This window comes from Bacillus sp. JNUCC-22 (assembly GCF_018861275.1).
Taxonomy (GTDB): domain Bacteria; phylum Bacillota; class Bacilli; order Bacillales; family Bacillaceae; genus Bacillus; species Bacillus velezensis.
This window is the reverse complement of record NZ_CP076408.1, coordinates 3,814,689-3,872,359: the sequence shown is the minus strand read 5'-3', so window position 1 is coordinate 3,872,359 and position 57,671 is coordinate 3,814,689. Positions and strand designations below refer to the sequence as shown.

At 44.7% G+C, this 57,671-nt stretch carries 56 protein-coding genes and 4 tRNA genes (2 of these 60 cut by a window edge); 52 read left to right on the top strand and 8 right to left on the bottom strand.

The features are described from left to right. The 3 genes from JNUCC22_RS18980 to JNUCC22_RS18970 all read right to left on the bottom strand — a co-directional run. A protein-coding gene (locus JNUCC22_RS18980; RefSeq protein WP_015240964.1) for a glycoside hydrolase family 68 protein crosses the window boundary here: on the bottom strand, window positions 1–1,103 show its 5' portion. Its footprint begins 319 nt before the window's first position; 1,103 of the gene's 1,422 nt are visible here — the first part of the coding sequence; the start codon lies at window positions 1,101–1,103; its stop codon lies beyond the left edge, outside the window. A 347-nt stretch (window positions 1,104–1,450) separates the two neighbouring features. Further along, window positions 1,451–2,368 (bottom strand): DMT family transporter, encoded by a 918-nt coding sequence (locus JNUCC22_RS18975; RefSeq protein ID WP_289847825.1) that lies wholly within the window; start codon window positions 2,366–2,368, stop codon window positions 1,451–1,453. A 183-nt stretch (window positions 2,369–2,551) separates the two neighbouring features. After that, window positions 2,552–3,481 carry a manganese-dependent inorganic pyrophosphatase gene (locus JNUCC22_RS18970; RefSeq protein ID WP_004393053.1) on the bottom strand — a complete coding sequence of 310 codons (930 nt, stop codon included), beginning with the start codon at window positions 3,479–3,481 and terminating at the stop codon, window positions 2,552–2,554. A 206-nt stretch (window positions 3,482–3,687) separates the two neighbouring features. On the opposite strand from JNUCC22_RS18970, the gene JNUCC22_RS18965 reads away from it, so the two are divergent. Further along, window positions 3,688–4,059, top strand: a complete 372-nt coding sequence (locus tag JNUCC22_RS18965; protein WP_004393054.1) for a winged helix-turn-helix transcriptional regulator — start codon at window positions 3,688–3,690, stop codon at window positions 4,057–4,059. A 37-nt stretch (window positions 4,060–4,096) separates the two neighbouring features. Here the strand turns inward: JNUCC22_RS18965 and JNUCC22_RS18960 are convergent, their stop codons facing one another. After that, window positions 4,097–4,582 carry a spore coat protein gene (locus tag JNUCC22_RS18960; RefSeq protein ID WP_167860578.1) on the bottom strand — a complete coding sequence of 162 codons (486 nt, stop codon included), beginning with the start codon at window positions 4,580–4,582 and terminating at the stop codon, window positions 4,097–4,099. Between the two features lie 133 nt (window positions 4,583–4,715). Here JNUCC22_RS18960 and JNUCC22_RS18955 point away from each other — a divergent pair, with 133 nt between their 5' ends. From JNUCC22_RS18955 to JNUCC22_RS18910, 10 genes are all read left to right on the top strand, one after another. Further along, window positions 4,716–4,868, top strand: a complete 153-nt coding sequence (locus JNUCC22_RS18955) for a hypothetical protein (protein ID WP_004393059.1) — start codon at window positions 4,716–4,718, stop codon at window positions 4,866–4,868. Between the two features lie 243 nt (window positions 4,869–5,111). Beyond that, window positions 5,112–6,047, top strand: a complete 936-nt coding sequence (locus JNUCC22_RS18950; RefSeq protein ID WP_032866869.1) for a YybS family protein — start codon at window positions 5,112–5,114, stop codon at window positions 6,045–6,047. Window positions 6,048–6,077: 30 nt separating this feature from the next. Further along, window positions 6,078–8,057, top strand: a complete 1,980-nt coding sequence (locus tag JNUCC22_RS18945) for a DHH family phosphoesterase (protein ID WP_015240959.1) — start codon at window positions 6,078–6,080, stop codon at window positions 8,055–8,057. After that, window positions 8,054–8,503, top strand: a complete 450-nt coding sequence (rplI, locus tag JNUCC22_RS18940) for a 50S ribosomal protein L9 (RefSeq protein ID WP_007407910.1) — start codon at window positions 8,054–8,056, stop codon at window positions 8,501–8,503. Before JNUCC22_RS18945 ends, rplI begins: the two co-directional genes overlap by 4 nt. A gap of 6 nt (window positions 8,504–8,509) precedes the next feature. Beyond that, window positions 8,510–9,208, top strand: coding sequence for a kinase (locus JNUCC22_RS18935; RefSeq protein WP_100001679.1), 699 nt, complete (start codon window positions 8,510–8,512; stop codon window positions 9,206–9,208). Window positions 9,209–9,296: 88 nt separating this feature from the next. Continuing rightward, a complete protein-coding gene (locus tag JNUCC22_RS18930; protein WP_032866867.1) occupies window positions 9,297–9,953 on the top strand; it encodes a PIG-L deacetylase family protein in 657 nt (218 codons plus the stop codon). After that, window positions 9,950–11,284 carry a glycosyltransferase family 4 protein gene (locus tag JNUCC22_RS18925; RefSeq protein ID WP_039063876.1) on the top strand — a complete coding sequence of 445 codons (1,335 nt, stop codon included), beginning with the start codon at window positions 9,950–9,952 and terminating at the stop codon, window positions 11,282–11,284. The genes JNUCC22_RS18930 and JNUCC22_RS18925 overlap by 4 nt, the downstream gene beginning before the upstream one ends. Further along, entirely contained in the window at window positions 11,274–12,461 is a 1,188-nt protein-coding gene (locus JNUCC22_RS18920; protein WP_216062005.1) for a carboxylate--amine ligase, read from the top strand. The genes JNUCC22_RS18925 and JNUCC22_RS18920 overlap by 11 nt, the downstream gene beginning before the upstream one ends. Continuing rightward, entirely contained in the window at window positions 12,454–13,509 is a 1,056-nt protein-coding gene (locus tag JNUCC22_RS18915; RefSeq protein ID WP_216062004.1) for a phosphotransferase, read from the top strand. Before JNUCC22_RS18920 ends, JNUCC22_RS18915 begins: the two co-directional genes overlap by 8 nt. Window positions 13,510–13,531: 22 nt before the next feature. After that, on the top strand, window positions 13,532–14,824 hold the full coding sequence (locus JNUCC22_RS18910; RefSeq protein ID WP_216062003.1) for a glycosyltransferase family 4 protein: 1,293 nt from the start codon (window positions 13,532–13,534) through the stop codon (window positions 14,822–14,824). Window positions 14,825–15,208: 384 nt separating this feature from the next. Here the strand turns inward: JNUCC22_RS18910 and JNUCC22_RS18905 are convergent, their stop codons facing one another. Further along, a complete protein-coding gene (locus JNUCC22_RS18905; RefSeq protein WP_007407902.1) occupies window positions 15,209–15,352 on the bottom strand; it encodes a YycC family protein in 144 nt (47 codons plus the stop codon). A 118-nt stretch (window positions 15,353–15,470) separates the two neighbouring features. On the opposite strand from JNUCC22_RS18905, the gene JNUCC22_RS18900 reads away from it, so the two are divergent. Further along, window positions 15,471–15,680, top strand: coding sequence for a hypothetical protein (locus tag JNUCC22_RS18900; protein ID WP_015418617.1), 210 nt, complete (start codon window positions 15,471–15,473; stop codon window positions 15,678–15,680). 30 nt (window positions 15,681–15,710) lie between these two features. Here JNUCC22_RS18900 and JNUCC22_RS18895 read toward each other — a convergent pair whose 3' ends face one another. After that, window positions 15,711–15,908 carry a DUF2188 domain-containing protein gene (locus JNUCC22_RS18895; RefSeq protein WP_025285570.1) on the bottom strand — a complete coding sequence of 66 codons (198 nt, stop codon included), beginning with the start codon at window positions 15,906–15,908 and terminating at the stop codon, window positions 15,711–15,713. A gap of 170 nt (window positions 15,909–16,078) precedes the next feature. Here JNUCC22_RS18895 and dnaB point away from each other — a divergent pair, with 170 nt between their 5' ends. The 20 genes from dnaB (at window position 16,079) to JNUCC22_RS18795 (ending at window position 35,575) form a co-directional block, all read left to right on the top strand. Beyond that, window positions 16,079–17,443, top strand: a complete 1,365-nt coding sequence (dnaB, locus tag JNUCC22_RS18890) for a replicative DNA helicase (RefSeq protein ID WP_004393100.1) — start codon at window positions 16,079–16,081, stop codon at window positions 17,441–17,443. Window positions 17,444–17,560: 117 nt separating this feature from the next. Continuing rightward, window positions 17,561–17,974, top strand: coding sequence for a VOC family protein (locus tag JNUCC22_RS18885; protein ID WP_216062002.1), 414 nt, complete (start codon window positions 17,561–17,563; stop codon window positions 17,972–17,974). 238 nt (window positions 17,975–18,212) lie between these two features. After that, window positions 18,213–19,505 carry an adenylosuccinate synthase gene (gene purA / locus JNUCC22_RS18880; RefSeq protein WP_012118894.1) on the top strand — a complete coding sequence of 431 codons (1,293 nt, stop codon included), beginning with the start codon at window positions 18,213–18,215 and terminating at the stop codon, window positions 19,503–19,505. A 202-nt stretch (window positions 19,506–19,707) separates the two neighbouring features. Next, window positions 19,708–19,783: transfer RNA gene (locus tag JNUCC22_RS18875), tRNA-Lys, on the top strand. A gap of 8 nt (window positions 19,784–19,791) precedes the next feature. Beyond that, window positions 19,792–19,863: transfer RNA gene (locus JNUCC22_RS18870), tRNA-Glu, on the top strand. A gap of 84 nt (window positions 19,864–19,947) precedes the next feature. Then, window positions 19,948–20,024 (top strand) — tRNA-Asp (locus JNUCC22_RS18865). Window positions 20,025–20,060: 36 nt separating this feature from the next. Beyond that, a tRNA-Phe gene (locus JNUCC22_RS18860) sits at window positions 20,061–20,133 on the top strand. Between the two features lie 337 nt (window positions 20,134–20,470). Continuing rightward, entirely contained in the window at window positions 20,471–21,178 is a 708-nt protein-coding gene (gene walR, locus JNUCC22_RS18855; protein ID WP_004393104.1) for a cell wall metabolism DNA-binding response regulator WalR, read from the top strand. A 6-nt stretch (window positions 21,179–21,184) separates the two neighbouring features. Next, window positions 21,185–23,020, top strand: coding sequence for a cell wall metabolism sensor histidine kinase WalK (gene walK / locus JNUCC22_RS18850; RefSeq protein WP_004393106.1), 1,836 nt, complete (start codon window positions 21,185–21,187; stop codon window positions 23,018–23,020). Further along, window positions 23,010–24,368 (top strand): two-component system activity regulator YycH, encoded by a 1,359-nt coding sequence (gene yycH / locus JNUCC22_RS18845; RefSeq protein WP_025285568.1) that lies wholly within the window; start codon window positions 23,010–23,012, stop codon window positions 24,366–24,368. Before walK ends, yycH begins: the two co-directional genes overlap by 11 nt. After that, window positions 24,355–25,194, top strand: coding sequence for a two-component system regulatory protein YycI (gene yycI, locus JNUCC22_RS18840; RefSeq protein WP_012118893.1), 840 nt, complete (start codon window positions 24,355–24,357; stop codon window positions 25,192–25,194). Before yycH ends, yycI begins: the two co-directional genes overlap by 14 nt. Before the next feature lie 14 nt (window positions 25,195–25,208). After that, the gene (locus tag JNUCC22_RS18835; RefSeq protein WP_004393110.1) at window positions 25,209–26,003 is read left to right on the top strand and encodes an MBL fold metallo-hydrolase; all 795 of its coding nucleotides are present in this window, start codon (window positions 25,209–25,211) and stop codon (window positions 26,001–26,003) included. Window positions 26,004–26,089: 86 nt separating this feature from the next. After that, a complete protein-coding gene (locus JNUCC22_RS18830) occupies window positions 26,090–27,286 on the top strand; it encodes a S1C family serine protease (RefSeq protein ID WP_007614967.1) in 1,197 nt (398 codons plus the stop codon). Window positions 27,287–27,797: 511 nt separating this feature from the next. Continuing rightward, complete coding sequence (locus JNUCC22_RS18825; RefSeq protein ID WP_025285567.1) at window positions 27,798–28,007, top strand: winged helix-turn-helix domain-containing protein; 210 nt, start codon at window positions 27,798–27,800, stop codon at window positions 28,005–28,007. Continuing rightward, a complete protein-coding gene (locus JNUCC22_RS18820) occupies window positions 28,004–29,422 on the top strand; it encodes a sensor histidine kinase (protein WP_216062001.1) in 1,419 nt (472 codons plus the stop codon). Before JNUCC22_RS18825 ends, JNUCC22_RS18820 begins: the two co-directional genes overlap by 4 nt. Before the next feature lie 231 nt (window positions 29,423–29,653). Further along, on the top strand, window positions 29,654–30,661 hold the full coding sequence (locus JNUCC22_RS18815) for a ThiF family adenylyltransferase (protein ID WP_039063867.1): 1,008 nt from the start codon (window positions 29,654–29,656) through the stop codon (window positions 30,659–30,661). Beyond that, the gene (locus JNUCC22_RS18810; RefSeq protein ID WP_039063866.1) at window positions 30,658–31,980 is read left to right on the top strand and encodes a periplasmic substrate-binding domain-containing protein; all 1,323 of its coding nucleotides are present in this window, start codon (window positions 30,658–30,660) and stop codon (window positions 31,978–31,980) included. The genes JNUCC22_RS18815 and JNUCC22_RS18810 overlap by 4 nt, the downstream gene beginning before the upstream one ends. Before the next feature lie 18 nt (window positions 31,981–31,998). After that, window positions 31,999–33,189 (top strand): MFS transporter, encoded by a 1,191-nt coding sequence (locus JNUCC22_RS18805; RefSeq protein ID WP_014306161.1) that lies wholly within the window; start codon window positions 31,999–32,001, stop codon window positions 33,187–33,189. 27 nt (window positions 33,190–33,216) lie between these two features. Further along, window positions 33,217–34,842, top strand: a complete 1,626-nt coding sequence (locus tag JNUCC22_RS18800) for an ABC-F family ATP-binding cassette domain-containing protein (RefSeq protein WP_039063865.1) — start codon at window positions 33,217–33,219, stop codon at window positions 34,840–34,842. Between the two features lie 13 nt (window positions 34,843–34,855). Beyond that, window positions 34,856–35,575, top strand: a complete 720-nt coding sequence (locus JNUCC22_RS18795; RefSeq protein WP_007407887.1) for a cupin-like domain-containing protein — start codon at window positions 34,856–34,858, stop codon at window positions 35,573–35,575. A 41-nt stretch (window positions 35,576–35,616) separates the two neighbouring features. On the opposite strand, the gene JNUCC22_RS18790 is transcribed toward JNUCC22_RS18795, so the two are convergent. Further along, complete coding sequence (locus tag JNUCC22_RS18790) at window positions 35,617–37,002, bottom strand: sigma-54 interaction domain-containing protein (RefSeq protein ID WP_216062341.1); 1,386 nt, start codon at window positions 37,000–37,002, stop codon at window positions 35,617–35,619. A 204-nt stretch (window positions 37,003–37,206) separates the two neighbouring features. On the opposite strand from JNUCC22_RS18790, the gene JNUCC22_RS18785 reads away from it, so the two are divergent. The 8 genes from JNUCC22_RS18785 to JNUCC22_RS18755 all read left to right on the top strand — a co-directional run bounded on the left by JNUCC22_RS18785 (window position 37,207) and on the right by JNUCC22_RS18755 (window position 44,027). Further along, complete coding sequence (locus tag JNUCC22_RS18785; RefSeq protein ID WP_015240946.1) at window positions 37,207–37,494, top strand: autorepressor SdpR family transcription factor; 288 nt, start codon at window positions 37,207–37,209, stop codon at window positions 37,492–37,494. Further along, a complete protein-coding gene (locus JNUCC22_RS18780; protein ID WP_043020862.1) occupies window positions 37,491–38,126 on the top strand; it encodes an SdpI family protein in 636 nt (211 codons plus the stop codon). Before JNUCC22_RS18785 ends, JNUCC22_RS18780 begins: the two co-directional genes overlap by 4 nt. 229 nt (window positions 38,127–38,355) lie before the next feature. After that, window positions 38,356–39,561, top strand: coding sequence for an ornithine--oxo-acid transaminase (locus JNUCC22_RS18775; protein WP_004393130.1), 1,206 nt, complete (start codon window positions 38,356–38,358; stop codon window positions 39,559–39,561). Between the two features lie 223 nt (window positions 39,562–39,784). After that, window positions 39,785–41,185, top strand: a complete 1,401-nt coding sequence (locus JNUCC22_RS18770) for an amino acid permease (protein WP_015240944.1) — start codon at window positions 39,785–39,787, stop codon at window positions 41,183–41,185. A 73-nt stretch (window positions 41,186–41,258) separates the two neighbouring features. Beyond that, window positions 41,259–42,149 carry an arginase gene (rocF, locus tag JNUCC22_RS18765; protein ID WP_007407883.1) on the top strand — a complete coding sequence of 297 codons (891 nt, stop codon included), beginning with the start codon at window positions 41,259–41,261 and terminating at the stop codon, window positions 42,147–42,149. A 130-nt stretch (window positions 42,150–42,279) separates the two neighbouring features. Beyond that, window positions 42,280–43,395, top strand: coding sequence for a response regulator aspartate phosphatase (locus JNUCC22_RS18760; protein WP_216062000.1), 1,116 nt, complete (start codon window positions 42,280–42,282; stop codon window positions 43,393–43,395). Next, entirely contained in the window at window positions 43,382–43,516 is a 135-nt protein-coding gene (locus JNUCC22_RS19655; RefSeq protein WP_004393139.1) for a hypothetical protein, read from the top strand. The genes JNUCC22_RS18760 and JNUCC22_RS19655 overlap by 14 nt, the downstream gene beginning before the upstream one ends. A 37-nt stretch (window positions 43,517–43,553) precedes the next feature. Beyond that, window positions 43,554–44,027 (top strand): GNAT family N-acetyltransferase, encoded by a 474-nt coding sequence (locus JNUCC22_RS18755; protein WP_033574290.1) that lies wholly within the window; start codon window positions 43,554–43,556, stop codon window positions 44,025–44,027. Between the two features lie 29 nt (window positions 44,028–44,056). Here JNUCC22_RS18755 and JNUCC22_RS18750 read toward each other — a convergent pair whose 3' ends face one another. Beyond that, entirely contained in the window at window positions 44,057–45,037 is a 981-nt protein-coding gene (locus JNUCC22_RS18750) for an aldo/keto reductase (RefSeq protein ID WP_033574291.1), read from the bottom strand. A 182-nt stretch (window positions 45,038–45,219) separates the two neighbouring features. Here JNUCC22_RS18750 and JNUCC22_RS18745 point away from each other — a divergent pair, with 182 nt between their 5' ends. From JNUCC22_RS18745 to JNUCC22_RS18690, 12 genes are all read left to right on the top strand, one after another. Continuing rightward, complete coding sequence (locus tag JNUCC22_RS18745) at window positions 45,220–45,969, top strand: YiiX/YebB-like N1pC/P60 family cysteine hydrolase (RefSeq protein ID WP_007407878.1); 750 nt, start codon at window positions 45,220–45,222, stop codon at window positions 45,967–45,969. 10 nt (window positions 45,970–45,979) lie between these two features. Next, complete coding sequence (locus JNUCC22_RS18740) at window positions 45,980–47,143, top strand: hypothetical protein (protein WP_216061999.1); 1,164 nt, start codon at window positions 45,980–45,982, stop codon at window positions 47,141–47,143. 319 nt (window positions 47,144–47,462) lie between these two features. After that, complete coding sequence (locus JNUCC22_RS18735) at window positions 47,463–47,633, top strand: hypothetical protein (protein ID WP_168796716.1); 171 nt, start codon at window positions 47,463–47,465, stop codon at window positions 47,631–47,633. Window positions 47,634–47,786: 153 nt separating this feature from the next. Beyond that, complete coding sequence (locus tag JNUCC22_RS18730; RefSeq protein WP_004393147.1) at window positions 47,787–47,957, top strand: CxxH/CxxC protein; 171 nt, start codon at window positions 47,787–47,789, stop codon at window positions 47,955–47,957. Between the two features lie 80 nt (window positions 47,958–48,037). Further along, a complete protein-coding gene (gene rlmH, locus JNUCC22_RS18725) occupies window positions 48,038–48,517 on the top strand; it encodes a 23S rRNA (pseudouridine(1915)-N(3))-methyltransferase RlmH (RefSeq protein ID WP_033574293.1) in 480 nt (159 codons plus the stop codon). 286 nt (window positions 48,518–48,803) lie between these two features. After that, a complete protein-coding gene (locus tag JNUCC22_RS18720; RefSeq protein WP_139337727.1) occupies window positions 48,804–50,492 on the top strand; it encodes an RNA-directed DNA polymerase in 1,689 nt (562 codons plus the stop codon). A 371-nt stretch (window positions 50,493–50,863) separates the two neighbouring features. After that, entirely contained in the window at window positions 50,864–51,016 is a 153-nt protein-coding gene (locus JNUCC22_RS19720) for a pentapeptide repeat-containing protein (RefSeq protein WP_079978483.1), read from the top strand. Window positions 51,017–51,668: 652 nt separating this feature from the next. Then, complete coding sequence (locus JNUCC22_RS18710) at window positions 51,669–52,439, top strand: DUF6414 family protein (RefSeq protein ID WP_038460511.1); 771 nt, start codon at window positions 51,669–51,671, stop codon at window positions 52,437–52,439. A gap of 443 nt (window positions 52,440–52,882) precedes the next feature. Next, window positions 52,883–53,899 (top strand): FUSC family protein, encoded by a 1,017-nt coding sequence (locus JNUCC22_RS18705; RefSeq protein ID WP_038460509.1) that lies wholly within the window; start codon window positions 52,883–52,885, stop codon window positions 53,897–53,899. A 68-nt stretch (window positions 53,900–53,967) separates the two neighbouring features. Next, window positions 53,968–54,984 (top strand): XdhC family protein, encoded by a 1,017-nt coding sequence (locus JNUCC22_RS18700; RefSeq protein WP_038460506.1) that lies wholly within the window; start codon window positions 53,968–53,970, stop codon window positions 54,982–54,984. After that, window positions 54,981–55,601, top strand: a complete 621-nt coding sequence (locus JNUCC22_RS18695; RefSeq protein WP_038460504.1) for an NTP transferase domain-containing protein — start codon at window positions 54,981–54,983, stop codon at window positions 55,599–55,601. Before JNUCC22_RS18700 ends, JNUCC22_RS18695 begins: the two co-directional genes overlap by 4 nt. A gap of 5 nt (window positions 55,602–55,606) precedes the next feature. Then, window positions 55,607–57,671, top strand: partial view of a xanthine dehydrogenase family protein molybdopterin-binding subunit gene (locus JNUCC22_RS18690; protein ID WP_216061998.1) — the 5' portion only. The gene runs 266 nt beyond the window's last position; 2,065 of the gene's 2,331 nt are visible here — the first part of the coding sequence; its start codon is at window positions 55,607–55,609; the stop codon falls past the right edge of the window.

Here is a 57,671-nt window from a genome sequence, read left to right as displayed (position 1 = left end):
CCGTCGATCGTCATTTTTGAACCGCGTGAATCAGTGAACAGGTACCATTTGCCGTTCATTTTGAAAACATTCGCGCGCTCGATTTCATCAGTTACCGTGTTTGAAGTGATCAACGGCTTCATGACCTTTTTCAATGTGTAGTCATTGTTTAATTCTACGATGCCGAGGGCGCCGTTCGCTAATTCAGCATCGCGTTTTTTAGCACTTTGCTGAAGCTTCTGACTTTCTTTACGGAAGAAGTTTGTGCTGCCGCCGTAGTACGCTTTGTTAAATAAAGATTCTTCGCCTTGGTATCCGTTATCTGTTCCCGTGTTGGCTTCGAATACAAGGTATTTATGGCCTTTGTCTTCAACGTAGTGAGGGTCTCTCAGCGTATGGTTGTCGCCGGATGTATAGTTCCCTTCATCGATAAACTGCTGAACGTTTTGATATGTTTTTCCGTCACCGTCAAAAATCGTTTTATGATCTTCCACTCCGTTGATCTTGAGCGTGTCATCAGATTTTGACACATTTACCTGCGCCGTTGTCAGGCTTTGTTTGCCGTAATGTTTACCGGAAAAGTCAGTGTAGAATAAACGGATTTTCCCGTCAGATGTAAAGGTTGCAGAACCGGACCATTCTTGTGTCTGTTCTTTCAGGATTTCATCGTTGGCGTCGAACTTATCGCTGTCTTTAAAGACACGGCCCGCGTTTTTCCAGCTGTCGATCGAGTTGTCGCCGACTTTTTGATAAAACATGTAGATGGATGTGTCATCAGCGTCTTTCGGGCTTCCGGCAAGAGCAAACACGACGTGATAGCCGTTGTATTCAGCTACTGTTCCGTCAGCGTTTTGGAGCGGCCAGCTGTCCCACACATCCAGTCCTTTTGCGGACTCGATATTTTTAATTGTTGATTGGTCGAATTGAGGCACTTGGTATTTTTCACTTTGCTGCTGTTTAGGGATCTGCAGCATATCATGGCGTGTGATGTGAGAGACGCCGTACGTTTCTTTGTAAGGTTTTTGGGTATTTTCTTTCGCGAAGGCTTGAGTCGCTCCCCCTGCCAGAAGTGCAGTCGTAAAAGTTAGAACTGTGGCTCGTTTTGCAAATTTTTTGATGTTCATGTTCATGTCTCCTTTTGTATGTACCTTTTTTTGCGATCTGCCGATTCGATCCTCCTGCATTCATGGATGGCAGGTTTGTTACAGAAAAAAAGACCTAAAATATGTATGGGGTGACGCCAAAGAATACACTTTGCCCTTAACACATTTTAGGTCTTGCCTGCTTTATCAGTAACAATCCTGCATGATTTACTTGTCGACATCATTCTATTAGACTCTGATTCTATTGACAACTGGTCTATTTTCCTCTTTTGGATGATAGTAAAATGAAAAAAGGCCTTTTAATATATGGGTAATTGAGACTAAGGGGTGCTCTGGGCCTAGGAAAAAACCTCTCTAAAAAAGAGAGGTTATTTTTTCTTGATAGATAATAAAGCGATGGTAGCTAAAATCAGCAAAGTACCCAGCCATTCTGATATTCCGAAGGGAACATGCAGCCAGATCACAGCTAAAAAAGCTGCCGACAGCGGCTCTGCACAAGCGAGCAGGCTGGTTTCAGAGGCACTCAGATATTTCAGGCTTTGCAAGTAGCAATAAAAAGCGATGAGCGTTCCGAAAATGATGATAAACACGATCGCGGCATATGCAGGAAAGGACCACTCGCCTTCAAATTTCCAGGGCGGGCGGATCAAGCTGAGGGCGGCTCCGCCGATCAGCATGCCCCATCCGACAATAATGGCAGATCCCCATTTCTTCAGCAGACGATGCGGCTGAAGGGTGTAAAACGCCAGTGCAAACGCCGAACTGATGCCCCAAAAGACGGCCAGACCGGATACGGACAGGCTTCCGACATTCCCGTGCGTGACCAAAATGAATGTGCCGGCAACCGCCAATAAGACGGCGAGCAGCTCTTTTCCTGAAGGAATTCTCTTTGCGCGAATCGCTAAAAAGCATGTAATGATCGCTGGCCCTAAATACTGAAGAACGGTAGCAGTTGCCGCGTTGCCGTACTCAATTGCCGCGAAGTAGGTGTATTGAACGCCTAACATTCCGAAAATCCCGAATAAAAGAAGGGGAATTCTGTCCCGTCTGTCTTTCCAAACAGCCCATATCCGTCCTTTTTCTTTGCGGTACGCGATGCCGAGCAGAAGCGCCCCTGACACCAGAAGGCGCACCGAAGTCAGCCATTCTGTATTAAAATGGCGGTGCTGGAACAGATACTGGGCAACCGTTCCCGAGACCCCCCATAAGATAGCTCCTGTAAGCACAAGCCAAATGCCTGTTGTTCGTGAATAAGAAAGAGCAGCGTGTTTTTCCAGGATAGACACCCCCGATTCTGATGTTCTGATATTAACTTACAATAATTAGGAAAACGAACTCCTTACATGTGATATATTATATATTGTATATTAAATTCCGTCAAAAAGATTTTCGGAGAAAGCTCTTACAAAACGGCCGTCTGATGAATGAGCAATAAAAAAACACCCCGGCGGGTTTCCGGGGTGTTTTTGTTATTCTGCAATCGCGTCTGTTAAAACAGGAACGACTTGTTTCTTTCTGGATACGACGCCTTTTAAAAGAGCCGTGTTGTTTTCTAAAGTCACGTTGAATGCTTTTTCCACTTTTGACGCTTGATCACCGATGGCAAGCGCAAGGGAATCGTTTTCCAGAATATCCGTAATCACGAGAAGGAACAGGTCAAGGTTCTTCTCAGCAATTACTTTTGAAAGAGCCGCTTCTAATTCCGGCTGACGCTTTTTAACATCTTCAATATCAACTGTGTTGACTTGGGCGATTTCGACTTTTTTGCTGCCGAGCGTGAACTCTTTCGCATCAAGAGAAATCAGTTCTTCCACAGTTTTTTTGCTTAAGTCGGCGCCCGCTTTCAGCATGTTTAAGCCGTACTCTTCCGCATCTACGCCGGCAATCTCAGCAAGCTCTTTTGCCGCTGCGATATCTTGCTCCGTGCAAGTCGGAGATTTAAATAACAGAGAGTCGGAAATGATTGCTGACAGCATGAGGCCCGCAATTTCTTTCTCGATTTTCACGTTATTTTCTTTGTACATTTTGTTTAAGATCGTAGCCGTACAGCCGACCGGCTCAGCACGGTAGTAAAGAGGTTCCGCTGTTTCGAAGTTGGCGATACGGTGGTGGTCGATAACTTCAAGAACCTGAACGTCTTCGATATCCTTGATGCTTTGCTGGCGTTCATTGTGGTCAACAAGGATGACGCCGTTTACTTCGTTTGCGGCTGTTTCCACCAAACGCGGGCTTTCCTGCTTGAAATAATCAAGCGCGTATTGTGTTTCGCCGTTGACTTGTCCAAGGCGGACGGGCTCAGCATTGAAGCCGAGTTTATTTTTTAGATCAGCGTAGGCAATGGCAGAGCAAATGGTATCTGTGTCTGGGTTTTGATGTCCGAAAATAAGAATTTTTTCCATAATAACTCCTTGTCCTTTTTTGTAGTGTAAACAATCTTTTTATAGTTTAACACGTCTTGAGGAGGGTGTAATCTTCAAAACCTTAAAAATTGATGTGAAAAAGAAGCATTTTTGTTGAGAGGTGGAGAGGATTGCGAGTAAAATACTGGGTAAGTCAGATGCTAATCAGCATATAGTATCAAAAAAGGTACTATGGAGGATGAAAAATGAACATATATCCGAATAAAGAAGGTTGTCCGGTTGAACTGACGCTTTCCGTTATCGGCGGAAAGTGGAAGGGTATTTTGTTTTATCATATGATCGGCGGAAAAAAGCGGTTTAATGAGTTTCGGCGCATTTGCCCCAGCATTACGCAGCGTATGCTGACGCTTCAGCTTCGCGAGCTTGAGGCGGACGGCATCGTGCATCGCGAGGTATATCAGCAGGTGCCTCCAAAGGTGGAGTATTCTCTTACCGAATTCGGCAGGTCGCTGGAACCGATCGTTTTGCAAATGAAAAAATGGGGAGATGCCAACCGGGAGTTTCTCGAGACATACCGGGAAAAAACGTCTCCTCAAGATCAGTCCGCTCAAAAATAAGAAGCAGCAAAGGATTAAATTCCTTGCTGCTTTTTTTTTATTTCATCGCGATGGCCTTTCTGGCGTTGCGCACGTCATTTTTCAGCAATTCGCTCAGGTTATAAGCCGGATATTGACCGCGTTCTTCCATATACTCAAAGACCATTTGATGCCACTTGATGGCCGCATTTAAGTGCTTGACGAAAACGTGTCTTAATTGAGGTGTGGCCGTCTCTGTAATGGCTCCGGCGTAATTGCGGACAGATGTTTTGGCCAGAATGAGCAGGCCGCCGCTGTAAAAGGAGGAATCAGCGCGCTCTTCTGTTTCATCCTCACGAAAAGCGGGAGCTTCAGGGAAGAAAGGAAGCAGTTCACGCAGATTTTGTTCCAGCGAATAGATGGAAAATCTGTAAAGCTGTTTTAATCTGGCGTCGCTTACGTCCCGCTCTGTTCTTTTTAATTTCACAAGTCCGTTTGCCTGGAAAGCCACTAACTCATGCAGTTCTAACGTTTCATGCCATGCTAATGTTCTCCGCTCAGTCATGGTGTAAGAATCTCCTTTATCCTTCATTTTCACTATCAGCATATGCCCCGGTTCCGATGTTGTTCCTGATGTTTTGAAGTTTCCAGAAAGGGAAAATCAATGTAAAGGAAATACGAAATAGAGGTGAAAATATATGTGGGACATGATAAAGAACTTCTTCCTTTTCAGCAGCGGTGTTTTGCAGGCGACCACTCTCTTACTTATCGTTATCGTCTTGTTATATGTACGAAAAACCAAAAAGAAAAACAGAGATACTTCTGGTTTCATGGATGATCAGGATCACTGATACAACGGGCATTCTTTCACTGGGATGTCCGTTTGTCTGTTTTCATGTTTCACATGGAACATTGCGGCTGTCCGCGCTCATTTTACTTGCGATTTCGACTTATGTTAAAATATATACGTGTATTTTGGAGAGTTTATGGAAAATTCAGGTCTTGAAAGAGACATTGCGGCGTCAAAAGAGCAGTCGTCTAAGCTGCTCTTTTCTATTCGTATGTTCGAATGATACAAGGTTTGAGGTGAGTAAGTGAAAAATACAAGGGCTCTAATAGAAGGCGCCATTTTGATCAGTATTTTTGCAATCATTTCCCTTTTGGTCGTGTACCTCCCTTTACTGGGGGCAATTCTTCTCTTTGCTTTGCCGCTGCCGATCATTCTTTACACCATTCGGCACGGTCTGAAGCCCGGGGTATGGATGGGGCTTGCCAGCCTTCCTGTCAGCTTTATTGTAAGTTCGTTTACCGGGCTTACAGGCGCTTTTACGGCGGCCTGTACGGGAATCGCCATGGGATATTATTTTAAAAAGAAACAGTCCGGCTATGCGGTTGCTGCCGGCGCTATGGCGTATGTGCTGTGCGGCGTCGTTTTTTTTGTGGTCAGCATCGTGTTCCTTAACATGAATGTGGTTGATACCACCATGTCCCAGCTTCGGGAGTCGCTGTCTGTGGCTGATACCATGTCAAAACAGCTGGGTTACGGAGACCAGTTCGGGAAGCAGATCAAGCTGATGGAAAGTCAGCTGAGCACGGTTCAATATCTTTTTCCTACAGTGCTCGTATTGACCGGCATCGTTTTTTCTTTCCTCAGTTATGCTATGGCAAGGCCGCTTTTACGGCGATTTTCCCCTGATCTTCCGAAGATGAAGCCTTTTAGAGAGCTCAAACTCCCGCAAAGCGTTGTCATTCTGTATTTTATTGTGACGATATTAGGGTTTCTGCCTTTAGAAAAAGGGCATATGCTGTATTCGGTTTCATTGAATGGGGGATTTATTCTCAGCTTGCTGATTTGTATTCAAGGATTAGCGTTTATTTTTTTCTATTGCCGCGAAATGGAGATGCCGAAAGCCGTTCCTGTATTAGCAATTGTGCTGGGGGTGCTTTTTCCGCTCATCTTGTCCGTGTATCTCCTCTTAGGCATCATTGACATAGGCTTTAACATAAGAAATAAGGTGACGCGAAATTGAGTGTGACTTACAGGTGGGGAGTTGATAGAAATGCCTAGTTTTTATGAAAAACCGTTGTTTCGGTATCCCATCTATGCATTGATTGCATTGTCAATCATCATAATTCTCATCAGCATTTACTTTAACTGGCTGATAGGAGCCATCGGCGTTGTGCTGCTCGCCGTGATCTTGTTTTTCATTAAGCGTGCGGATTCTCTGATCAGAAAAGAAATTGACGATTATATCTCCACGTTATCGTATAGATTGAAAAAAGTAGGCGAAGAGGCATTAATGGAAATGCCTATCGGGATTATGCTGTTTAATGATCAATATTACATTGAGTGGGCGAATCCGTTTTTGTCTTCCTGTTTTAATGAAAGCACGCTCGTCGGACGCTCGCTGTATGACACATGCGAGGCCGTCGTGCCGCTGATCAAGCAGGAGGTCGATTCGGAAACGATCACCTTGAATGAGCGGAAGTTTAAAGTAGTGATTAAAAGAGATGAGCGCCTGCTTTATTTCTTTGATGTGACAGAACAGATTCAGATTGAAAAGCAGTACGAAAATGAGAGAACCGTGCTGGCATATATCTTCTTAGATAACTATGATGACGTCACACAGGGGCTGGATGACCAAACGAGAAGTACGATGAACAGCCAGGTCACCTCATTATTAAATGCGTGGGCGCAGGAGTACGGCATTTTTCTGAAACGGACGTCCTCGGAGCGGTTTATCGCGGTGTTAAATGAACACATTTTAACGGAGCTTGAAAACGCGAAATTTTCGATTTTGGATGAAATCCGAGAAAAAACATCCGTCCACACTGTATCATTGACCCTCAGCATCGGGATCGGCGCATCGGTTTCTTCCTTGAAGGAGCTTGGAGATCTGGCGCAGTCCAGCCTCGATTTGGCTCTCGGCCGCGGAGGCGACCAAGTGGCGATCAAAATGCCGAACGGCAAGGTGAAATTTTACGGCGGCAAAACGAATCCGATGGAGAAGCGCACAAGGGTGCGCGCCCGGGTGATTTCTCACGCGCTCAAGGAGATTGTCTCAGAAAGCAGCAATGTCATTATCATGGGGCACAAATTTCCTGATATGGACGCAGTCGGAGCCGCAATCGGAATATTGAAGGTGGCGCAGGCCAACGGCAAAGAAGGCTACATCGTCATTGATCCGAACCAGATCGGATCAAGCGTTCAGCGTCTGATTGAAGAAATTAAAAAATATGAAGAGCTGTGGTCGCGGTTCATCACGCCGGAAGAGGCGATGGAAATTTCAAATGACGACACGCTGCTTGTCGTCGTTGATACACATAAACCATCCCTTGTGATGGAAGAGCGTCTCGTGAACAAAATCGAGCACATCGTTGTGATTGACCACCACCGCAGAGGCGAGGAATTTATTAAAGACCCGCTGCTCGTTTATATGGAGCCATACGCTTCATCCACCGCAGAACTCGTGACGGAGCTGCTTGAATACCAGCCGAAGCGGCTCAAAGTCAATATGATTGAAGCGACGGCCCTGTTAGCTGGTATAATAGTGGATACAAAGAGTTTTTCCCTTCGCACGGGCTCGCGGACGTTCGACGCCGCTTCTTATTTGAGAGCGAAAGGCGCAGATACGGTTCTGGTGCAGAAAGTTCTCAAAGAATCGGTCGGTTCTTATATCAAGCGGGCGAAGCTGATCCAGCATACGTCTCTTTATAAAGAACATATCGCGATTGCTTCTCTTCCTGAGAACGAAGAGGAGTACTTTGACCAGGTGCTGATTGCGCAGGCGGCTGATTCCCTCTTATCGATGAGTGAAGTGGAAGCTTCATTTGCGGTAGCCAGACGGGATGAGCATACGGTGTGCATCAGTGCGAGATCGCTGGGCGAGGTCAATGTGCAGATTATTATGGAGGCGCTGGATGGCGGAGGGCATTTAACCAATGCGGCAACCCAGTTATCGGGCATTTCTGTCTCAGAAGCGCTCGTCCGGCTGAAGGAAGCCATTGATGAATATTTTGAGGGAGGCGTTCAGAGATGAAGGTTATTTTCTTACAAGATGTAAAAGGTAAAGGAAAAAAAGGCGAAGTGAAAAACGTAGCAGACGGTTATGCACATAACTTTCTCATTAAAAAAGGCCTCGCTGTCGAAGCAAATGCGACAAACATCAGCGCATTGAAAGGACAGAAAGAAAAAGAGAAAAAAGAAGCGATTGCCGAGCTTGAAAGAGCCAAAGATTTGAAAGAAACGCTTGAACAGCTGACTGTTGAGCTGAGTGCCAAATCCGGTGAAGGCGGCCGTCTATTCGGATCTGTCACAAGCAAACAGATTGCAGAAGCGCTGCAAAAAACGCATAAGATTAAAGTGGATAAACGGAAACTGGAGCTCCAAGACGGTATCCGCACACTGGGATATACAAACGTTCCTGTAAAGCTGCACCCTGAAGTTCAGGCTGTGCTGAAGGTTCACGTAAAAGAAGAAGCGTAATATACAATGAAAAACCCGCCGATCCGGCGGGTTTTTTTCATGTCAGCAGACGGCGCAGCGCAAGAAAATGATGAGATTGTTTCATTTCCGATCATCACCAGATTGCATATTATATTACATCATAACGAAGGATGTGTCGGTATGAAACGATTTTTTTCTGAAACATATTTTAATAATCCGGAGAATAAAAAGGCGCTGGAGCACTATCCGCTGATCGGAGACGGAAAAGACGGGGAAGTCTACCGCTTAACACACAACAAATGCGTAAAATACTTCTTTGAAAAAGGGACATGCAAGAAGGAATTGGCGGCTTTAAAGACCGGACAAGGTTCCCCGGTGATTCCAAGACTGTATGAATACGGAGATCGTTATATTGTGATGGAATATGTCCAAGGCACCTCTCTTGCCCGCCATATCAGAAAAGAAAAATCTCTGTCCGTCAAACTGACTGTTGATATTTTAAATATGCTGGATGAATTAAAAAGAATCGGTTTTACCAGATGGGATGCCGAAATCAGGCACATTCTGATCAATGAACACGGAAATCTTAAAGTCATCGACCATAAAAGAGCTTTTTCCGCCATTACCCGGTTTCCCGTAAAACTATTAAAAGGACTGGACAAATACGGCTTGGCGGATGAGTTTTTGAACACTATAAAAAAATTAAATCCGTCACGTTACCTGGAATGGCAGCCGCACATGTAAGTTTCTGAAAATCCGCATATGTAAGTTTCCTTTTTTTTAGGGTCGTCATATGATATTTGTAACATTTGTTTGGTGGAGTGTGGAAAAAATGGCAGAATACATTATGGTTATCGGCGCTCATCCCGATGATGAACTATTGGGATCAGCGGGCACCATAAAACGGCTGATCAATGAAGGATATAAAGTAATTTCCATTATTACGGCATTAGGAAGAAAAGAAGAAGCTCATCATATTAAACAATTAGGCGAACGCGCGAATCAAGAGCTTGGAATTGAGAAAGTCATCTTTTTGGAGCATACGAATTTAGAGCTGGAATGTATCCCTCTTCATAAGCTTGTCAAAGAATTAGAGCAGCTCATTCGCGTCTATCAGCCTGATAAAATCTTTACACATCATTACGGCGATATCAATATGGACCACCAGAGAACATTCCAAGCAGTTTTAACAGCCGCCAGACCGCTTCCGAATCAAAAGCCTATCGAACTGCTTACGTTCGAAACGCTATCTTCAAGCGAGTGGGAGAGGAATACGGCTGATAAACTCTTCAAACCTAATTACTTCGTTAACATCACAGACACAATGGATGCCAAACTCGCGGCGCTTCACCACTATGACGTAGAAATGAGGGATTACCCTCATCCCCGTTCATATGAAGGCGTAAAACATTTAGGAAAAGTCAGAGGGATGACGGCGGGTGTGGAATACGCTGAAGCTTTTGAAGTCGTGCGGAGGATCTGGAAATGATCAAGACATTTTCCGTCCCCTATCCGTATATGGTCCAGACGCTTGACCGCTACTACGGGGTCAAAACGCGCCCGCGAAAAAAGGCGGCAGTAAAGACACAGTTGAAACATGAACATCATATTCCGCGGTTATACAGGAAAAAAAAGAAGTTATCCATTTTGATTGCCACGTTTTGGGACTACCCGCACACGGGCGGTTTATCAAACTATATTAAAACGCTTAGTGAAGGCCTGAAAAAGAGAGGTCATAAGGTGGATGTCATATCCCCTAATCTGTTTCCGTCCGCACAGGTAAAAGAACTGCGGGCGGCTGTTGTTCCGAAATTAAAAGATTTCTTTAAAGACAGATATGGGGATTATAACAATCATATTTTGAAAAATAATCGGCTGATGTTTATATACGAGCAAATGCTTCAAAAGATTCATTTGGAAAGATATGATGTGTTTCATGCTCAAGATTTATTTACAGCCAATATATTAGGCAGATTCAATCAAATCTATAAAAAACCTTTATTTTTCACACCGCATGGCATGTTTACTTTCAACAGACTTAAATTTCACATCTTTAAAAAAGGCTCGGTAGAAGAGTTTTATTATAAAAAACTAGAGATGAAAGCCATTGAATACGCAGATCGCCTGATTATTATCAGCGATACGTTCCGCAGCCCGCTCATGAAGCTCGGAGCCGAACAGGAAGACATGACAACGGTGATCACAGGAATCGATTACGATGCAAAAACAGGCGGGAAAAGAAAAATCCCGCTGCCGAAAAATAAGATCATCATCTCGTGTATTGCAAGATTAGGCCCGAGAAAAGGACATAATCATTTGCTTGACGCACTTTCACGAATTCCGTCTGATGTGCTTGAACATGTTCAAGTGCTGATCGCGGGCGACGGAGAGATGAGGAGCGCCTTAGAGGAACAGGCTCGAAAACTGAATCTATCTATGGTCTCCTTTTTAGGAAAAAGAGATGATGTTCCCGCTATTTTGAATATGACGGATATATTCGTACTGCCGACCATTAATGATAGTCTGCCCATCTCGATTATTGAAGCGATGTTCAGCGGCTCGGCTATCATCGCGACCGATTGCGGGGGTATTCCGGATCTGATCCGCCATAACAAAACGGGACTTATTGTCGAGCCGGGAAATGCAAAGGTTCTTGCCCGGGCTTTAGCGTTTTTTATCTCTAACAAATCTGCGCGGGAGAAGGCTGCTTCAAACGCAAAGGCCTACGCGGAGAAATATTTGAGCAGTGAGACGATGATAAAAAATATCGAATCGATTTATCAAAATACCAACAGCTCGGAGGGAGATCATGAAACATGAACATGCAGCCGTTGTACTTGATTTCAGTGCAAACGGGATTGGGATCATTCGCAGCCTGGCCCGAAGAGGAATCGATGTTTACGCGTTTGACACGGAGGGACCTTATCGTATCGGAAAATCAAGGTTGGCAGATTGCGGGATATGTCCCAGCCCTTTAACACAAGAGGAAGAACTGCTGACATTCCTGACTGATTTCGGGAAGCGATTCCAAGCAAAGCCGGTTCTGTACGCAGGATCTGATGATTATGCGGGATTTATATCTAAATTCCGCGAGACATTAGCCGGTTTTTTTTTATTTTTGCTCCCGAGCCGCTCTCTGTTAGAAACGGTCTTAGATAAAAGCAAAGCATATGAATTAGCGGTCAAGCATAACATCCCCTGCCCGAAAACCTTTTTTCCGAACAACCGGGATGAGCTGGAAGAGGCCATCGCCAATATTGACTTCCCGTGTATTTTAAAACCGGTGGCCGGCCATGAATACAGAAAAAAAGTAAACAAAAAAGCAATTGTAATGAAGGATGCCGCACAATTGCGCAAGGAGTTCAGCTCCTACAGAGAAAATGGAGAACTGCTCGTGCAGGAGATCATCCCCGGAGACAACCAGTGTTTTTATAAAGTCGCCACTTTTTATGATGACCAAATGAAATTAATGGGCTTATTCTCTCTGCAAAAGAACCATCAATTCCCTGCTGATTTTGGCGCGGGGGCCCACGTCGTCAGCAAACGGCTTCCTGATTTAATCGAGAAGACCCTGCCGTTTTTTGAAGCGATTCAGCTGAAGGGAGTAGGCATGGCGGAATTTAAAAAGGATCCCCGGGACAATGTTTACAAGTTTATCGAAATTAATCCGCGCTTTTGGCTCAGCCATAGCCTGACAGAACCGGCAGGCGTTCATTTCGTTTACATGTACTATCTGTATTTGACCGGACAACATGTGAAGCCCCAGCTCGAACAAAAAGACGGAATCAACTGGATTTATGAGGTGCGTTATTTCTTAACGTTTTTGAAGAAACGAAAAAGAGGAGAAATGACGTTCCGGGATTTTTGGAAAGGGTGTAAAGGAAAAAAAGAGTACGCTCTTTTTGCTTGGAATGACCCGATGCCATTTATCAGAAACACTTGGTCTCATCTCAAAAACAGCTGGAAACGGAAGCGGAAGGAAGATCGGCATGTATGAAAAGGATCTTTTGTATGGCGCATTTCAAAAACTGAGAATTGACGAAAAACTGTCGTATTCGTTCGGTGAAAGGACTGCGGTGAATCCGGATGACATCACATGCCTGAAATCGACGGACAGAAGCGCCATTTATAAACTGTTTGTAAAGAAAAAATCCGGCACTGTTCCGCTGATATTGAAGGTATATAAATCTTCCCGTGAAAAAAACAAGGTCGAGATTAATATATACGGGAAAGCCCGTTCTGTTTTAGGGGATTTGCTGCCGGATATCTATCTTATAGAAGAAAGTGACCATGAAACGTGGATATTTATGGAGTTTGTCAGCCAGATCAGGGGACAGCTTACATTTCACCCGAAGCATTTCAAGTATATTATTCCGTCTGTCGCAGAACTGCACAGCCGCACCTTTGAAAACAAGAATATTTCTGACGGTAAATGGCGGTCGTGGCTGCCGGTATATGGATCGGAAACCATGAGAAAAGGGCGTAAAAAGCAGATCAAAAAGACAGCGGAATTATTGGATAGGGCTCTTAAAGATGAGCGCACAAAAGATATCGTGAAGCCTCATTATCGGCAAATCACAAACTTGCTTGAGCAGGAAGAGCCGGATTTTTTCCCTGAATTGATACAAAACGGCTCAGCCATCACACACGGTGATCTTCATATGCAGAATATCTGCACCCACGATGCGTCCGGACATGAACCGTGGGATATTCAATTCATCGATTGGGAGTCCGCAAAATATGCGCCGGTTTGGTTTGATATGACGGTGCTGGTTGAAATTCTGCTTGGCTTCAGAAAAGATTGGAGCCGGCACGCAGAAGATATTCGGACGTATTGCGTAAAAGTGTATACGAAAGAAATGAAAAAGCGGGGCATTCATTTTCAGACCCCTCCTATGACGCTTTATAAAATGGCTTATTTGCAGAGAACACTTGAGAAAGGGCTTCATACCCAATTGCGGAGAATCTTCGACAATCGGGGAGGGGAACTGCTGCCGTATCATGTTGACAAAGTGTCAAAATGGGGACGGGAATTAGGATTATAAGTTTGAGAGAGGGGGAGCGGATGTGAAAGAAGAGATCGGCAAGCCGAACGGTCTGGTGCCTCCAGCCTTATTGCGCGTCATGGATCAATTTTACGGGATCGAACATCAAAGTGAGCCAGAGATGCTGTATTCGTTCTGTGCGGAAGGAAAAAGCTCCCCCAAACGAAAAAAGCCATTGCGTATTCTGTACGCAACCTTTCTCCGTTACCCGAATGTCGGAGGGTTGGCGAGTTATATCACATCAATTAAGACGGGTTTTGAGCGCATCGGTCATCAGGCGGATGTCATCTCGCCGCTTCAAATGCCGCCATCTTTTTTTCAGGAAGATATCCCGCGGGCCGCTGACGAGATCAGAGCGTTTCTTGTTGGCAGATACGGCGCCGCAAACGAAAAGTTTGTGAAGAATCTCAGCTATTTACATGTCTTTCAAAGATTTTTGAAGGAGAAAGACTTAGAACCATATGACCTGTTTCACGCGCAGGATTTATTTGCGGTATTTTTGCTGGGATACCTTAATCAAACGTACCAGCGTCCTCTTTTTTTCACGCCGCACGGACATTTTACGAAAAGCCGGATGAAGTTTCATAAAATCCAAAAGGGTTCAATAGAAGAGGCATATTTCAGTGAAATAGAAAGGCAGGGTATTCGGGCTTCGGATAAAATCATTACAATCAGCGACTCCTTTCACGAGCCCTTGCTGGAGTACGGAGCGAAGGAGACTCAGCTGACGACTGTTCATACCGGCATTGACATTCAGGATGCCCCTGAGCCAAAACGTGCTGAAAAGCTCGTGATTGCGTGCGTTTCCCGTCTGACCGAGCGAAAAGGACATGATGTGCTGCTGGACGCTCTCGCCCGCATCCGGCACCATTTATCCGGAGTTGATATATGGATCATCGGAGACGGAAACATGAGAGGGTTTCTGGAAGAGAAGAGACGGAAACTGGGCCTCTCAAATGTGTTTTTCCTCGGAAAACGACGTGATGTGCCGGCGCTTTTGGCTGAATCATCTATATTTGTCCTGCCGACATTGAATGATAATTTCCCTATAGCGATCATCGAAGCGATGTTCTCAAGTCAAGCCATTGTCGCAACTGACTGCGGAGGAATCCCTGAGATGATCCGGCATGAGGCCACAGGGCTTATCTGCCAGCCCGGCAACAGCCGCGAACTTGCTGATGCTCTCGTAATGCTGATTACGGATCAGTCTCTCAGGGAACGGCTTGGAAAAGAAGCGCGCTCCTATGCCGGCCGGCATCTGCGTCAGGAACTGATGGTTTCAAAAATAGAAAGGATTTATCAATCATTTTTCTGAATGATACCGGCGCCGCGTGGCAGGTGCTTCAAGAGCAAAATAAAGAGGCCGGCGTTTAACTATCCAGCCTCTTTCCGAACTATTTTTTCATCTCATACAGAGTCTGCTGACTTTGTCCGCCCGGGCCGCCCGTCATTCCTTTCCGGGCTGAGTTGTTTTTCCGGTGCTGTATGGGTCAGCTGAGATTTTTGTGCCGTGCTTTTTCCTCCATGAGACAAGCTTCGTATTGCCTGAATTGTTTCCGGATAATAAGAAATATTTCACTTTTCCTTCGTCAACAAGTTTTTTCAGCTGTGAGACTGTTTTACCAAAATTTTCTTAACGAAAAAAGAGGCGGAAAGCCATCGCTTCCGCCTCCCGCACATATATATGAGAGAGCAGCCTTTATTTGTGATCGTTCTCTTTTTGGACTTCAGCTAATTTGGCAAGCAGAATGTGCTGAGGCATGTGCATGATTCTCTCAAGCGGCATATTCAGTGATTCTGCGAGCTTTTGCGCCGTTTCGGCGGAAATTTGCAGCGGTTTCATGTGATCACTCCTTCCGTTTCTTTATTGTACTAAAATCAGAAATCTATCGTAAGAGGATATGACAAAGGAATGGAGGTTTGAAAAGCGGGGCTTTATAACAGAATGGGGGAGGTTTTTTATGCAATCGCCATTGATGTTATTACAGCTGAAGCTGGCTGATTATCAGAAAAAAGCCGCAGAACTGCGGACAATTGACGAATTTATCATACTGAAACAGACATTGCAGGACATGATGAAAGTATTCGCCGCCTGTGAAGAATGGGAGCTGTATCAAAAAACGGCCGATCTCATGGCGCAGACGGTGCTGCACATCCGTTTCATCGAATAAGAAAAGCCCTCGCTCGGGCGAAGGCTTTTCTTAAAAGGACCGTTCTTCTTCAATATTTTTATGCTGATCATAAATGACAAGCTTAGACGGGCTGTTCTCTTTAGCCGTCTGCTCCGCTTTCTCGATCGCCGCGTCCTTTGATGTATAAAGAGCCGTCGGCGCCACATTTTCCACCTTCACAAACCATCCGTCCGCATCAATACTGGGTGTTACTGCATATGTTTTCATCCTTCTTACCTCCTGGTTTCGATTTATTTATTTGTTTCCCAGCATTCGGAATGGTGAAACACGCAGCCGCTGTTTGACAAATACAGGGAAAGTGATGTTTTTCTATTCTTTTTCTTGAGAAATGGTAAAATGGAGTTTGGATATTTTTTAAGGAGAGGACGGTGCTTAGCATGACAGACCTTCTGAATGATCGGCTGCCGCCGCAAAACATAGAAGCTGAGCAGGCCGTGTTAGGTGCTGTTTTTTTACAGCCGTCTGCGTTAACACTGGCTTCTGAAGTGTTGATTCCGGATGATTTCTACAGAATGTCACATCAAAAAATTTACAATGCCATGCTCGTGCTCGGAGACCGCGGTGAACCGGTTGATTTGGTCACGGTAACGTCAGAGCTTGCGAATACCGATTTGTTAGAAGAGGTGGGAGGCGTCTCTTACCTGACGGACATCGCGAATTCCGTTCCGACAGCGGCTAATATAGAATATTACGCGAAAATCGTTGAGGAAAAATCGATTCTCCGCCGTTTAATCAGAACGGCGACCTCGATCGCTCAAGACGGGTATACGCGCGAGGATGAAGTTGAAGATTTATTAAGCGATGCGGAAAAAACGATTATGGAGGTCGCGCAGCGAAAAAATTCGGGCGCCTTCCAAAATATCAAAGACGTGCTTGTGCAAACATACGACAACATTGAGCAGCTTCACAATCGGAAAGGCGATATTACCGGGATTCCGACTGGTTTTATTGAGCTTGACCGGATGACGGCGGGTTTTCAGCGGAATGATTTGATCATTGTCGCGGCCCGTCCGTCTGTGGGGAAAACGGCGTTCGCCTTAAATATTGCGCAAAACGTGGCCACCAAAACGGATGAGAGCGTCGCGATATTCAGTCTTGAGATGGGTGCCGAGCAGCTTGTCATGCGTATGCTCTGCGCTGAAGGGAATATTAATGCCCAAAATCTCAGAACGGGAAATCTGACGGAAGAAGATTGGGGCAAGCTGACGATGGCGATGGGAAGTCTGTCAAACAGCGGTATCTTTATAGATGACACCCCCGGCATCCGCGTCAGCGAAATCCGTTCAAAATGCCGCAGGCTGAAGCAGGAAAACGGATTGGGCATGATTTTAATTGACTACTTGCAGCTCATTCAGGGAAGCGGCCGTTCAAGCGACAACCGCCAGCAAGAGGTATCGGAAATTTCACGGGCGCTAAAAGCGCTGGCGCGGGAGCTTGAAGTTCCGGTCATCGCCCTGTCTCAGCTTTCCCGGGGTGTTGAGCAGCGGCAGGATAAACGTCCGATGATGTCAGATATCCGTGAGTCGGGAAGTATTGAGCAGGATGCCGACATCGTCGCTTTCCTGTATCGTGATGATTACTATGATAAAGAATCCGAAAACAAAAACATCATCGAAATCATTATTGCCAAACAGCGTAACGGCCCGGTGGGCACCGTCTCACTGGCTTTTGTGAAAGAATACAATAAGTTCGTAAACCTGGAAAGGCGCTTTGATGACGGCGGTGTTCCGGCAGGTGCGTAAAGCCTCAAGCAATGTCTTGAGGCTTTTTTTCATCCGAAAGAATGAGAGAATGCCGTCCGTTCGGCAGACGAAAAATAGAAAGCGCTTTTATATAATGGCATTAAGGGAGGGATGATGATGGCAATTGAATTTCCGCAATTTCAAGCGGCGCAAATCCGGATTGCCCGGCCGACCGGACAGCTCAAAGAAATCATCAGGTTTTATGAAGAGGGCCTCGGGCTGAAGAGGGTCGGCAGTTTTTCCGGACATGAGGGCTACAGCGGCGTCATGTTCGGCCTGCCCCATACGCAATATCACTTAGAATTCACCGAAGAAACCGGCGCGTCTCAGCCGGCGCCCGTTCCGCACGGCGACAGCCTGCTTGTCTTTTACATCCAGGATCAGCAGGAGGTCATCCGCATCAGCACGAAATTAAAGCAGATGGGATATGAGGAGAAAGCACCCGAAAACCCGTACTGGGAAGAAAAAGGCGTGACCATCGAAGATCCTGACGGCTGGCGGGTCGTCCTGATGAATACAATCGGCATATAAGTGACTGTCTGAAGAACCCTGATTACGGGTTCTTTTTCTTGTTAAAGCATGAAAGTTTCGGGAGTAATAGATAACAAATGAAAGAGAAAACGCTTTTAATCATGTTTAAGGCGAACAAATATAGATTGATAAGATTTAAATGTTCGGATTTACGATTGACTTTCTGTTTCGGCACTGATACACTTAATTTGTTTGAATGAGATATCGTTTTGAAAGGTTAACGGAGGTGCACGGATATATGTCTTCAGTAGTCGTAGTAGGTACGCAGTGGGGCGATGAAGGAAAAGGTAAAATTACAGATTTCCTATCAGAAAATGCAGAAGTGATCGCACGTTATCAAGGCGGAAACAATGCAGGACATACCATCAAGTTTGATGGCGTCACGTACAAGCTTCATTTAATCCCATCAGGAATTTTTTATAAAGAAAAAGCGTGTGTCATCGGGAACGGAATGGTTGTTGATCCGAAAGCGCTCATAACAGAGCTTGCGTATCTTCATGAACGCAATGTGAGCACGGATAACTTGAGAATCAGCAACAGAGCCCACGTCATTCTTCCATACCATCTGAAACTGGATGAAGTAGAGGAAGAACGCAAAGGGGCCAATAAGATCGGCACAACGAAAAAAGGCATCGGACCTGCTTATATGGACAAAGCGGCGCGGATCGGCATCCGGATCGCAGACCTGCTAGATCGTGACGTGTTTGCAGAAAAGCTTGAACGGAACCTTGAAGAGAAAAACCGTCTGCTTGAAAAAATGTATGAAACAGAAGGCTTCAAAATTGAAGATATTCTGGATGAGTATTATGAATACGGCCAGCAGATTAAAAAGTATGTATGCGATACATCCGTCGTCTTAAATGACGCGCTGGATGAAGGCCGCCGCGTTTTATTTGAAGGCGCTCAAGGGGTTATGCTTGATATCGACCAAGGGACATACCCGTTTGTCACTTCATCCAACCCGGTCGCCGGAGGGGTGACGATCGGTTCAGGCGTAGGCCCGACAAAAATCCAGCACGTCGTCGGTGTATCTAAAGCGTACACAACCCGTGTCGGTGACGGTCCTTTCCCGACTGAGCTGAAAGATGAAATCGGGGATCAAATCCGTGAAGTCGGACGCGAATACGGCACAACGACAGGCCGTCCGCGCCGTGTCGGCTGGTTTGACAGCGTTGTTGTCCGCCATGCCCGCCGCGTCAGCGGAATCACAGATCTTTCTCTGAACTCAATCGATGTGCTGACTGGCATTGAAACATTGAAAATCTGTGTCGCTTACCGCTACAAAGGTGAAGTGATTGAAGAATTCCCGGCAAGTCTGAAAGCTCTCGCAGAGTGTGAACCGGTATATGAAGAAATGCCTGGCTGGACGGAAGATATCACAGGCGCAAAAACATTAAGCGATCTTCCTGAAAATGCGCGCCATTATCTGGAACGCGTGTCTCAGCTGACAGGTATTCCGCTTTCTATTTTCTCTGTCGGTCCCGACCGTTCACAAACGAACGTCATCCGCAGTGTATACCGCGCTAACTAAGAATTTGCAGCAAACAAGCCTCCGGTCACGGAGGCTTGTTTTTTTATGTAGGAAAAAAATAATAGATTTTTTTCAAAAAAGTAGTTGCCACTTTCGAATGTTCTATGATATTATAAATCTCGTTGTTACGGAACAGCTTCAATAGAGTACTGCAAGAAAGCTTTTGTCTGAATGCTCTATGATACATAATCCGACACATCAGGAGCCATTAGCTCAGTTGGTAGAGCATCTGACTTTTAATCAGAGGGTCGAAGGTTCGAGTCCTTCATGGCTCACCACTTTTTATGGCCCGTTGGTCAAGCGGTTAAGACACCGCCCTTTCACGGCGGTAACACGGGTTCGAATCCCGTACGGGTCATTGATTTACTTTAGCGTTATTGCTAACTCCTTATTTGTCCTCGGAGGGCCGCCACGATACGGCTCTCCGGACAAATTACTGTAAGGTCCGGTAGTTCAGTTGGTTAGAATGCCTGCCTGTCACGCAGGAGGTCGCGGGTTCGAGTCCCGTCCGGACCGCCATTTTACTTTACTTTATAGTATAGAAAAGAAACATCTGGCTCGGTAGCTCAGTTGGTAGAGCAACGGACTGAAAATCCGTGTGTCGGCGGTTCGATTCCGTCCCGAGCCACTTACCCAAACGCATCTGCAATAGTAGGTGCGTTTTTTCTTTTGTTATAAAAAAAGGGAGAGCCGGCTTTTCAGCCGGCCCAGAAGAAGACGTCAAACACTAGACGGCGTTTTTTTTCGTGAGGTTTCAAAAAAATATTATTTTTTAAAAGAAAATAAAAAACATGACAAAAGGATGGCAGTTCAATACGTTTTTGCGCTGTTCTCTTTAATTTTTTTATCTTTTGACCTGAAACCGTTATAATAGACGGGGAACGTTTTTCACGATCCGAATTGTGATCATCATGAAACATCAATAGATGAAATGAAGTCATTCTGGCAGGAGGAAAATCAAGATGATGGATAAGAAAATCCTTGTAGTCGATGATGAAAAACCGATTGCAGATATATTAGAGTTTAATTTAAGAAAAGAAGGCTATGACGTGCATTGTGCGTACGACGGAAACGAAGCCGTGGAAATGGTGGAGGAGCTTCAGCCTGATTTAATTCTTTTAGATATTATGCTTCCGAATAAAGACGGAGTTGAAGTGTGCCGGGAAGTCCGGAAAAAATATGATATGCCGATTATTATGCTGACGGCAAAAGACTCGGAGATTGACAAGGTCATCGGGCTTGAAATCGGAGCGGATGACTATGTCACGAAGCCTTTCAGCACGCGTGAGCTTCTGGCCCGCGTCAAAGCGAACCTGCGCCGCCAGCTTACGGTTGCGCCGGCTGAGGAAGAATCAGCTTCTAATGACATTCATATCGGTTCTCTCGTCATCTTCCCTGACGCTTATGTCGTATCAAAAAGAGAAGAAACGATCGAGCTGACTCATCGTGAGTTTGAATTGCTTCATTACTTAGCCAAACATATCGGACAGGTCATGACGCGTGAGCATCTTCTGCAGACTGTGTGGGGCTATGACTATTTCGGTGACGTGAGAACGGTGGATGTAACAGTGCGCCGTCTTCGTGAGAAAATCGAGGATAATCCGAGCCATCCGAACTGGATCGTCACAAGACGGGGTGTCGGTTATTACTTGAGAAACCCTGAACAGGACTAACCGGCGATGAATAAGGTTGGTTTTTTTCGGTCGATTCAATTTAAGATCACGCTGATCTATGTGCTTCTCATTATCATCGCCATGCAGATTATCGGCGTGTACTTTGTGAAACAGGTGGAGAATTCTCTTCTCAAGTCCTATGAATTATCGTTAAATCAGCGCATTGACAATCTATCCTATTATATTGAGCAGGAATATAAAGGAGATAATGACAGCACCGTCATTAAAGATGACGTCAAACGGATTTTGAATGATTTTACGAAAAACAATGAAATACGGGAGATTACATTTGTTGATAAAAGCTATGAGGTCGTCGGTTCCTCGAGGCCTTATGGTGAGGAAATAGCGGGGAAACAGACGACTGATCCGATTTTTAAACGGATTTTCTCAACAAAACAGGCCTATTCAAAAAAATATTATGATCCTAAAAGCAAAAACAGAGTGCTGATTTCAGCAAAACCTGTCGTCACAGAGAATCAGGAAGTTGTCGGCGCGATATATGTCGTGGCCAGTATGGAAGATACCTTTAACCAGATGAAAACCGTCAACTCGATTCTTGCTTCTGGAACAGGCTTAGCCCTTGTTCTGACGGCTCTTCTCGGTATATTTCTCGCCCGCACCATTACCCATCCGCTGTCGGATATGCGTAAGCAGGCGATGGAACTGGCAAAAGGGAATTTCTCCAGAAAGGTGCGGAAATACGGGCATGATGAAATCGGTCAGCTCGCAACGACGTTCAACCATCTGACGAGAGAGCTTGAAGATGCCCAAGCCATGACGGAAGGGGAGAGAAGAAAGCTTTCATCCGTTATCGCGTATATGACAGACGGCGTCATCGCAACGAATCGCAATGGAGCTATTATTCTTTTAAACAGCCCTGCGCTTGAGCTGCTGAATGTTTCACGTGAAACGGCTTTAGAGATGCCGATTACGTCTTTATTAGGCATAAAAGAGAACTTTACATTTGAGGATTTAGTAGAACAGCAGGATTCAATGCTGCTGGAGATCGAACGTGACGATGAAACGACTGTACTGCGGGTGAATTTTTCCGTTATTCAGAGAGAGCACGGAAAAATCGACGGTTTAATCGCGGTTCTTTATGATGTCACCGAACAGGAAAAACTCGATCGGGAACGCAGAGAGTTCGTTGCCAACGTGTCTCATGAGCTGCGGACACCGCTGACGACCATGCGAAGCTATTTAGAGGCGCTTGCAGAAGGCGCGTGGGAAAATAAAGATATCGCTCCGCGTTTCCTAATGGTGACCCAAAATGAGACTGAGCGCATGATCAGATTGGTGAACGACCTGCTTCAGCTTTCTAAATTCGACAGCAAAGATTATCAGTTTAATCGGGAGTGGATTCATATGATCCGCTTTATGTCACTGATTATCGATCGTTTTGAAATGACAAAAGAACAGCATGTCGAATTTATCCGCGAGCTGCCGGACAGAAATCTGTACGTGGAGATTGATCAGGATAAAGTGACGCAGGTTCTCGATAATATCATTTCTAACGCACTGAAATACTCACCGGAAGGCGGACATGTCACTTTCTCAGTCGATGTGAATGAGAAAGAAGAGCTGCTTTATATCAGCGTAAAAGATGAAGGTATCGGCATTCCGAAAAAAGATGTGGAAAAAGTCTTTGACCGTTTCTACAGAGTGGATAAAGCGCGCACGAGAAAACTCGGCGGCACCGGGCTCGGCCTTGCGATTGCAAAAGAGATGGTTCAGGCGCACGGCGGAGACATTTGGGCCGACAGTGTAGAAGGCAAAGGAACGAAGATTACATTTACTCTTCCATATAAAGAAGAGCAAGAGGATGATTGGGATGAGGCGTGAAAATATAAAAACAGTCATACTGTCAGTGCTGGTCGTCATTAGTCTTGTTTTAACATGGGGAATTTGGACATTCCAGCCCAATTTTTCAGAAGGCACGGCCTCAACCAAATCGACTGTCCGGGAAAAGCATAAAATTGATAAAACGAGTCAAAAAGTAGCGCAAACGGTAAAACCCCGGGATATGTTTATTCATACAAACGGCTCTCATTACAAAGTGGATGATGAGACGCTCTTTAATGACCTATGGGCGGATTTGCCGCAATGGGAAGTAAAAGGGATGAAGGATATTTCCGATCAATACGACAAGCTCGGTTTTAAAAATTGGCTTTACGGCAGAAACGGCAATTCGGCAAAGCTCGATCTGCAATTCAATGACACCATTCCGATTGATTTCTTCCAAACAATGTTTAAATGGTCGAATCCGTCAATGGAATACAGCTCATTTGACCATATTGTCATTCCGTTTAATGAGAATAAGACAAATAAAAAGATTTACATGGTCTCATACAGCAAGCAGCTGATTTTGGAAGTGACTGTGGAATCGGCGAATTACCGCAATCTGATGAATGAGCTGTACAGCAAAAAGTCGAGTATGCCGTTATACCACCTCTATTCGGTCGGAAAAAGCAAAGAATTTCTCATGCCGAATGCGCGATTTAATATGAAGGAAAAAGAATTTATCACTGAAACCATTAAGACGAACCTGTTTAAGCAGACGCTTTTTAATGATCCGAGCACGGTCAGAGAGGACCCGAATTACAATCGGAATGTGCTGACTGACGGAATCAGCCGTCTGGAAATCAATTCGACACAGCGGCAGATTCAATTCCAGCATCGGAACCTGGCACAAAGCGCTTCTTATCAAACAGGGGAGCTGATTAAGAAAAGCTATAAATATTTAGAGGATACGGGAAGCTGGACGGATCATTATCAATTTTTCAATGTGAGTGATAACCAGCAGCTGAGTTTCTACATGTTTAAAGACCAAATGCCCGTGATCAACAGCACGTCTAAGCCTTTCGGATCCGGACCTGTTTTGACCCTGCAATGGGCCAATGACGAGGTTCTCAGCTACAAGCGGCCGAACTATGTTCTCGGACCGAATCCGATTAAAACAAAAGACGTAAAAATGATGAACGGCAATGAGGTTGTGTCTCTGCTGGAGCAGCAGGATAAATACGACGTGAATAAAATCGACCAGATCTTCCTGGCCTATCAAATGGTCTCTTCATCAACGAATGATCTCGTTGAACTGGAACCCGTCTGGAGTATGAAAATCAACGGGAAGATCGTTCCGATTACGAAAGATCTGCTGGGGAAGGAGGAGGACGATAATGGAGTGGAATAAGACAAAAACGATCTTCATCATTGCCTTCCTCATCCTTGATATTTTTCTCGGCTATCAGTTTTTTGAAAAACGCTCGAGCAGTGAATACGAAGTGATTAAAAATTCAAATGTGGAAAAAGACATGGAGATGGATCATATCACTTTCGGCAACCTGTCTTCTGATTCCGCGACGGGCTACCGGCTGACGGCGGGCCAAAAAGTATTTACCGCTGAAGATATTGATGCTTTGAAGGATCAAAAGCCGTTAATGGAGATGCCGGCGGATGATCACAAGGTTACGACGCTGAAAATGAAATTTACCGATCCGGTCGGTTTATCGAAGCAAAAACCGCAAGAGGATGCGGAATCGCTCGTCAGCTCTAAAATAACCGGCGGTGAAAAATATAAACTGTGGAAAGTCGACAAGGATAAAAAACAGATCATTTTTTACCAGATGTATGACGGCCAGTTGATTTATCAGGATTTTGACTCGTCCACGGATGCGATCGGACAGGTGATTCTGCATTTGAACGATAAAAACGAGGTCGTATCTTACGAGCAGACCATGCTGGAGTCATTCAAGCGAATCCAGACGGAGAGCCTGATTCCTGAGCTTGATGCGGTCGAATTATTGTATTCTCAAAATTACTTAAAAGCGAATTGCGCCGTTAAAAGCGTTAAGTTCGGCTATATTGCCCAATATCCGCTGACAAGTACGCAGGTGCTGGCGCCGGTATGGAGAATTACAATTGAAGATAAGTCAAAAGGGACGAAGAAAAAGACACAGCAAACGTACACTGTGAATGCATTGGAAAGCACAGTCATTGATAACAATCAAAATAAATAATGGAGTGAGACATAATGGGCTTGCAATTTAGCGTGCTTGCGAGCGGGAGTACCGGAAACGCGTTTTATCTGGAGACAGAGGAGCACTCTTTTCTGGTGGATGCCGGCCTGAGCGGTAAAGCGATGGACGGGCTGATGGAGAGAATCGGCCGCAAGATAGACGACGTCGACGGCATCTTTGTCACTCACGAGCACAGCGACCATATTAAAGGGCTCGGCGTCATTGCGAGAAAGTACGGACTTCCCGTCTACGCCAATGAAAAGACGTGGAAAGCGATGGAGAATCAGATCGGCAAGCTGGATACCGGACAAAAGTTTCTGTTCCCGATGGAAAGCGTGAAATCCTTCGGCGGGCTTGATGTTGAGTCATTCGGCGTCTCTCATGACGCGGCCGAGCCGATGTTTTATGTTTTCCACTACCAAGGCAGAAAGCTCGCGCTGATGACGGACACCGGGTATGTGAGCGACAGAATGAAAGGCATTATCCGTTCGGCCAATGTGTTTGTGTTTGAAAGCAACCATGATGTCGGCATGCTGCAAATGGGCAGATACCCATGGAGCATTAAGCGGCGGATTTTAAGCGATGTCGGCCACGTCTCCAATGAAGATGCGGCGCTCGCCATGACTGATGTCATCGGCGACGGCACATCGCGCATCTATTTGGCGCATCTGAGCCAAGACAACAATATGAAGGAACTGGCGAGAATGTCCGTGCAGCAGACATTGGCTGCGAAAGGATTTGTCGCCGGGGAAACGTTTCAGTTATTTGATACCGATCCGAAAATCCCGACGCCGCTGTGCGCCGTGTAATTTTTCCAAATGAATCATGATTATTAATCCGCGATCTGACCCACACTATAAGCAAATCGAGTACTCTTGAAAGGATTTGAGATAGGGTGGATTATAATCGCGATGATGAACAGTACGCCTCCGAACAGCCCCGCCGCAGCAAGAGAGGGTACTTTCTATCAAGTCTGATCGGCGTCATCGTCGGGGCCGCGCTCATGGCATTCCTGCTGCCGTACTGGACAGGCGGAGACCATGGGGAAAGCAGCAAAAGCACCAGCCAGCGTCTCGGCAGCGAACAGGTGAAAACAGTTAACGTAAATGTCAATGACGCTGTCACGAATATGGTCAGCCGTGTATCGGATTCGGTAGTCGGCGTTCTCAATATCCAAAAGACCGATATTTGGGGAGAGGGCGGCGAAGCGGGAAGCGGGTCCGGCGTCATTTACAAAAAGAACGGAAACACTTCTTATATCGTAACCAATCACCATGTCATTGAAGGTGCGACTGAGATTGAGATCAGCCTGAAGGATGGCTCACGCGTGCCTGCTGAGCTGATCGGGAGCGACCGTCTGATGGATCTCGCCGTGCTGAAGGTGAAATCTGATAAAATCAAATCGGCCGCCCAGTTCGGCAATTCCGATCAGGTCAAAGTCGGAGAACCGGTCATTGCGATCGGAAATCCGCTCGGGCTTGAATTTGCGGGATCAGTGACACAGGGGATCATTTCAGGCACGGAAAGGGCAGTGCCCGTTGACTCAAACGGCGACGGACAGCCGGATTGGAATGCGGAAGTGCTGCAGACCGATGCCGCGATTAACCCTGGCAACAGCGGCGGCGCTTTGATGGATATATCGGGCAAGGTGGTCGGCATCAACTCAATGAAGATCGCTGAATCCGCCGTTGAAGGAATCGGCCTGTCCATCCCGTCAAAGCTTGTCATTCCCGTTATTCAGGATTTAGAAAAATACGGAGAAGTCAGACGGCCTTTCCTCGGTATTGAGATGAAATCCTTAACGGATATTGCGAGCTACCATTGGAGCCAGACGCTGAAACTTCCGAAAGGCGTTAAAACCGGGGCGGTCATTATGGGTGTCGACGCGTTTTCACCGGCCGGAAAAGCGGGTTTGAAAAAGCTCGACGTGATTACCGGGTTCGACGGACATAAGGTCAATGACGTTGTTGATCTCCGTGAGCGTCTGTATCGCAAAAAGATCGGCGACCGTGTGAACATCACGTTCTACCGTTCGGGAAAGAAAAAAACAGCGGAAGTCAAACTGACAGAAGCGGATCGATTACAGAAATAAAAAAAACAGCCCGGACATCCGGGCTGTTTTTTATTGATTTATTTGTTAATATTATACTATTATGAAAACGGGAGGTGAAACACATGAAAACGGCTGATGTGATCATCGTATTGAATGAAATTGAAGGTGAATGTGAAGGAAGAATTATTTTAGAATGCAGAATTTAAGAACATGAAACATGTCATATTAAACGTCCTTTTTCAGGGCGCTTTTTTTATGCCTTTTTTCAGAAGCCATAAAAAAGAACTGAATGCGGGTCACAACACGTTCAGTTAAAAATGGGTATTTTTAGAAAAAGGCAGACGTGAACTTAGAACTTTGTGATTGAAACAGACTGCTGCTGCTGAATTGAAGCGGCAGATAATGATTTTTATTTGCAGATGGCTCCGTTTTCAGCGTTTCCTTTCACCAATTCAGCTTAGATTCCGTTTTGTTTCAGATAAAAGCGAATAATAGAAGGGGAAGCGAAAAAAATAAACACAGGCTGATACATCTAAGGAGAGACTGCATCATGGAAAAGTTGAAAGGCATCAAGCTGAGTGCAGACGGCGAGTCTGCACTCATTGATTCTTTAACGATGGGGCTTCATTACGGAACGGTCCTCGGGGAAGACAATATCGTCGAGGTGTACATCCGTTCTCTGCGCGAAAAGCTGAAGGACAAAGAACACAAGGTGATTCGCACGGTTCGGGGCGCCGGGTACAGGGTGGATCTGGCATGAAACGGCTGTACAGAACCCTGCGGTTCCAGCTCCTGTTCAGGTCACTGGCGATTTTGGCTTTGCTGTTATGTTTCATCGGCGGCACTCAGTACATGTTTATGACACGGACGATGTATGAAAATCAGGCGATCAGCATTCAGAGTGATATCAATTCAATGGATCAAAGCGTATGGAGGTCAATCAAAACCCTTGCCCGTTCCGAAACACCGGCTCATCCGAATTTGATTTACCCCGGGTTGACGGTTGCTTTTATCAATCAATCATACAAGATGTCTGTTTTATCAGAAGACCCGCACGCGGGGGCCGCTCCTTCTTTCCCGAAAAAAGTGTACCAGGATGCGCTGACAGATACCATGGCGCTTCACTATCAGGTGGCTCACAATAAGTCAGGTCAGGAAATCATCGTCGTGTTTCAGGCGATTTCCGTTGACGGAAGGCAGGCGGGAGTTGTGCAGATGAGCACGCTGACCCAGCCTCTGAATGATTCGCTTTTCCGCCAGATCAGCATTTTCGCGGTGCTTTCCTTTGCGGCTTTGGTCATCGGCCTGTTTGTGTTTTTGCCGGTGATCCGGCTCACACTCAAGCCGCTGTCCCGCATTGTGCGTATGATGGGTGACATTCATGCCGGCAGTCTCGATAAACGGCTGCCGATTGATAAAAGGCAGGCCGAAATTGAGTCATTGGGTATCTCCATCAATCAGATGCTGGAACGGATTGAATCCTCTTTTCAGGCGGAAAAAGAAGCGAAGGAGCGCATCCGGCAGTTTATATCAGACGCATCACATGAGCTGAGAACGCCGCTTACCTCCATTCACGGCTGTATCGAAATGTTAATGCGCGGAGCGGCGGAGAAGCCGGAGCAGAAAGAAAAAGCGCTTCAAAGCATGTACGCGGAATCCGCCAGGGCGAATAAGCTGATAGAGGATCTTCTGTTTCTCGCGAAGATTGACCGGGTGCCGAGCTTTGAAATGAAAAAAGGCGCATTGGGAGACGTCATTTTGGAAATGGAGGCTCAGCTGAAGCTGCTCGCGAGAAACCGGAAGCTCGAGTTCTTTGTCGATCAAAAGATAGAAGCCGTTTTTGACAAAGACAAAATGAAGCAGGTCATTCTCAACCTCTTTTACAATGCGGTGCAGCATACGGATGAAGACAAGGGTGTCATCACCGTCTCCCTGCAGAAAGACGGAGGAATCATGCTTATGATTGCAGATAACGGAACGGGAATCGCTCCGGAGCATGTGCCTCATTTGTTTGACCGGTTTTACAGGGCGGAAACCTCCCGATCCCGTCAATCCGGCGGCGCGGGACTGGGTCTTGCCATTACAAAAACCATTATCGACAGCCATAACGGAACAATTGAAGTGAAAAGTGAGCAGGGAAAAGGCTCCGTGTTCATCATCCGGCTGCCGGGATAAACCGGGCAGAAGGAAGAAAAATCACAATTTATATATAAATTCTAAATTTTCAAAAAATAACTTGTCCTTTTCCAATATTGGTGATAATATCTAGTTATTGGTAAAGGGGGTGTGTACTGATGAAGATTGAAGAACTTGATCTTGATACAGAAACAGCAAGCTTGGTGCATCGTTGCTAGTAAAGCCGTGACTCCCCTCATTGGGGAGTTATTATCTTTCAGGGGGTATGTCATGATGTCAACGTACTGTAAGCGCTGGAAGTTTAAAGACAGCGTGCAGGTGCTGACCTACACGGCGCATATTATCATTCAATATCGAAAGGCGATTAAGCTTGCGCATACGAGTGAGATCAAAGAGGCGGTTGAACGGCTGATCATCGGCTGTGAAAAACAAGAGCTTTCTGATCTTCTGGGAGAGGAAGCGGGAAACCAGTTTTTCGATGCGTTAATGAAATTGGATGCTTTAATAGAGCCATGGCAAAACGGCCGTGAAGGCCGCATCACTGAAAAGCAGCTGTACCATTTTGAGAAATACAACCAAAACCCTAATCTGATCCAAAACAGATTAGACGGCAGCAGGGCAGCGATCGTGGGTCTGGGGGGCGTCGGAACGATCATTCTTCAAAATCTTTTGGCGGCGGGCATGCAGCATTTTATTCTCATTGATTTCGATGCCGTATCAGTACATAACCTGAACAGACAATTCGTCTATAATAAATCTTCTGTAGGCAAATTAAAGATCTCAGAATGCAGAGATTATATTGCGGGTATCAATCCCCATGCGGACGCAGCACTTTACCATCAGGAAATTACACAGCCGCAGGATCTGCGTGTGTTAGATCCGTATGAAATTGATATCGTCATAAATGCTGCTGACAAACCCCATAACATTTCTGAATGGGTTTACCGGTATTGTAAGGAGCGGAATATCGCGTTTATGACCGGGGGTGTCGGCAGCTTCAGCGGCCAATGGGGGCCTCTGCTCACGCCTGAATCCTATCAATCCGGTGTCGCCTATGAAAAAAACATGCCGGCCGGACTTCTGAACTGTTACCCCGATGAACCGATCAAAGGTTCCTTAGGAGCGACAAACGGTATTATATCCTCGTTTATGTCTCATGACATTATCACATACCTTGCAGGCGGAAGCCCGAAATCCCTGAATACCCGCATCGGCCTGGACTTTGACGGCCTTCATATTACAGAAACGAAGCTTTCTCAAAAGGAAAGCGCTTTATGAAGACGATGCATCGTACGGCGAGAAAACCGGGCGACCCTCTGAAAATAGAAATCGACACAAGCCCGATACGCTTGAACCCATTAGATACGCAGGATTACACAAGCAAGATGATGTGCAGCATTATGTATGAAAGTCTGCAGGACGGCTATAACTGCCGGATCATCCGCAAAGATCCCCGCACCTGTCAGGTGGACATTCACCCGGACTATTTAGGCGACGCCGAGGGTGTGGTTCAAACGATCATCTATCATCTGACGAAAGAAAATCAAAGCCCCCATCTCGGCAGTTTCCTGAACATAAAACAGGCCGTTCCGTATGTAAAAGGCCTCGTCTCTTCCGATCAGCTCGGGGTGAACGTAACAGGCGAAAAACGCTTTGAAGTCACCTTGGACGAGCCGTCTGATGAAATAGAAGCCGTTTTGCAGAGCAGCTTTCTGATTCCGGCGACCGCCGGGGGCGATGTGCCGGAAAACGGCCCGTACCGATTCAAGCGCACGTTTGAGAAGGGGCTGGAATTTGAGCGGAATCCGCAATATAAAATGACGCCCGCGGATGACCGCACGGTTCAGACCATCCAATTTATTTTGAATGATGATCTGGAAAAAAGCATCGGGCTGTACGAAGCGAATCAAACGGACGTGACCTGCCACACCCAGTTTCATCATTCAAACATGAGGTATCGGCAGTATGCTGATTTTAAAGAAAATCATTTGCCGATGTTATTTACCTTCAAGGTAAAGGACGACATGCTGAGAACTTTCATTCAGCATTATTTTGATAAACAAAAGCTGGCCGGCGATTTGGGGCATATCATCACACCGACTGATTCACTGATCGGAATATGGGAAAGCGGGAGGACACCGCAGAAAGATCTGCCCCTTTTGACAAAAGAAGAACCGATCCGAATCGTTTATGCCGATTATTATCCCAACGGAGAGATCATTGAAAGGCTGGCTGATCTGTTGCGGCGGGCCGGAGCGGACGTATCCGTCTCCCAGGTCAGTCATTTCAATGATTATTACCATATGGATAAAAGCGGGTTTGATATTGAGCTCCATTTGTTCCTGCCGGCTTACCTGCATGAGCTGAGCTATATCAAATATTTCATCCGCGACATCAGCGATCCAGAGAAGAAAAAAACGATCATTGATGCCATAGGATCTGAAAAAAAGAAGGAACTTTTTGGGTTATTCGAGAATACAACTCATTATTGCCCAATTTGTTTTGGGAAAAGTCTGTATCTGCAAGATCCATGTATAGAGGGTTTTAGTGTAAAGACTGACGGGCTCCTTTCTGTTCATGATGTTAAATGCAGATAGCTGGAAAGGGGTATTCATTTGCGGAATCGAAATTTGCTTTACTTCTCCGGTTTTTTCGGAAACTTCTTTTTCGAACGGGGAATTTGGATTTTATATTTAACAAGCATGAATTATTCATTATTTCTTGTGGGCATCCTGCAATCGGTCCTGAATTTGGCGATGTTTCTGGCGGAAGTGCCGAGCGGCGTCATCTCGGACAGAATCGGGAGAAAAAAATCGCTCTTGCTCGGCCATTTTATGGTCATTGTCTATTTGGTGATGTTCCTGAGCTTCCACAACTTCATCGCCCTCTTCATCGCCCATATTATATACGGTATCGGGCTGACGTTTATATCAGGAACGGATCATGCCTTTTTGTTTGATTCACTGAAAGAACAAGGGAAAGAAAAATGGTACGGCAAATCCATCGGAAACTATAACGGACTTGTCATACTCGGTCTTGCGATCGCCATGGGCATCGGCGGCTACTTGCAGGAAATATCATGGTCGTATGTGTTTATCGCCGGGATTGTCACTCAGCTGATTGCAATGGCGGTCATTACACAGCTGACGGAAATCAAATTTGAAAACAGTGAACACGAAACGCAGACGGTCGGTGACATCTTAAAAGAAGTCAAAGATTTCTTCAGGCTGAACAAAGCCTTTAAATATCTGGTGCTGTCACTCTCCGTTTTCTTTGCGATTACCTCGGTTTTTTATATGTACGGACAAGATCTGTTAAGTCAGGAAGGGCTGTCCGTGCGCAATATATCCATTATTTTTGCGGGACTGTCCATCTTGCAGGCGCTGTGCTCCATCTTTTCTTCCAAGCCGGCGGAAAAATTCACGCCGAGGCGCGTGCTTCTGCTGACATTCTGCATCATCGGGGCGGCCTACCTGTTTATACCTTCGGGCAGTCTGTACGTGACGATTGCAGCTTTTGTCGTCATTAACGCGCTCTATGATGTGATAGAACCCGTATCCAGTCAGGTGGTGAATAATGAGATTCCGTCCAGAACGAGAGCCACGCTGCTGTCCATTATCAGTTTGATGACCTCGCTCTTCATGTTCATTGCCTTTCCGTTTATCGGATTCTTAACGGACTATTTTGATTCAGCTTTGCTGCTGACCGCAATCGGGGTATTATCCATCTTATTGTCGCTGTTTATGATGCTCAGCTTTTACAAACTGAAAGCGAGCGTCGCCATCCAGAATAAAGTCGAGCTTTGAACCAGAATGACAAAGGGATGATGTGAGTTGCTGAATATTCATAATCTTACGGTAAATTTAGCGGGAGATACCATTTTCAAACAAGTTTCTTTTTTCATCAATGAAGGCGAAAAAGTGCTTGTGGCCGGGCCGAACGGTTCCGGCAAAAGCACGCTGTTCAGGGTGCTTTCCGGAGAGCTTGAGGCAGATGAAGGAACGATTGCGATCAACAAAGGGGCGAAGGTCGGTTTGCTGAAGCAGATCGCTGATCCCCATGAGGATCTGACGTTGTATCAATATCTGGAAAAATCATTTGAAGCTCTCGCGGCGATCCAGAATGAAATGAAGGCCATTGAGCTGAAGCTTTCGGAACCGATGAGTGATGACGAGCTGACTGCTTTATTGGAAAAATACAGTCAATACACGGAAACATTTGAGCGGAACAACGGCTACCAGATGCATGCGATGATTGACGAGGTATGCAACGGGCTCAGCCTCAGCGAATTAAAGGATCAGCCGTTTTCAAAGCTGAGCGGCGGCGAAAAAACAAAAGCCGGCCTTGCCGAAATTTTAATCCGCAACGACGACGTTATACTGCTGGACGAGCCGACCAACCATTTGGACGTCCATGCGATTGAGTGGCTTGAAGGGTTTATTAAAAAATCGAACAAAACCATTCTGTTTACGACCCACGATAAAACGTTTGCCGACCAAACGGCGATGAAGGTGCTCGAGATTGACGATACCGAGGTGAAGATTTGGCCTTACGGATTCAGCGAATACTTGAAAAAGCGGGAAGAATTCATCATCGCCCAGTTTGAGAAATATGAAGAACAGCAGAGAAAAATACAGAAGATGAAGGAATCCATCGCCCAGCTGAGAGATTGGGCCAACCGCTCGAATCCGCCGTCTGTCGGCCTGCACAGACGCGCGAATAATATGGAAAAGGCGCTGAGAAGGATTGAGCTGATCAATAAGCCGGTCCGGACGGAGCAAAAATTAAAAAACGCATTTCAGGAAGCGGGCGCCGGTTCAAAAGATATTGTGTTCATTGAAAACGGAAAGGTGACCAACGGATCTTCCCTTTTATATCAAAATGTGAATCTGCGCATAAAGCATAAAGACAGAATCGGCATCGTCGGCAGAAACGGCGTCGGCAAAACAACGCTGATCCGCTGCATCATCGGGGAAAGAGAACTGTCGGACGGCACCATTAAAGTGGGAGAAAATCTTAAAATAGGCTACATTGATCAAAAGAGCCATGTCGGAGATTCGAGCCAGACGATTCTGCAATTTTTTAAAGAAAATCTGCTGACTGAAGAGGGCATGGCCCGGAATATGCTGGCCAAGTACGGATTTTACGGGTCGTCGGTCTTTAAAAAACTTTCCGTCCTGTCGGGCGGTGAGAGAATCAGGCTGAAGCTGTCCATCTTAATGGAAAAAAAGCTGAATGTCCTGATCCTGGATGAGCCGACCAACCACTTGGATATTGAATCTCAGGAAATTCTCGAAAACAGCCTGATGCAGTTTCAAGGCACCATCATCTGCGTTTCTCACGACAGAAACCTGCTGGAGAAGTTCAACAAGATTTTCTGGCTTGAGAATCAAAACGTCACCATCTTTTCAGGTCCATACAGTTACGCCAAACAAAAAAAACGGCAGATTGCCGAATAAAAGGGGAATGGATATGACCATTGACAGACTGACAATCAATGAGTTATCGTACGATCTTTTTGTAAGCGAGTATGCTGATAAGAAACCTTTTATTTTGACGGGGGCAATGGATCACTGGGAATGCAGGCCGTGGACGCTTGAATACATTGACGAACACTATGGGGACAGAATGGTCACCATCCGGAAATCAGATATCGAAGGGGTCAAAACGTTTAAACAAGTAAAGCTTTCCAACTATATCGAGTACATTGATCAGAATGATGACAAATGGTACTGTGACTGGAATTTTACGCAGCTGAACCAAAATGACTTAGACCTTGTCTATTCCGCACCCGAGTATTTTACAAAAGACACATTGAGAGCGGATGAAGAAACGGGACGGGACTGGAAATGGTTCTTTCTCGGTTCTAAGCAGACAGGCACACCGCTGCATCAGGATTTTAACAACACGCACGCGTGGAACGGCGTCATTTTTGGGGAGAAGGAATGGATCTTCTATCATCCGGACGACTCTCCGTATTTGTACGAAGGAAATATCAATGTCTTTGATGAAAAAGACATTGAGCAAAAACCGCTGGTGCAAAAGGCGTCTCCGATCCGTTTCAGACAAAAGGCGGGAGAAATCATTTACGCGCCGCGCCATTGGTGGCATCAAGTCGAGAATACGGAACATACATTGGCAGTGAGTGAGAACTTTTGGTTTACCGGAGAGCGGCTTGCCAATCAGATATAAACGAAAGGCTGAGGAGCATCTCAGCCTTTTTTTGTATGGATTCATTTCATCCGGTCCAGACCGAATTTTTTCAGGCGGTATTGCAGGCTCTGTCTGCTGATTCCGAGCTCGTTTGCCGTTTTGGATATGTTATTGCCGTGTTTTCTCAGGATCTTTTCGATCATGTATTTTTCGAAGTTTTCCATTTTGTCTTTTAAATCGGTGCCGGGCTGGGTGCTTGCGGCGGCTTTGGTTTCCGTGTCAGCCGGTTTGATTTTCATCCGGTATTGGTAAGGCAGGTGGGCCGCCGTAATCGTCGTTTCATCCGTCATAAAGTTCATGGCGCCTTCAATCATATGTTCAAGCTCGCGGATGTTGCCCGGCCAGTCATATTCCAAGAAGAATCGCTGCACATCGTCACTGATCGAATCGACATGCATTTGGAACAGGTGATTGTTTTTCTGGATAAAGACTTCGGCCAGTGGCAGAATGTCCTCCTTGCGCTCCCGGAGCGGGGGAATGATCAGCGTGACAACGCTTAAGCGGTAGTATAAATCTTTGCGCAGCCGCTCTTCTGAAATGGCGGTGATCGGGTCTTCATTCATCGTGGCGATGATGCGGACGTCAATCGGTTTGTCCTGAGCTGATCCGATGCGCCTGATTTTCTTTTCCTGAAGGGCGCGGAGCAGTTTTGCCTGCAGGCTGAGATTGAGAGAGTTGATCTCATCAAGGAGCAGGGTGCCTCCCTGCGCCTGCTCAAATAAGCCGGGCTGGTCGATGGCTCCGGTAAAGGCGCCTTTTTTCGTGCCGAATAAAATACTTTCGACCAGGCTATCCGGCAGGGCGGCGCAGTTTTGTGAGATGAACGGGGCGCCTGAGCGCTGGCTGCCGTTGTGAATGCTTTGGGCGAACAGTTCCTTGCCCGTTCCCGTCTCGCCGGCCAAAAGCACCGATGATGATGTGCGGGTTGCCCGTTTTGCGTTTTCGATGACTTCCCGAATAACCGAGCTGTTGCCGAGAATACTGTCAAACGTGTAGCTGTTCTGTTCTTTCCTGTGCATGTTCTCCCTGATCAGCCGTTCGAGCTTGGTGACGTCCTTGGCGATTTCCACGGCTCCCTTGATCTCGCCGTTTTGCACAATCGGGAAGGTGTGGTTGATCGTCGTGATTTCCTGGCCTTTGTTATTGAAATAGCTTTGCTTCACGTTTTTAATCGTTTTGCCTTCTTGAAGGGCCTGAACGAGCGTGCTGTCCTGCTGATTGGAAAACATAAATACATCAGTCAGGTTTTTATGCAGGACGTCCCGTTCATCCATATCTTCAATCTGCATCATTTTCTTATTGTAAATGACGGTGCTGCCCTTTTCGTCCACCACATGCAGTCCGACATCAATCTCATCCAGAATGCTTTGTAACACGAGTGTGTAAAATTCGCTGGTTGTGTGCAGGTCAATTCCCCCTCTCAATCGTCTTAACATTCATTATTTTAAAATAAATCGAACAGGAAACGCAAAAAAATTTTGCGCTTGGACAATGTTTAAAAATAAATGGAAATTTAGGTAATAAAACCATTGACTTTTTTAGGAAAAGGGTTGATATTTAGATATATACTTAAATATCTAAATTATGTATGTATGAGAGGGGGAAAGTTTTTGAATAAAGCTTTTAAAGCACTGGCCGATCCTACAAGGAGAAGAATTTTGGACTTATTAAAGAAACAAGACATGACAGCTGGTGAAATTGCGGAACACTTCGACATGTCAAAACCCAGTATTTCTCATCACCTTACCATATTGAAAAATACTGATTTGGTTCACGATGAGAGGAAAGGCCAATTTATTATGTATTCATTAAATACCACTGTATTACAGGATCTTATAGGCTGGTTCTTTTCTCTGACTGATTCAGAACATGATAATAAGAAAGGCGGGGAATCATGAAAAAATATCTCTTTTCAGCAGGAATCATAGTTTTAACTGTTTTCACATGGGTTTGCACATATTCATCTTTACCGGACAATTTGGCGACACACTGGGGATTAAACGGAAGTGCAAATGATTACCAAACGAAAGCTAATGCGATGATGATGCTTATTGGCATCATGATTATTCTATATATTTTAATGGTTATCATCCCTAAGATTGATCCTAAAAATAACTACAAAACATTTATCCGGCCATATATGGCTATATTTAATACAATGTTTGCGGTTCTGTTTGTCATTAATCTGATTACCATCTTGACCGGCCTGGGATATAATCTCCCTATATCTTATTTAGGAAACTTTATAGTGGGAGTCATTTTCATGGTGTTTGGAAACTTCATTCAGATCGTTAAGCCTAATTTCTTTTTAGGGATAAGAACACCTTGGACGCTTAGCAGTGAAAGAGTTTGGAAGGATACACACAGGGTTAGTTCGAAACTTTTTGTCTTAGCGGGCATGCTCATGATGCTTGCAGCTTTTTTGCCGCCGGTGTATAGAGTGTCAGTCATTTTCATGGCTGCAATCGGCTGTATCATATTATCTTTACTATATTCTTACATTGTATATCAGAGACAATTGAATAAATAACTGTTGAGTAGGAGCAATCTAATTGGATTGCTCCTATTTTGTCAGCGGGAAACGCAAAAAAATTTTGCGCTTGGCTGAAGTTTGCACGCAAACTGCCGGAAAATTTTGCGGGAAAAGAAAGAATGTTGGCGAAACATCCCGTTTTTTCGGATTGGCACGGAACTTGCTTTATAAAAAGGGAAAGCAAGATCTAATGTTGAATGATTACAAAACAAGGGGGAATCAGATTATGTCAGCTTTCACAAAATCTCAAGAAATTATCAGCCAAACTTCACATTACGGCGCGAACAACTATCATCCTCTGCCGATTGTTATTTCTGAAGCGCAGGGTGTTTGGGTAAAAGACCCTGAAGGCAATCAATATATGGATATGCTGAGTGCTTATTCTGCGGTGAACCAGGGGCACAGACATCCGAAGATCATTCAGGCGCTGAAGGATCAGGCGGATAAAATCACTCTGACGTCACGCGCGTTCCATAATGATCAGCTCGGTCCGTTTTATGAGAAAACAGCCAAGCTGACCGGAAAAGATATGATTCTGCCGATGAATACGGGGGCGGAAGCCGTTGAATCCGCTGTCAAAGCGGCGAGACGCTGGGCATATGAGGTCAAAGGAGTAGCGGATAATCAGGCGGAAATCATTGCGTGTATCGGCAACTTCCACGGCAGAACGATGCTTGCGGTATCCCTTTCTTCAGAAGATGAGTATAAACGCGGTTTCGGACCTATGCTTCCGGGTATAAAATTAATTCCATACGGAGACGCAGAAGCGCTGCGCAGGGCGATCACGCCGAACACAGCCGCTTTCTTATTCGAACCGATTCAGGGAGAAGCGGGCATCGTCATTCCGCCGGAAGGATTTTTACAAGAAGCGGCCGCCATTTGTAAGGAAGAAAATGTGCTTCTGATCGCTGATGAAATTCAGACGGGACTCGGCCGCACAGGGAAAACATTCGCGGTTGACTGGGAAAATATCGTACCGGATATGTTCATCTTAGGCAAAGCGCTCGGCGGGGGCGTCTTCCCGATTTCGTGCATTGCGGCGAACCGTGACATTCTCGGTGTGTTTAACCCGGGTTCCCACGGCTCGACATTCGGCGGAAACCCGCTCGCTTGCGCGGTATCGCTCGCATCTCTTGAAGTCCTTGAGGAAGAAGGGCTGGCAGAGCGTTCCCTTCAGCTTGGCCGTTATTTTAAAGAAGAGCTTGAGAAAATCGATAACCCGATCATAAAAGACGTGCGCGGACGCGGCCTGTTTATCGGCGTTGAACTGACAGAAGCGGCCCGCCCGTACTGTGAAAAGCTGAAAGGCGAAGGGCTTTTATGCAAAGAAACACATGATACCGTGATCCGTTTTGCACCGCCGTTAATGATTTCCAAGGAAGACTTGGACTGGGCGATCCAAAAGATCACAAACGTGCTTCAAAACGCGTAAAACCTTGATGCGGCAATGCTTTCCCTCGGCTTGTATGGAATTTACAAATAAAAAATTCAGCACACTCTATTTGCGCGGCGACAGTATTTTAGTATAATGTATCTTTATGTACGAAAATGAATTTCATATAACATTCATATACAAATAGAGGCTCTTTGGACAGCAAATCGGTTTCAAAGCACCGGCTTGGTTCCAATACAAGTTGCTGAAGGGGTGCAGAATAGTGAATACAAATCAAAAAGAGAATCAGCTTCAGCGCACAATGAAATCACGCCATTTGTTTATGATTTCTTTGGGCGGAGTGATCGGCACCGGGTTTTTCCTGAGTACCGGATTTACAATTAACCAGGCGGGACCGCTGGGCGCGGTTCTGTCTTATCTGGTCGGCGGTTTTATAATGTTTTTGACAATGCTCTGCTTAGGCGAGCTTGCGGTTGCCCTTCCCGTATCAGGGTCGTTTCAGACGTACGCAACCAAATTCATCAGCCCCGCTTTCGGTTTCGCATTCGGCTGGCTGTACTGGCTCGGCTGGGCGGTGACATGCGCCATTGAGTTTTTATCTGCGGGACAATTGATGCTCCGCTGGTTTCCGCATGTTCCCGTATGGGTGTGGTGCCTCGTGTTTGTCGGACTGATGTTTCTTTTGAACGCTATTACCACAAAAGCGTTCGCTGAGTCGGAATTTTGGTTTTCCGGTATTAAAATTTTAGTCATTCTGCTGTTTATTATTTTGGGCGGCGCCGCCATGTTCGGCCTGATTGACATGAAACACGGCGAGCAGGCTCCTTTCTTCTCTCATTTTTATGAGGATGGATTGTTTCCGAACGGCATTAAGGCTATGCTTATTACGATGATTACCGTAAACTTCGCGTTCCAGGGAACGGAGCTGATCGGGGTTGCCGCGGGAGAAAGTGAAAATCCCGAGAAAACGATTCCGCGCTCTATCCGGCAGACGGTATGGAGAACGCTGGTCTTTTTCGTTCTCTCCATCATCGTCATTGCCGGGATGATTCCTTGGAAGCAGGCGGGAGTGGTCGAAAGCCCGTTTGTCGTGGTGTTTGAACAAATCGGTATTCCATATGCCGCCGATATTATGAACTTTGTTATCTTAATTGCGCTGCTCTCAGTGGCCAACTCAGGCCTGTTTGCATCGACGCGTATCTTATATGCCATGGCGAACGAAGGACAAGCCTTTAAATCGCTCGGCAAAATAAATAAACGCGGCGTGCCGATGAACGCTCTGATCGTGACGCTGGCCGTCGCCTGCCTGTCACTGCTGTCTAAAGTGGCAGCGCCGGAAACCGTTTATATGTTTCTCTTATCATTAGCCGGACTAAGCGCGCAGGTCGGCTGGATTACGATTTCCCTGTCACAGCTGATGTTCAGACGGAAATACATCCGCGAAGGCGGCAAAGTGGAAGACCTGAAGTTTAAAACACCGCTGTACCCGGTGCTGCCTATTATCGGGCTGACGTTAAACACGGTTGTTCTGATCAGCCTCGCATTTGATTCAGAACAGCGGCTCGCCCTTTATTGCGGCATCCCGTTCATGGCGGTGTGCGTTATCGTCTATCATCTGTATGTAAAGAAGCATAAGCAGTCAGAAAAACAGATAGAGCTTTAAATCTTTTCGTGTCCAAGTCATCTTTGAGAAACCCGCACAGGACAACATACAACATGTTGAGGTGGAAAAACGGATGAACAAGAATATCTCAGTTATTGGAATGCCGATGGATTTAGGACAAGCACGACGCGGAGTGGACATGGGCCCGAGCGCCATCCGCTATGCGCATCTCATTGAACGGTTATCTGACATGGGGTATGCGGTGGAAGACTTAGGCGACATCCCCGTCAATCGTGAAAAACTCAAAAATGATGAAGAGCTGAAAAATCTGAACTCTGTGCTCTCGGGGAACGAGCAGCTCGCCCAAAAGGTGGACAGCGTCATTGAGAATGAGCGGTTCCCTCTCGTCTTGGGCGGCGATCACAGCATCGCGATCGGAACGCTGACAGGAACGGCAAAGCACTATAAACAGCTCGGCGTCATCTGGTACGACGCGCACGGCGACTTAAACACCCTGGAAACATCGCCGTCAGGCAATATTCACGGAATGCCGCTGGCCGTCAGCCTCGGCGTCGGGCACGATACGCTGGTGAACCTGGGCGGGTATGCCCCGAAAATCAAGCCGGAGAACGTCGTCATCATCGGCGCGAGATCGCTTGATGAAGGCGAGCGTGAGTACATTAAGGAAACAGGCATGAAGGTCTATACGATGCATGAGATTGACCGCCTCGGCATGACAAAGGTCATTGAAGAAACCATTGACTACTTGTCAGACTGTGACGGCGTTCACCTCAGCCTTGACCTCGACGGCCTTGATCCGAGCGACGCGCCCGGCGTAGGCACACCTGTCGTCGGCGGCATCAGCTACCGTGAAAGCCATTTGGCAATGGAGATGCTGTATGATGCCGACATCATCACTTCAGCTGAATTTGTGGAAGTCAACCCGATCCTCGATCACAAAAACAAAACCGGCAAAACAGCGGTCGAGCTGGTGGAATCTTTGTTAGGAAAAAAACTATTATAAAATATGCGCCTCCGCACCTGCGGAGGTTTTTTTGTTGCCACGAGGAAACTAGCGGGCTGCCACCCTCTTTTTGAACCTGTAAATATGATATATTTATTACACAAAATGGGAAAGGGAGGTGTCCTGACAGATGGCTGAAGTGATGGCCCACGAAACAGTTGCGAAAAAAATCAGTGACTGGTATGAGGAAATCAAAAAGCACAACACCGAATCGGCTGAGGCGTTAAGAGAACAACTGCTTACGGATCTGCAAAATATGACACAAAATCAAACGGTGCTCCTTTATTTTAATTTAATTGATTCCCGCTACAAGCTTTTGATGGAAGAGTATGAGAAAACAGACGGCATTTTAAAAACGATCCAGCTGAACGCCGATAAAGAAAAAACAGATCAGATGATTCAATACTACTATTATTTCTTTTCCGGAATGCACGAGTTTTACCGTAAACGGTTTATGAACGCCATTAATTTTTACCGGATTGCTGAAAGCAGGCTCCGGCACATACCGAATGAGATTGAAAGAGCCGAGTTTAATTATCAAGTGGCGATTGCCTACTATGAAATCCGCCAAAACTACTTTGCGATGAACCACGCGGAAAAAGCGTTGGAGATCTACAAAGCCAATGAAATGTACGCGGTCAGAGAAGCACAGTGTTTAATGGTGATCGGCTGTAACAGAATGGACTTGTTTCACTACCAGAAAGCCGAAGAGCTCCTGCAGACGGCGGTTCATCAAGCCGCCAAAGCGGGCGATCCGCATATTGAGGCGCTCGCCCACTTTAACGCAGGCATTTGCTATGAAAGACAGGAAAAGCTTGAGGAGGCGCGGGTCGAGTTTGAAACGGCTCTCGATCAAAAGGAGCATTTGCAATCAGCGTATTCGGTGCGGAGTCTGTACATGCTGGCCAGAGTGTTATTGAAACAGGAACAGACGGATGAGGGCCGGTTTTGGCTGCATAAAGCGCTGAATGCCGCTGAAGAAAAAAACGAGCCCGTATACACCGAAAAGCTGCGCATCTTACAGCATGTCTTTATTGACAACAATGAAGAAGCGCTTGAATCAGCTTTCGCCGAGTTAAGAAGGAAAGAGCTGTGGAGTGACGTTTCCGACTTGTCGTATCAGGCCGCGGCGCATTTTAAAAAACAGGAGAAATACAAACCGGCGGCGAAGTATTTTCAGGAATCAATTGATGCCAATGACCAAATTTTGAGATTAACGGAGGGGATTCGTAATGAAAACATGTAAATTCATTGTACTCTCAGCAGCCTTGGCAAGTCTCATTTCGATTGGATTATTTGCACAAACTGGTTCAACGGCACAAGCCGACCAAATCATAAAACCGGCGGAAAACGGAGCCTTCGGATAATACTGCATGATATCGCTTTCGTGTAAGGAGTGATTCAATGGCTATCACGCTGCAGCCGATGACAGGACAAGAGTTTCAGTCCTATCTCGCTCATTCAACCAAGCATTACGCTGAAGAAAAGGTAAAAGCGGGAACGTGGCTGCCTGACGAAGCGCCGGAATTAGCGGAGCTGGCGTTTGAAGACCTGCTTCCAGACGGCTTGGAGACAGCCGATCACTATTTATGGACGCTGACATTGGACGGAAAGGAAAATGCTGGCTGGTTGTGGCTGCACGCCGATCCGGACCACCCGCAGCAGGGCGCATTTATTTATGATTTCGGCCTTCATCCGCCTTTCCGCGGCAAAGGCTATGCAAAAGAGGCGCTCGCAAGGCTGGAGGACAAAGCCAAAGACCTGGGTGTCCGCAAGATTTCTCTCCATGTGTTCGCTCATAACGAAACGGCGCGGAAGCTGTATGAGAAGACGGGATTTCTGGAGACGGATGTCATCATGAGCAAAAAGCTGTCATGAAAAGAGGCCCGCACGATGGGCCTCTTTTGTTATTCATCTAACAATGTCATCATTTGTTCCGGATAACGCTCGCCGGCCGCCGTTCCGATCGGAAACATCTCATCCAACCGCGCCTTCACATCCTCCGGAAGCACAATGTCGAGAGCGGCGAGGTTCTCTTCCAAGTAGTGTTTCTTTTTTGTACCCGGAATCGGAATGAGGTCATCGCCGTTTGCGAGAACCCATGCGAGCGCAAGCTGAGGCGCGGTGATATTCATTTCCCGGGCAATGGCGGTAAGTTTTTGGACGAGCCCTATATTCACCGCCAAATTGTCTCCCTGGAATCTCGGCGTTCTTCTTCTGTAATCATCGGCATCCAGCTGCTCGGTCGACGTCATCTTTCCGGAAAGAAAACCTCTGCCGAGCGGACTGTAAGGCACAAATGAAATGCCGAGCTCACGGCAGGCGGGCAGCACATGCTCCTCTGCTTCCCTGCTCCATAAAGAATATTCCGATTGAAGCGCGGCAATCGGGTGAATGCGGACGGCGCGCCTGATCGTTTCTGCGGAAGCCTCTGACAATCCGATATATCTCACCTTTCCTTCGTCTATCAGCTCCTTCATGGCGCCGACGGTTTCTTCAATCGGCACCCGCGGATCAACCCGGTGCAGATAATAAAGGTCGATATAATCCGTCCCAAGGCGTTTCAGACTGGCGTCACACGCTTTTTTCACATAATCGGGCCGTCCGTTAATTTCGATAAACTCACCCTTTTCGCTTCGGACATAACCGAATTTCGTCGCGAGGTAAAGCTCCTTTCTGAATGGGGCGAGTGCTCTGCCGACAAGCTCTTCATTTGCACCCAATCCATATTGATCAGCCGTATCAAACAAATTCACGCCGAGATGAACGGCATGATGCAGGGTGGAAATCGACTTTTCCTCACTCTGGCTGCCATAGTATTCCGACATGCCCATGCACCCTAACCCCATTGCGGAAACCCGCATCGAACCGATCGTTCTGTCCTTCATATGTCCTCCCCCTTTCTTGTATGATAACCGGATTTCCTGATATTTGAAAATGATTTATGCATATGATTTACATATTGTTATAAAATTTTTAAAAATCTGTAAATTATCTATTTTTTTATCGCAATTCCGTCATATAATACAAATGTGGAAAAATTATACTCAAAGAAAAGAGGCGAAGTAATATGTGTAAAAAGCTGTTCAAAGCCGTCCTCCCGTTTGCCCTGTCATTCACCATGGTTCTGTCATTCTCCGGTATGAATGTAAAAGCGAAAGAAACAGAAACAGCCCGCTACGCAAAAGAAATCGCAGAGCTTCAGCAGGGCACGACTCCTCAAGACGTTCTCCAATCCGCCAAAGAGCTTGCCAAACAGAAGCACGTTTCAACAGAAGCAATTCTCAAGCAGTTTCATCAAGAAATCACGGCAGACAAGGTGCAGGGAAATGTAATCGCTTCCAAAGAAGGGCTCTCTGCGATGGGCGGATCGTCAGGAACCAAAAAACTTCCGAAAAGCACAAAAGGCAATATTTATTACACGAACTCATACACCGCTTATTACAACCACGGGCATGTCGGCATGTATTCATCCGCTGATAAAATTGTGGAATCCGTGCCGGGAGACGGTGTCCGCCAGATTGCTTATAACGGCAGAGAAGTCGAAGACAATTCAATCGTTCAGACCGTGAAAGTTACCGATGCCCAAAAACAAGCCGCCGCTGACTGGGCTGTATCAAGAGTCGGTGATGAGTACTCCTTCAACTTCGTCAATAACAGAAATACGGGCCATGAAGGCGCCAAAAACTGCTCAAAACTGCTGTGGTCGGCATTCCTCTTAAAAGCCGGGATTGATATCGACTCTAATGGCGGCTTAGGCGTATACCCGCGCGACATCACAAGCTCGTCCTACACGACCACGATTCTGACCATTCACTAAGGAGAACAACGTGAAAAAAATCATCTGGATACCCTTAGTGATCATCGCCGCCGCAGCGGTTTTATGCTTCTTCTATTTCCGCACGGAAGACCCTGCGGAGGTTGCGAGAGACACATTAAATGACCCTGATTTTCTGAAAGATAAAGAGGCGCTGCTGTACTTCTCCACGGCGGCTGATCAAGACACGTTCGGCGGCGGAAAAAGCTACGCCCTCTTCGCCGATGACAAAGGACGGCTTTCTTCTTATCACATGAAGGGGCTTGAGCTCGGATCGGCCAAAGTGCATGACGGCAGCGTGCTGCTGGAGGACAAAAAAGGAATCTACACCGTTCAAAATGGCCTTCACACATATAAAAGAGCGTACCAGCATACGGGAGACAGCGCGGGATATATCGAACGGGCGAAAGGCTTTTACACGCTGTATAATTCGGGCTACGACAAGAGCGGCGGCAGCTATCGCTCAGAGCTGTACCGCCAGATGGACGGCAGGTGGAAGCAAGACGTCATTCCGCACTATATCCGCGCTTCAGGCTTTTTTAAAGATCATCTTTTCGCGCTCACGCCGACAGATGACGAAAAAGGCTATCACGTCCAAGACATTCAGGCTGATAAAGAGAAGCTCCATACAAAATCAATCGCGACGTGGACGTATAAAGAAGGCACGTCTGTCGAATCCCAGCTCGCCGCGGACGACAGCGCCGTCTGCTTTGTCACCAGAGGGGAAAAAGCAGATCACATCTATCAAATGGTGAAAGTCATGAAAAACAGCGACGCCATCAAAACGTATGACATCGCCGCTTATAAAAATGACGAACAGACGATCTATGACTCCATGCCGTTCAGCTTCAAAAAAAGCTTTTTCATGGAGCGGCGCAGCTTCTATTTCGTTGACGGCTTCGGAAACGTGTACCGCATCAACCCTGAGACCGGAAAAAGCAAAAAGGCCTTCAAGCTCTCCGCATCACGAATGAAAGCCGACTTTAAAGAGCTGACCCATCAAAACGGAAAGCTGTATCTGTTTACGTACAGCTACAAAAAGCCCGCCAAAATCGAATCCTTCGACCTGAAAACGGGCAAAAGGCTGAACGACCTGACCATCCCGAACCTGAAAGATATCGTGACGCCGAAAAGCCATCTCAAGCTGTATGATGTGCAGGTGATGGGTGGGTTTTGAAGAGTATAAACATTTCGGAAGAGCTTACCGCTTTCGGTAAGCTTTTTATAATGAAACGTTATCGCAAGAAAGAAGGTGTTCATTTGAAATCATTCAGTATCTTCTTATTGTTGTCCGTCATTTGTATAACCATTGTTTTTGTCATAATGAATATATTGATTGGATACCCTGATGTGAGCAACGGGGCATTGATTATGATTGTATATATCGTTGTGACCCTCTTAATCAGGCTATATAGCAAGAAAAAAGCCGACCGAACATAGAGATAGAGGAATTTGAACCGTAAAAGCAGAAGACAGTCAGATGAAGGAGGGAGCCGATGAAGAAAAAGCTTGCCGCGGTGACTGTCACCATTCTCCTGGTTTCCATAATAACCAACTCTTTTTTAAACGGCGGAAAGCCGGACTGGATCGATGTATGCTGTACGCTGCTGGCGTGTCTATTAGGAATTCTGTTCGTCCTTCGCTTAGAAAAAAGAGAAAACACGTAAAGAGCCGGATGCTGCAAACGCCGGCTCTTTTTGCGCGTGATTTGCCGAATTGTGGATAAAACTCAGCCCGAAGCACTACTAACATGTGTATAAATAGGTTATATTGAAAAGAGAACAATTGCCGCGTGCAAAAGAAAACCGGAGGACGTAACGATGAAAACCGCTTATTATTCTTGTGAAGAACATATCGAAACCGTGCTGGACATGTACATAGATGATCATGAGCTTCCGCCCGAAATCAGAAAAATCGAACATACTAACAGTTTATCCACAGCCTGTGAATTATGTGGGGACACTGCAACATATCTAGTAGGGAACGAATGATCCTACACAAAATACAGAAAAGATATCCACAATTGTGGACAATATATATGAATAACTTGTTTCTAAAGTGGGGATGACCTGTGAATATCAATATTGTGACAATCGGAAAACTAAAAGAAAAATACCTCAAGCAAGGCATTGAAGAATACAAAAAACGACTCTCAGCCTACGCAAAAATCGACATCATTGAACTCCCGGACGAAAAAGCGCCGGAAAACCTGAGCGACCAAGACATGAAAATCGTCAAAGACAAAGAAGGCGATCGCATCCTGGCCAAAATCAGCCCGGACACCCACGTCATCGCCCTTGCCATCGAAGGAAAAATGAAAACATCCGAAGAACTGGCCGATACAATAGATAAGCTGGCGACTTATGGAAAAAGCAAAATCACCTTCGTCATCGGCGGCTCACTCGGCCTAAGCGACGCCGTCATGAAACGGGCAGACGACAAACTGTCATTCTCGAAGATGACATTTCCCCATCAGCTCATGCGTCTGATTTTAGTGGAGCAGATTTATCGCGCGTTTCGGATTAATCGTGGGGAGCCTTATCATAAGTGAGCACATAGTTAGTTAAGGAGAAAGCATCAAAGAATAGTTCAACTTCTTTAATGCTTATTTTGCTTGGAGAATTACCTTTATTAACAATTTATGAATTATAGGGTGTAAAAAGTCTTTTTGTTGTTCTGATGGTTAAGTCCGTAATACATAGAACAAAGCATTTAGTACATAGATGTTCTATTATATGGAATTTTGGTTCGAGAATACAGTTCATCTTTAAAATGAGGAAGAATATCTTGTTCATAAACTATGATAAAATTATGTAATAAAAAGGAGAAAAAGAGTGGTGAGACTAAATTGGTTAAATGAATTTAAATTTGGAATGTATTTTTCTATGGAATACCTCTTGAAGTATGGTTATTTTGATTTTAAATACAAACCAAGGTTGTACAGAGAAGACTATATCCTTTCAAATATGGTATTTAAGAAAGTGTTCAATACTAACGACTTGAACGAGCTATACTTATCTTTGAATGATAAAGTGAAATTTAATTCCTTCAAAGAAACAGTACCTGTTGAGCTGTCAATCTATAAAAACGAAAATGAAAGAAGGGTTCTCAAACTACCTAATATTTATTCTTATATTTGTCTTTGTGAGCATCTTATCGATAACAAAGATAAATATATTGCTATCTTAGGAGCGAGTAACAAGTCATTATCTAGTGAATTTTATAGTTCCTCATTTTTAACAAGTAAGATTAGACGCGAGAATAACCGTATAGGAAAGCGGAAACTATTTAAAACAGACATTCAAAACTTTTATCCTAGTGTGTACACTCATTCAATTCCTTGGGTTTTAGTGGGGAAAACAGAAGCAAAGAGTAAGAAAAGAGACAAAAAAATATATTACAATGCCCTTGATAATCTAATTCAAAGATGCCAGATAGGTGAGACTCATGGTCTCCCCACAGGGAGTTTTGCATCAAGATTAATTGCAGAGATTTATATGTGTAAACTCGATGAAAAATTAAATGGATATGAGTATGTAAGATATGTGGATGATTTTGAGTTTCCATATAATGATGATAGTGAGAAGGATTTATTCTATAAAGACCTTAACAAGGAACTAACTAGTCTAAACTTAAAGATTAAGGTTGAGAAAAATCAAACAGATTCTTTTCCTTTCCAGGATGGAAATAATTCAGCCTTCTTTTTCGATTATTTTTCTAATGATGATGGAGCAGTCAAGACTCAACGAAAAAGAATTTATAATTTTATTGAAGAGTGTATCTTTAAAGAAAGAGAAGGGTACAAGGGTTCCCTAAAATTAATGTTCCAAGCGTTAAAAGATAGCATAAGTAAAGATAAATTGGATAGAGAAGCATTTACAATGCCTATGTTGAACAAGCTGTTTAATCTAGTTTTAATGCAACCTGACTTAACCGTTAATTATTTGGAGTTTTTGGATGTTTTGAACAAACATGATGAAGTGAGATTCGGTATAAAAGATATAAAGAGAGAAATTCAAAACAATATTAATAGATACATAGATCTAGGCTTTAGCCAAGAGTTATACTCATTGTTTAGTATTTTCTATTATCTAGACATATTAATTGTTTGTCCAATAGAACAATTATTAGAAACTATATTGAAAATGGATGATTTAAGTTCTACCTTAGCTTTTGAAATCTTATTACAAGGTGAAAATAATATCAATGATGAGTTGTTTGAAACGTTAGAATCGAAACTCGAAAACTCAACTTCATGGCAAGAAGAGCATTGGTTCTTTAAGTATCATATTATCAATAGAATAAATTCAGATAAAAGGAAAAAACTGTATTTGAAATATAAAGATTATCTATACAAGAAGTATGCTAATGGAGTGAAACAATCTATCTTCTTTAATGCTGATAAATTAAAAAAAGTAGAATCTCCAATCAATTATGCATGGCAACATGAAAATAGTGACCAGGACATTACAAAGTTCTTTAAAGAGCTATTAGCGAATAAAGTGAGTTTCGTTAATGTGCGCTAATTAAGAGACACTTATTAAGTGTCTTTTTTAAATAGGGGGTCCTTCTTACCAATATGACTGCCTTTTTTAACATAGATTGCATATGCTGTTCTACTTCTGCACCTTTTAGCTATTTCTATGTAATGAGGGAGAGAAAATAACATTTATAAATGTTAACAAATAATACTAAAGGAGAGGTTCAGAGTGGGTAGGAGTAAGCAAAAAAAGAAGAAGGATTATTAGAGCGTAAAAAGAGAAAAAGAAGTCTCGGGTAGATTGTTCGCTTTTAATCTAGTTAATGCACCAATAAAGATGAGTGGTATAAAAGATAGGTATGCTTACCAATCTAATATGCACAATCTTATTTATAAAGGTGCTGTTTTTGAAAATATATAAATTATAAAGCATCTAACATTACCTACTGTAACTTTAAGGATACAAAAGTTACGGGGGTAGATTTTATTAATGTAAATTTAAAGAGAACAAATTTTAGAGGTGCAATACTAAAAGATGTAATCTTTTTTAGTGCTAATTTAAAGGCATAGATTTTAAAGAAGTAACATTCAATAACGTGACTTTCATAAATACAAATTTGAAGAACGCTAAAAATTTAATTGTGAATAAGAAAGTAACGGTAATTGATAGTTATCCCCAATTAGTTTTAACGGATGAATTATTGGAGACAGTATATCGACTATCAGAATATCTGATATATATAATTATCATGTTCTTCATGTGAAAAAGAACAAGGTCAATAAATGGTATTTATATATACTATTGAAGAAGTATTCTGAAAGAGATTTGATTAGAGGATTTAAAGCACTGGAGAAATAAAAAAAGATTCTACACACTTTTTAGCATTCAACGCTTTCTGAATGCATAAAAATAGATATTTGATATAATTATATTGTCCTGCCCCAGATGAAGGAGACTTCGGAATGCCAAGAGAAGAATGGGGACAATGTAATTTGGCTAGTATTCAAGGGGGGGGGACTATGGTAAATAACATCAACATTTATTGCATTTGGTGGGTTTCTGTTAGGGTTACTTTTAAATAGTTCCATCCTACCTCGATTACTCGGGATTTAAAATTTAGGTATAACAATGTCCTATCTTATGAAATATGATGAATATGGTTTTCTTTAAAGATCTTTCAACTAAGTAAAAGACTATTACATAGTGGATGGGAGTATACATATGTTTAAGAATCTGATTTATTTCGATAATATTAAAATAGCAGAATACGGAGCATTACTAGAGGGGAAAAAGCATGTAGCCATTAGAAATGTTAAAGTAAGCTCTAATAAATCAGCTAGTGCTAAAATTCCTCTAGTTTCAGCGGCGATTAATGGAAATAATGAAATGGAAGGCGTAATTGTTGAAAACCTTTTACTTGATTGCAATGAGTTTGAAGAATTGCTTGCCGATAAAGGAACGGATAATTATTTTAATTTTTTAGAAGATGACTATGATTCCGAGACGATTCCAAGAACATCTATTGTAAGGTTTGAGGGTGGATTTAAGATTCCAGAAGAGTTTGATATGATGGATTTGATCAATCAATTTAAACCTATGTTATCATCAAGCATGGATATTAAGAATGATAAAGAAGAAGAATTATTCAACAAGATATTTGCTAAAGAAAGTACTAAAATACCTGCGTTTCTTGATAGTGACAGCTTTAACAACAGAATAGGTTTTGCTAAACTTAATTCGCAAAACTTACTATATGAGTTAGAACATCTAGAGGATTTTGAAGATGAAGATGTAACTATAATTGCAAAAGTTTTATCGAGGAAAGATGTTAAACAAAATAAGCCTATTGTTTTATTCGATATTATGAAAGATTTACTTTCTTTGAGCCGGGGGATTAGACGTCAAGTAGGGCAAGAACAAATGAGTGGGTTAAATAGCATTGAAAGTAATGAGGACGTTATTATATTTGAAGTCTTGGCAATCTATCAGTAATAGCATGTAAACTATTTTTGGACCACTTTAAAATGACTGGTCTTTTCAATTAATTTGTTAACAATATTTTATTATCTAGGCTTACTATGTTAATTAGTATCATGGAGTCGTATCCTAAATAAATACCTAAAATTAAATTCGAATAAATATATATAAAGTGTCCAAAGAATATTTTTTATATTTAAGTCTTAAATACAAAAAAAGAATTGATGATAGTTCTCATTCTGCCTAACTGCAGTCTCATGTTTCCTAAAGCCCCTTTACTGCAAAGAGTCGTCAACAATATATCATTTATTTACTAATGCTTGCCCAATCCCAAAAAGAAGCCGTCATTCAAGAATCCTCCTTTGAACAACAGCTTCTTCCGCTTTTTCCACACGACAGTATAAATCCCTTTCCGTCACGGAAACCTAGTGGAAAAGGTTTCTGAAAGGAGGGGGCGTATGATGAAAAGTGAAAAAATTCAAAACAAAACATCTTTGGTTTGGAAGATGGCGATTGCATCTGCTGTTTCTTGGGAAGCGGCAAAACTAGTTGGCTCTGATCACCCCTATTTAGCGCCTCTGTCTGTTATTTTATGTTTGCAGCCAACGATAGATCAGTCAATTCGCTTTTCTTTTCATCGTATTGCGGGAACTGCAATTGGGGTCATGCTAACATCCTATCTTGTCAGTCACTTGCCAATGAATGGCTGGATGCTGGGGCTGTTCCTATTAGGCGGTACTTACATTGCCAAGTTGTTGCGAATAGATGTAACGGTTTTACATCAGGTAGCGCTCACCATTTTATTGGTATTTACCTTTGAACGAAACGCTAAAGATTATGCATTCGACCGAATCATCGATACGGTGATCGGCGTCATCATCGCCATTCTGGTTCACATGTTCCTTTTTCCGCCGGACTACACAAAAAAGGCAGCGGACTCTTTTCAAACATTGGCTCGTCAGCTTTCCGGCACACTTTCAGACCTTTCCAAATGGGTGCAATCAGAGTGGGGGCAAGGAAAAGGGAACCTTATGGCGTATAGAATGAACAATCTTCTGCAAGAGCTGCATATGACAAAAGAGATGCTGCAAACAGCCTCTGACAGTTTAAAATTCAACCCCGTCAGAAAAAAACATAAAATCATCATTTCAAGCTATCAAATTGAGATGCAAAAGTTGAACGCCGGATTTGAGTATTTATCAAATATAGTGAAAACGTTAAAAGAATGGGAAAAAGAGGGGGAGTTATCTTCAAGTGACAAAATAGAGCTGGGGAATGATTTACAAGTGTTAAGTGAATACTTTGCGGGTTTTAAAGGCATACAGCAGGGTGAAACAGACAATTGGAAACAGAAGGAACAGGACATGTTATTGGAATCTCTCCGTTCCGACATACTGTCGCACCCGCCGCCCGGTCATAAGGTCTATAAAGACTCTTTTTTTTTAGAAACGAAGAAATTGCTGAAGCGTTTGTAATGTTTTCTGGAATTAAAGAATACGGATATACAGATGCAGATATGATCAGGTAAAACGGGGGACATGAAATGGATGATATACACCGGATTTTGGATGTCATCGCCACTTCTAAAAAAGCTAAGGTACTGGCTACCATTATTAAAACAGAGGGGTCCGCTTATAAGAAAGAAGGGGCCTCCATGCTGATTTTAGGGGACAAAACAAGAGTCGGAATGTTATCCGCCGGTTGTCTGGAAGAAGATCTCGTTGAACGGTCGGAACAGGTCTGGACTGCAGGAGAGCCGTTGATTGTCCGCTTTGATATGAGCGCGGAGGACGATTTATCCTGGGGACAAGGCGTTGGCTGTAATGGTGTTTTGACGGTTTTACTTGAGCCTGTAAAAGGAGAATTGGAAAGACATCTGATGACAGTCAAGACATGCTTAGATGAAAAAAAGTCTGTGACCCGAATGAAACGATTCACTAAAACGTTAGAGCTGAAGGAAGATCTGTACATAGTGGAAGACGGCAGCGTGTTTGGAACCGGGGATGTTATGGAACAAGGCCGTATTCAAAAACTGAGACAGACGGAAAAGGGAATCAAGAGGGATGAACATACCTCTGATTTATTTTTTATCCATCAGATGGTGCCAAAACCTTGTTTATATGTCTTCGGAGCAGGGGAAGATGCGAAGCCGTTAGTTTCGTTGGCAGCTGGCACTGGCTTTCATGTGACGGTGATTGACTGGCGTCCCGCTTTATGTCATCACGGCCATTTTCCTGAAGCCGGCCATTTGATAACAGGGGCACCGGAAGAAGTCATGGAAGGCCTGAGCATGACAAAAAGAGATTTTGTTGTCATTATGACACACAGCTTTCAAAAAGATCAGATCATTTTACATACATTAAAAAACGAGAATGTGTTTTATAAAGGTGTATTAGGCCCTAAAAGGCGCACTGAACGGCTATTAGGCGGAGCTGAGATTCCGGAGGATATTCATTCCCCTATCGGACTTCCCATCGGGGCACAGGGCCCTGAAGAGATTGCTGTAAGCATTGTTGGCGAGATGATTAAAGAAATGCGAAAACAAAGGTCTCGCTTATGAAAACAGCAGCCATTTACCTGGCAGCCGGTACAAGCAGACGCATGGGGACGGATAAGCGCAGTTTATTTCTCAATGGCGTCTCTCTGGGAAGTATAGCTCTTAAAAATGCCTTGTTATCTGAATTAGATCATATTTTCGTTATTACGGGAAAGGGAGATTCACTGCATTGGCTTTCGGATTTTTTCTTTTTAGACCCCATATCAAGCAAGTGGAGCCAGGCAGAATGTGAGCAAGCGGGTAAAGGCCAAGGCCATTCTATACAATGCGGTGTGAAAAAAGCGGCAGAGTACGAGGCTGACGCCGTTATCATTCTCCTTGCAGATCAGCCGTTTGTCACCGCAGATATCATCAATACGTTAATTGATTCCTATCAAAAGGAGCACCGTTATTTATTTATCTCCGCTGAAAATCAATATCTTCCTATGCCCCCCATTTTATTCTCAAATCAATGTTTTCCGGTATTGCTTCAGTTAAAGGGAGATCAGGGCGCCCGGCATGTCATCCGTGAAAGTATGATCAATATGGGAAAAATGATCAGCTTTCAAGACCCTTTGCTTTTTTATGACGTCGATACAGTTGAAGATTATACGCTGCTGCTGAATAAATTCGGGGAGTGAATGAGTTGGAGTATATCGGGAAGAGTGTCATTCGAAAAGAGGCCCTTGAAAAAGTGACGGGTAAAGCGAAATATACGGATGATTTTCAAGAAACAGGCATATTACACGCAAAAATGCTGGTCAGTCCATATGCGCATGCCGATATTGTGTCTATGGACTTTTCAGAAGCTTGGAAGATTCCCGGCGTGAGAGCGATATTGGGTGATGAACCTTTTCCGCTTGCAGGTGAAGAAATTAAAGACAGATCGCCGATTGCCTATAAAAGGGTCAGATACCATGGTGAGCCGGTTGCTGTTGTTGTAGCGGAAAATCCAATTACAGCTAAAAAGGCAGCGGATGCCATCAAAGTATCCTATAAACCTCTTCCCGTCGTCAATTCCCCCCGTGAGGCCTTTCAAAAGGATGCGCCGCTCGTCCATGAACATGCGGACCGCTATGAGAAGACAAAAGGTGTATTCCCGGTTCCGAAGACAAATATCGCAAACCTGGATAAGGTTAGAAAAGGAAATATTGAAGATGGGTTTAGGGAAAGTGATGTGACAGCAGAATTCCAAATTTCCTTTAACCCTTCTGATCACGCTGCGATGGAAACAAGATGCTCGATTGTTGAAATTCGGGCGGATGAGGAGATTATCATTACCACATCCTCTCAAGCTCCTTTTGCCATTAAAAAATTAATGGAGTGGTATTTTGGAATTGAACCCGGAAAGGTGATCGTCAAAACGCCTTTAGTAGGAGGAGCGTACGGGGGAAAAGCAGCCGTTCAGTTAGAGGTGATTGCCTATTTGGCATCAAAAGCAGTCGGAGGCCGGCCCGTCAAATTGTTTAATACGAGAGAAGAGGATCTGATCACATCTCCCGTTCATATCGGGTTGGATGCCATTGTCAAATTAGGGGCTGCAAAGGATGGAATCTTAAAGGCGGCGGACATTCAGCTTTTATTTGATGGCGGAGCGTATTCTGATAAAGGAGTGGACATCAGCCGGGCTGCGGTGGTTGATTGTACGGGTCCGTACGCGATCGATCATATACGGTGTGATTCATATTGTATGTATACGAATCATCCATATCCAAGTGCATTCAGGGGCTACAGCCATGCTGAAGTGTTATTTGCCTTTGAGCGGACGATGGATGTATTGGCGGAAAAGCTGAACATGGACCCATTAGAACTCCGCTATAAAAATGCCATTCGCCCCGGTGACACCACACCGACTCAAGTTCTTCTCAATTCAAGCACGGTCGGAAATGTGCCGAAGTGCATTGAAAGATTGAAGGAATTAATGAATTGGGACGAGGGACAGCGAATTGAAATCGATGGCCGGAAGATACGGGCGAAGGGAATCAGCTGCATTTGGAAAACCTCAACATTTGATACAAATGCAACGTCCGGGGTGATTCTAACCTTTAATCCCGATGGAAGCATTAATTTGATGTCAGGGGTAGTGGAAATTGGAACAGGGACAAAAACGGTGCTAGCCCAAATCTTAGCGGAACGAATGAAAATGGATATAAGCAAAATTCACGTAAAAATGCTTATAGATACACAAACAACACCCGAGCATTGGAAAACCGTGGGGAGCAGAGGGACGTTAATGGCCGGAAGAGCCGTACTGAATGCAGCGGAGGAAGCCATTCGAAAGCTGAAAGACGTGGCATCATGTGTATTGCGGGTTCCTGTCGAGGAATTGGAAGTGGCCGACGAAAAGGTTTATTTTATAGATCATCCTTCTGTACATGTTGAAATAAAAGACATTGCTTACGGATATACCTTTCCAAATGGAAATACCATTGGCGGCCAAATCATTGCGAGCGGCAATTACACATTAACCCGGATGACGAATTTAGACCGGGAAACGGGAAGAGGGAAGCCGGGACCCGAGTGGGCTGTCGGTGCTCAGGGAATTGAAGTTGAGTTGGATAAACGGGATTATACGTATCGAATTACAAAAGCCTATTCTGTTGTGGATATAGGAACTGTACTGAATGAAAAAGCTGCTAGGGGTCAAGTGATGGGGGGGATGAGTATGGGAATCGCATTTGGAGGAAGAGAAACCTTTGTATTTGATTCAT

Excerpts from the sequence above, each read along its gene's own strand:
- JNUCC22_RS18970 (WP_004393053.1), bottom strand. The coding sequence starts at position 3,481 with ATGGAAAAAATTCTTATTTTCGGACATCAAAACCCAGACACAGATACC.
- JNUCC22_RS18965 (WP_004393054.1), top strand. The coding sequence starts at position 3,688 with ATGAACATATATCCGAATAAAGAAGGTTGTCCGGTTGAACTGACGCTT.
- JNUCC22_RS18960 (WP_167860578.1), bottom strand. The coding sequence starts at position 4,582 with ATGACTGAGCGGAGAACATTAGCATGGCATGAAACGTTAGAACTGCAT.
- JNUCC22_RS18955 (WP_004393059.1), top strand. The coding sequence starts at position 4,716 with ATGTGGGACATGATAAAGAACTTCTTCCTTTTCAGCAGCGGTGTTTTG.
- JNUCC22_RS18945 (WP_015240959.1), top strand. The coding sequence starts at position 6,078 with ATGCCTAGTTTTTATGAAAAACCGTTGTTTCGGTATCCCATCTATGCA.
- rplI (WP_007407910.1), top strand. The coding sequence starts at position 8,054 with ATGAAGGTTATTTTCTTACAAGATGTAAAAGGTAAAGGAAAAAAAGGC.
- JNUCC22_RS18935 (WP_100001679.1), top strand. The coding sequence starts at position 8,510 with ATGAAAAACCCGCCGATCCGGCGGGTTTTTTTCATGTCAGCAGACGGC.
- JNUCC22_RS18930 (WP_032866867.1), top strand. The coding sequence starts at position 9,297 with ATGGCAGAATACATTATGGTTATCGGCGCTCATCCCGATGATGAACTA.
- JNUCC22_RS18925 (WP_039063876.1), top strand. The coding sequence starts at position 9,950 with ATGATCAAGACATTTTCCGTCCCCTATCCGTATATGGTCCAGACGCTT.
- JNUCC22_RS18920 (WP_216062005.1), top strand. The coding sequence starts at position 11,274 with ATGAAACATGAACATGCAGCCGTTGTACTTGATTTCAGTGCAAACGGG.
- JNUCC22_RS18915 (WP_216062004.1), top strand. The coding sequence starts at position 12,454 with ATGTATGAAAAGGATCTTTTGTATGGCGCATTTCAAAAACTGAGAATT.
- JNUCC22_RS18905 (WP_007407902.1), bottom strand. The coding sequence starts at position 15,352 with ATGAAACCGCTGCAAATTTCCGCCGAAACGGCGCAAAAGCTCGCAGAA.
- JNUCC22_RS18900 (WP_015418617.1), top strand. The coding sequence starts at position 15,471 with ATGCAATCGCCATTGATGTTATTACAGCTGAAGCTGGCTGATTATCAG.
- JNUCC22_RS18895 (WP_025285570.1), bottom strand. The coding sequence starts at position 15,908 with ATGAAAACATATGCAGTAACACCCAGTATTGATGCGGACGGATGGTTT.
- dnaB (WP_004393100.1), top strand. The coding sequence starts at position 16,079 with ATGACAGACCTTCTGAATGATCGGCTGCCGCCGCAAAACATAGAAGCT.
- JNUCC22_RS18885 (WP_216062002.1), top strand. The coding sequence starts at position 17,561 with ATGGCAATTGAATTTCCGCAATTTCAAGCGGCGCAAATCCGGATTGCC.
- purA (WP_012118894.1), top strand. The coding sequence starts at position 18,213 with ATGTCTTCAGTAGTCGTAGTAGGTACGCAGTGGGGCGATGAAGGAAAA.
- walR (WP_004393104.1), top strand. The coding sequence starts at position 20,471 with ATGGATAAGAAAATCCTTGTAGTCGATGATGAAAAACCGATTGCAGAT.
- walK (WP_004393106.1), top strand. The coding sequence starts at position 21,185 with ATGAATAAGGTTGGTTTTTTTCGGTCGATTCAATTTAAGATCACGCTG.
- yycH (WP_025285568.1), top strand. The coding sequence starts at position 23,010 with ATGAGGCGTGAAAATATAAAAACAGTCATACTGTCAGTGCTGGTCGTC.
- yycI (WP_012118893.1), top strand. The coding sequence starts at position 24,355 with ATGGAGTGGAATAAGACAAAAACGATCTTCATCATTGCCTTCCTCATC.
- JNUCC22_RS18835 (WP_004393110.1), top strand. The coding sequence starts at position 25,209 with ATGGGCTTGCAATTTAGCGTGCTTGCGAGCGGGAGTACCGGAAACGCG.
- JNUCC22_RS18825 (WP_025285567.1), top strand. The coding sequence starts at position 27,798 with ATGGAAAAGTTGAAAGGCATCAAGCTGAGTGCAGACGGCGAGTCTGCA.
- JNUCC22_RS18820 (WP_216062001.1), top strand. The coding sequence starts at position 28,004 with ATGAAACGGCTGTACAGAACCCTGCGGTTCCAGCTCCTGTTCAGGTCA.
- JNUCC22_RS18815 (WP_039063867.1), top strand. The coding sequence starts at position 29,654 with ATGATGTCAACGTACTGTAAGCGCTGGAAGTTTAAAGACAGCGTGCAG.
- JNUCC22_RS18810 (WP_039063866.1), top strand. The coding sequence starts at position 30,658 with ATGAAGACGATGCATCGTACGGCGAGAAAACCGGGCGACCCTCTGAAA.
- JNUCC22_RS18795 (WP_007407887.1), top strand. The coding sequence starts at position 34,856 with ATGACCATTGACAGACTGACAATCAATGAGTTATCGTACGATCTTTTT.
- JNUCC22_RS18780 (WP_043020862.1), top strand. The coding sequence starts at position 37,491 with ATGAAAAAATATCTCTTTTCAGCAGGAATCATAGTTTTAACTGTTTTC.
- JNUCC22_RS18775 (WP_004393130.1), top strand. The coding sequence starts at position 38,356 with ATGTCAGCTTTCACAAAATCTCAAGAAATTATCAGCCAAACTTCACAT.
- rocF (WP_007407883.1), top strand. The coding sequence starts at position 41,259 with ATGAACAAGAATATCTCAGTTATTGGAATGCCGATGGATTTAGGACAA.
- JNUCC22_RS18760 (WP_216062000.1), top strand. The coding sequence starts at position 42,280 with ATGGCTGAAGTGATGGCCCACGAAACAGTTGCGAAAAAAATCAGTGAC.
- JNUCC22_RS19655 (WP_004393139.1), top strand. The coding sequence starts at position 43,382 with ATGAAAACATGTAAATTCATTGTACTCTCAGCAGCCTTGGCAAGTCTC.
- JNUCC22_RS18755 (WP_033574290.1), top strand. The coding sequence starts at position 43,554 with ATGGCTATCACGCTGCAGCCGATGACAGGACAAGAGTTTCAGTCCTAT.
- JNUCC22_RS18750 (WP_033574291.1), bottom strand. The coding sequence starts at position 45,037 with ATGAAGGACAGAACGATCGGTTCGATGCGGGTTTCCGCAATGGGGTTA.
- JNUCC22_RS18745 (WP_007407878.1), top strand. The coding sequence starts at position 45,220 with ATGTGTAAAAAGCTGTTCAAAGCCGTCCTCCCGTTTGCCCTGTCATTC.
- JNUCC22_RS18735 (WP_168796716.1), top strand. The coding sequence starts at position 47,463 with ATGAAGAAAAAGCTTGCCGCGGTGACTGTCACCATTCTCCTGGTTTCC.
- JNUCC22_RS18730 (WP_004393147.1), top strand. The coding sequence starts at position 47,787 with ATGAAAACCGCTTATTATTCTTGTGAAGAACATATCGAAACCGTGCTG.
- JNUCC22_RS18710 (WP_038460511.1), top strand. The coding sequence starts at position 51,669 with ATGTTTAAGAATCTGATTTATTTCGATAATATTAAAATAGCAGAATAC.
- JNUCC22_RS18705 (WP_038460509.1), top strand. The coding sequence starts at position 52,883 with ATGATGAAAAGTGAAAAAATTCAAAACAAAACATCTTTGGTTTGGAAG.
- JNUCC22_RS18700 (WP_038460506.1), top strand. The coding sequence starts at position 53,968 with ATGGATGATATACACCGGATTTTGGATGTCATCGCCACTTCTAAAAAA.
- JNUCC22_RS18695 (WP_038460504.1), top strand. The coding sequence starts at position 54,981 with ATGAAAACAGCAGCCATTTACCTGGCAGCCGGTACAAGCAGACGCATG.